The following is a 55,958-nucleotide window of genomic DNA, read 5'->3' as shown; positions in this document are numbered from 1 at the left end:
GAGCGGTCGCCCGAGCCAATCAGGCCCTTGCGCAGAGCGGCTTCCTTGGCTTCGCGCTCCTTGCGTTCCTTTTCCTGAATGCGCGCTTGCAGCACCTGCAGGGCCTTGGCCTTGTTGCTGTGCTGGCTGCGGCCATCCTGGCACTCGGCCACGATGCCTGTGGGCAAGTGCACCACGCGCACGGCGGAGTCCGTCTTGTTGATGTGCTGGCCACCTGCGCCGCTGGCACGGAAGGTGTCGATGCGCAAATCGGCAGGGTTGAGCGTGATGGCGACGGTTTCATCGGGCTCGGGCATCACGGCCACGGTGCAGGCGCTGGTGTGGATGCGGCCCTGCGTTTCGGTGGCTGGTACGCGTTGCACACGGTGACCACCCGATTCAAAGCGCAGCGCGCCGTAGGCGTTCTCGCCTTCAATACGCAGCACTACTTCTTTGTAGCCGCCGATTTCGCTTTCGTTGGCGCTCATTACTTCCACCTTCCAGCCCACGTTGCTGGCATAGCGGGTGTACATGCGCGCCAGGTCTGCGGCAAACAGGGCAGATTCGTCACCGCCGGTGCCTGCGCGGATTTCCACATAGGCGGGGCGTTCATCGTCCGGGTCTTTGGGCAGCAGCAGGCGCTGCAGCTCGTCTTCGAGCTTGATCAGCTCTTGCTCGCCCACCGTGATTTCTTCCTGCGCCATCTCGGCCATGTCGGGGTCGTCCAGCATTTGGCGGGCGGTGGCAATGTCGGCCTCGCACTGCAGGTAGCGCTGGTAGCGCCCGGCGACAGCGGTTACATCGGCATGCTCGCGCGAGATGGCTCGGTACTTTTGCATGTCGCCCATGATGTCTTCGCGCGACAGCAGGAAGTCCAGCTCTTCAAGGCGCTGGGCATAGCGCTCCAATTGGGTGCGCAGGAATGGTTTCATGGTCAGTCAGAGAAAATGATGTGCTACAAGAAAGGTAGCTAATTGCGCTGGCTCAGTCAGCGCCAAGGGCTGGTCTGGCTGAAAAGCCAGTAACGACAGCAGCGCTAACGCTGGCCGGGCTTGCTGCCGGGGCGCAGGAAAAGTCTGGAGACCGTATCGACGGTGTGGGCACGCTCTTCAGGCGTGCCCTTGTGCAGGGCTGACAAGGTGCCGTGCATCATTTTCTGGGTCAGGCCGCGCGAAAGTGCCTCGAGCACGGCATCCACATCTTCACCCTTGGCGAGCAGTCTTTTGGCACGGCTGATTTCAGCAGCGCGCCATTCGTCGGTCTGGGCATTGAGCTGCTGAATCAAGGGCACTACGCCCCCCTGAGCGCGCTGGTTCAGCCACTGCATGAAGTTCAGCACGCCTGCGTCAATGATGGTTTCAGCCTGCTCGACGGTGGCTTGGCGCTGGGCCTGGGCTGTGCGCACCACGGTGGCCAGATCGTCCACGGTGTACAGGTAGGCGTCGCGCAGGTCTTTGACTTCAGGCTCAATGTCACGCGGCACGGCCAAGTCCACCATGAACATGGGGCGATGCTTGCGTTTTTTCAGTGCACGCTCAATCGCTCCCAGGCCAATGATGGGCAGGCTAGAGGCCGTGCAACTGATGATGGCGTCGTACTCGTGCAGGTGCTCGGGAATCTCGGCCAAAGGCATCACGCTGGCACCAAAGCGTGCAGCCAGCTTTTCGCCGCGCTCCATGGTGCGGTTGGCGATCGTGATGTGGGCAGGGTTCTTGGCTGCAAAGTGCGTAGTGGCCAGCTCGATCATCTCGCCAGCGCCCACAAACAAAATACGAATCTTGGACAGGTCTTCAAACAGCTGGCCGGCCAGACGCACGGCAGCGGCAGCCATGGAAATCGAATGCTCACCAATTTCGGTGGACGAGCGCACTTCCTTGGCAACGGCAAAGCTGCGCTGAAACAGCTGGTTCAGTGTTGAACCCAGTGCGCCGGCTTCTTCTGCGGCACGCACGGCGTTTTTCATCTGCCCCAGAATCTGGGTTTCTCCCAGCACCATGGAATCCAGACCCGAAGCTACGCGGAACGCATGGCGTGCCACCGAGCCTTCTTCCAGCAGGTAAGAGTGCGAGCGCAGCACATCGGTGCTGACACCGCCCGAATGGGCCAGCCAGCCCAGGGTGTGGTCCAGCGCCGGGGCACCAGCTGCGCAGTAAATCTCGGTGCGGTTGCAGGTGGAGAGAATGGCAGTTTCCACCTCAGGGTGGCGGGTAGCGCTGCTCAGTGCATCGCGCAGGCCATGCAGCGTGGGAGCGATCTGGTCAATCGCAAACGCGAAACGGCCCCGTAAATCTAACGGTGCCGTGTTGTGATTGATGCCAAGTGCCCAGACTGCCATAGTCGCTGATTATAAAATTGCTGGCCGCTTTGTGTTGTCCTACAGGGCAAAGCCTTGATCTGCGTCATTTCCATGCCCATCCTTGACTTTCTCAATCACCTGCTCAACTTTGCGGCACCTGCTGGTTGTCTGGCAGTGTTGCTGGCGGGAGGCGCGCGTCTGGTGTGGCGGAAAAAATCTCACCTGTTGCCTTGGTATCACATGGCCAGCATCAATTTCTTGCTAGGAATTTTGGTGCTGGCTCTGGGCTTGGTGCTCACCGGCCAGGATGGCCGCATGGGTACGTATGCGGTCTTGGTGCTGGGCATGTCCACTTGCCAGTGGCTGATGTCTGGTGGCTGGCGGCACTAAGGCCAGCAGAGGTATTCACAGCCTTGGCCCACCCAGAGCGGGGCGTAGAGCAAAGGCTTGGTAGGCATTTTTTCTGATTTCACCGGGTCAGGTGCTTGCGTAGCGTGCACAGTCCACTTGCGCTTGCTGCAACAGCCAGCGCTGGAAATCTTGCAGTGCATGCGAGGCCGGACGCGATGCCGGCTGGCATAAAAAGTAGCCGCGCTCAATTTGAAAAGGGCGGTGCACGGGGATGGCGACACGGCCTGCTGCCAAATCATCTTCAATCAGGCAGCGCTGCACCACGGCCACGCCCATGCCCGCAATCACCGCCTGCACCAGCATGCCCACCAGTTCAAAGTCTGCCGCGGGTGCCGGGCAGGGGCCTTCGCAGCCCATTTTTTCAAACCATCGCGCCCAGTTGTCGGGGTAGTTGGTATGGGCCAGCAAGGGACGGCGCAGCAAATCCTGTGGGCGGCAGATGCTCAAGGCATCGTGGGGCAGGCAAATGGGCACCAGATCACGCCCCACCAGATAGCTGGCGTGCAGGGTGTCTGGAAAGGGCATGCTGCCAATCCGGATCCACGCGTCGATGTCTGGGGACGTGACGGGATCGTCGCGCCGGTAAGGGGCAAAGGAAAGCACCGTGCCCGGGTGGTGCGCAGTGAAGTCAGGCAGGCGCGGGATGAGCCAGTGGCTGAATAACGTAGGTGGCATGGACAAGCGCACATGCCGCCCCTCGCGTTTGCGGCGCATGGCCTGTGTAGCCGACTCAATGGTGAAAATGGCCGGGCCTACCGCATCCAGATACTGGCGCCCCGCAGTGGTCAGAACGCTGCGCCGGCCCTGGCGCTCAAACACGGCAAAGCCCAGATGTTCTTCCAGCCGGGCAATGGCGCGGCTGATGGCCCCTTGCGTGACCTGCAGCGCATCGGCGGCCTGGGTGTAGCTGCCCAAGCGGGCCGCCTGGGCAAAGGCGTGGAGTTCGGAGATGGAGGGGGACTGCAAGCGCATAGCGGTGCAATTATGAGCATTGGTAATGCCTGCTTGTTTTTTTGTCGCTTTTCTCCGTCTGCTCTCTCGAAAAGAATGCGTGCACATTCCTCATAAACCAAAGATTCCCTAGGAGAAACCCCATGTTCTTGCGCCGTACCTTGCTATCGACCGTTGCTGCCGCTGCTACTTTGGCCTGCGTGGCGCCTGCTGCTGTGGCGGCTGATAACTATCCCAGCCGCCCGATCAGGCTGATCGTGCCCTTTGGCGCAGGTGGCTCCACCGACATCGTGGCCCGGCTGCTGGCTGACAAGATGGGCCCTATCCTGGGTCAGGCCGTGGTGATTGAGAACAAGGGCGGGGCGGGTGGCTCGATCGGTGCGGCAGAAATTGCCCGCTCGGCACCGGACGGCTACACGATTGGCATGGCCACCGTATCGACCCATGGGGCCAACCCGGCCATCATGAGCAAGCTGCCCTATGACGCCAAGAAAGACTTTGCCCCCATCACCAACGTGATGAGCGTGCCCAGCGTGTTTGTGGTGCACCCCAGCGTGCCTGCCAAGACCATGCAGGAATTCATTGCACTGGCCAAGAAAAACCCCGGCAAGTACACCTTTGCCTCGCCAGGCACCGGCTCGCTGGGCCATGCCAATATTGAAAACTTCATGAATCTGGCAGGCGTGGAGCTGCTGCACATTCCTTATAAGGGGGCCGGTCAGGCGCTCAATGATGCGCTGGGCGGTCAGGTCAATGCGATGACGGACAACCTGTCTTCCTCGCTGACGAACATTCAGGCAGGCAAGCTGCGCCCTCTGGCTGTGCTGGCCTTGAAGCGCACCGAGCTGCTGCCCGATGTGCCCACCTATACCGAGCTGGGCTACCCCCAGATGGGTGATGGCGGCTGGTTTGGTCTGGTGGCACCTGCAGGCACCCCCAAGCCCATCATCGACAAGCTCAACGCAGCAGCCCACAAAGTGATGCAAGACCCGGCCTACCAGGCCAAGCAAAAAGACATTGCCGGTGAAGGCATGGCCAATACGCCGCAGGCGTTTGCCCAGCAAATTGATGCTGCCATTGCCCGTTACACCGCAGTTGCCAAGCGCGCCAACATCAAGATTGATTAATGCAAGCATTGCCTGATTTCCTGAAGCCCTGCCCGGATGCCCCTGTGCGGGTGCACCCGCCGCAGGGCGTGGTGCTGCCGCTGGTGTGTGACTCACCCCACAGTGGCACAGCCTACCCGGCAGATTTTGGTGTGGCTGTACCCATGGCGCTGCTGCGCCGGGGGGAAGACACGCATGTGCACACGCTGTGGGAGCAATTTCCGCAGTACGGAGCCACGCTGGTAGAGGCCACATTTCCGCGCACCTACATCGATCCCAATCGCGAGGAAGAAGACCTCAATCCTGCGATGCTCGATGGTGTCTGGCCTGCGCCGCTGACCCCCAGCATCAAGACGCAGCAGGGGCTGGGTCTGATCTGGGAAAAAATCAACCAGGCGGGTCAGTCCACGGCCATGTATGACCGCCAGCTCAGCGTGGCTGAGGTGCAGCAGCGCATTGCGCGCTACTGGCGCCCCTACCACGCTGAGCTGGCCAAGGCGATTGAGTGGAGCATGGACCGTTTTGGCGGCGTATGGCACATCAACCTGCACTCCATGCCCAGCGATGTCTACCAGCGGCTGGGCACGCCGGACAAACACTTGGCTGACTTTGTGCTGGGCGACCGCGATGGCACCACCTGCGACCCCGCGTTCATTGGCCTGATTGGCCAGACCTTGCAGGCGCAGGGTTACAGCGTGGCCTACAACGAGCCCTACAAAGGGGTGGCGCTGATTGGCCGCATTGGCCAGCCGGCCTACCAGCGGCACAGTCTGCAAATTGAAATCAACCGCCGCATCTACATGCATGAAGACACGCGCGAGCCCAGTGACAACTTCGCGCAGGTGCAGCAGCACTTGCAGCAAGTGATGGCCCGCGTGGCGGACTATGTGCGCGATGCCATGCGCCATCTGCCCCGCGGCTAGAGCGGCGCCAGAGCGGACATGCAACGGGATGGCACTGGCGGCCATCCCGTTTTTTTATGTGCCTTCGCTACAGGCAGCGCCACTGTCGCCTGCGTGCGCAATGCGCCAGGGCGGCTGCCTAGAATCTGCCAAAACTTCGTGCGGTGAGGGCTGCACGTAAAAATTCCAACAACGAGGAGCATTTCATGAAAACAACCTTGCGTACATGCTTGGCAGCGGCAGCTTGCCTGATGGCAGTGGTGGGCGCGCAAGCGCAAGACTTTCCGAGCAAACCGATTCGCATCGTCATGGGTTTTCCGGCCGGGGGGCCGCTGGACCAGCATGCACGGCTGCTGTCGGACCGTCTGCAAACAGAGCTGGGCCAGCCCATCATCATGGATTACAAGCCGGGTGCGGGTGGCACGCTGGGCGCGCAAGATGTGATGAAGGCCCCAGCGGATGGCCATACGCTGATGATTGCCAACACCGGCGTGATGGTGATCAACCCCGCCATCTACCCCAAACTGCCTTACCAGACTCTGCGTGACTTCACGCCCATTGCACGCACTGCCATGCAGCCTTTGGCGCTGCTGGTGAGCAACAGCATGCCCGCCAAAACCTTGCCTGAGCTGATCAGCTACGCCAAGGCCAATCCCGGCAAGGTGAACTTTGGCTCGGCTGGCAACGGTGGCATCAGCCATCTGGTGCCAGAAATGCTCAAGAGCGCGGCGGGCATTGACATGATGCACATCCCCTACAAGGGCAGCGCGCCCGCTTTCACGGACCTGATTGGCGGGCAGGTGCAGTTCATGGCGGAGAGCATTCCGCAGGCGGCGGCTTACCACAAGCAAAACAAGGTGCGCGCTCTGGCCGTAACCAGCAAAGAGCGCAATCCGGCACTGCCTGAGGTGCCCACAGCCATTGAAAGTGGCCTCAAGGGATTTGAAGTGGTGGGTTTTTACGGTTTTCTGGCCCCGGCAGGTACACCCAAGCCCGTGGTGGATCGCCTGAGCAAAGCGTTCCAGAAAGTGATGGAGAACCCAGAGCTGCGCGAACGCATGGTCAGCCAGGGCGCAAACCCCGACTTCATGGGGGCAGACACTTTTGCCAAGTTTCTGGCCGGTGAAATGCCCCGCTGGGCCGATGCAGTCAAGCAATCCGGCACCAAGATGGACTGACGCTGCAGTGCTTGCACTTGCAAAAAAGGCCTTCCAGTATTGGAAGGCCTTTTTTATTTAAAGGAGCACTCAGCGCTTGTATTTAAAGCTTTTCAGTATGTTTTGTATCTGAAAACACCTCGTGGTAAGCGCTGATAGCTAGCTTTTTGTTTTTTCTCAGCGCGTGGGGCCTGTTTGTGCGGGGCTGAACAGATCTACGCGGTCGGTGATGATGCCGTCGGTGTTCAGATCGATCAGGCGCTGCGCGGCCCATTCATCATTGACGGTATAGCTGCTGCAGCGCAGGCCTGCGCCGTGTACCTTGGCCACCAGCTCGGTGTTCCACAGTGCATGGTTGAGCACCATCGCGCTGCAGCCCAGGCCGGTAGCAATCTTCAAATCAGCGTCGCCGGTGCCGTCGGCAAACTTGTCGACCAGCAGTCCGCGCGGGATGTGCGGGGCCACATCCATGGCGCCTTTCAAGGCCTCAGGCTTGAAGGAGGTGAACAGCGGCTGCACGATGTCTTGCGGCCAGATGCGGTTCATCAGCGCACCGCAGGCGTGGCCTGTGGCCTCTTCCTGACCGGGCGTGGGCTTGATTTCCACGTTCAGGAACAGGTGGTTGGCCAGACACCAGCGCGCCAGTGCCTCCAGCGTGGGCAGGGCTTCACCCGCGAAAGCGCGCGAATGCCAACTGCCTGCATCCAGCTGGGCGATGTCGCCCATGGTCAGTGCGCCGCCAGTGCCGCGGCCATTGGTGGTGCGATCCAGCGTGGCGTCATGCAGCAGGAACAGCACGCCGTCCTTGGACAGCTTGGCATCGCACTCAAACATGCGATAGCCGTGCGCTGCGCCCAGGCGGAACGCGCTCATGGTGTTTTCTGGGGCCAGCTTGCCAGCGCCACGGTGGGCCACCCACATGGGGTAGGGCCAGGTTGCCAGGGAGGTCATTGGACAGGTTCTCCAAATTTCAGCAGGTTGCCGTGTGGGTCAGTCACATACAGCTCACGCATGCCCCACTCACGCGCCTGGGGCTGGGGCAGGAGCAAGCCGTTCTGGGTGAATTCAGTGTGCAGGGCGCGGGTGTCTGCGCGCACGTAGCAGGCACTGTTGCGGGGCAGCTCTGGGTTGTTGCAAGGCCAAAAATGCAGCTCACAGCCTTCGCGCGCCACAATCAAATACTCGTCCATGCGCAGCAGCACAGCAAAGCCCAGCTGCTGAACGTAGAACGCTTCACTCTGTGCAAGATTCAAAGAGGGAAGGACAGGAACGGTGGCGTGGATCAGTGCAGGCATGTGCTTGGCACAAGGGCCGATCGCTTGAGACGTCGGCCCTTGGTGGGGTTGGTTTAGATGCGTTTGCCGGTTTCCGCGTTGAACCAGTGCAGTCGGTCATCGCGGGCCGTGATGCGGGTGGTTTCACCGGGCTTGGGATAGGGCTTGCCTTCTTCCACGCGCACAGTGACCATTTCACCACCCACGGTGCCGTACAGCAGGCGCTCGGCACCCAGCAGCTCCACCGTGTCCACCTTGAACTCCCAGCCGCCTTCGCTGACCAGGTCAATGTGCTCAGGGCGGATACCCATGATCAGGCCGGTCTGGCCACCCGGGGCGTTGTTGAGCAAGTTCATGGGTGGCGAGCCAATAAAGCTGGCCACAAAGGTCGATGCAGGGGTGTGGTAGACCTCTTCGGGCGTACCGAATTGTTCCACGTTACCGCCGTTCATCACGACCATGCGCTGGGCCAGCGTCATGGCTTCCACCTGATCGTGGGTCACGAACAGGCTGGTAATGCCCAGCTCGGCGTGCAGCTTCTGGATTTCGATGCGGGTCTGGCCGCGCAGCTTGGCATCCAGATTGGACAGCGGCTCGTCAAACAGAAACACCTGAGGCTGGCGCACGATGGCGCGGCCCATGGCAACGCGCTGGCGCTGGCCGCCCGACAGTTGGCGGGGCTTGCGGTCCAGCAGGTGGCCCAGCTCCAAAATCTTGGCAGCCTTGTCCACGCGCTGCTTGATTTCGTCTTCAGGCACCTTGGCGAGCTTCAGACCATAGGCCATGTTCTCGTAGTTGGTCATGTGCGGGTACAGCGCATAGTTCTGGAACACCATGGCGATATTGCGCTTGGAGGGCTCCAGATCATTGACGACTTTGTCGCCAATCATCAGATCACCGCCAGTGATTTCTTCCAGACCGGCAATCATGCGCAGCAAGGTGGACTTGCCACAGCCCGAAGGGCCGACCAGCACGACGAATTCGCCGTCCTTGATTTCGATGTTGACGCCGTGAATGACAGGCACAGCAGTCTTGCCGGTGCCGTAGCGTTTGACGATGTTTTTCAGAGAGATGGATGCCATGGGAGGTATTCCAAGTATTCGTTCAATGGGGCAAAAGAAGATGGTGAGTGGCTGTGGAGCGAGCGTTACTTCTCGGTATCCACCAGACCTTTAACAAACCACTTTTGCATCAGCATCACCACAGCGGTGGGGGGCAGCATGGCCAAAATAGCCGTGGCCATCACGATGTTCCAGTCCACGGCGGCTTCGCCACCGGCCAGCATGCGCTTGATACCAATCACCACGGGGTACATGTCTTCCGAGGTGGTCATCAGCAGCGGCCACAGGTACTGGTTCCAGCCGTAGATGAACTGAATCACAAACAGCGCAGCAATCGAGGTCTTGGACAAGGGCACCAGAATGTCCTTGAAAAAGCGCATGGCGCCAGCGCCGTCAATGCGTGCGGCTTCGACCAGTTCATCAGGTACGGTCAAGAAGAACTGACGGAACAGGAACGTGGCCGTGGCCGAAGCAATCAGCGGCAGCGACAAACCCGCATAGCTGTTGAGCAAGCCCAGATCTGCAACGACCTTGTAGGTCGGCAAGATACGCACTTCCACAGGCAGCATCAGTGTCAAGAAGATGGCCCAGAAGCACAGCATCTTGAAGGGAAAGCGGAAATACACAATGGCAAACGCCGACAGCAGCGAGATGGCAATCTTGCCCACGGTGATGATCATGGCGGTGACAAAGCTCACCCACATCATGTGCACCACATTGGTGTTGGAGCCCAGCTTGCCGGAGCCCAGCAGCGCCTGCTTGTAGTTTTCCCACATGTGGGCGCCGGGCAGCAGCGGCATGGGCGACTGCACGATGGCGTCGGCCGTGTGGGTGGACGCCACCAGTGCCAGATACAGCGGGAAGGCCACAATGGCCACGCCCAAGATCAGTACGGCGTGCGAGATGATAGTGAGCCAGGGGTTACGGTCAACCATGGTCAGTACTGCACTTTCTTTTCAACATAGCGGAACTGGATCACGGTCAGCACGACAACGATCATCATCAGGATCACGGACTGGGCAGCAGAGCCGCCGAGGTCCAGCGCCTTGAAACCGTCTTGGTAGACCTTGTAGACCAGGATCGACGTCGATTGGCCGGGGCCGCCTTGGGTGGCTGCGTCAATGATGCCGAAGGTGTCAAAGAAGGCGTAGACGATATTGATCACCAGCAGGAAGAACGTGGTGGGCGAGAGCAGCGGCAGCTGGATGTTCCAGAAACGGCGCCATGGGCCTGCACCATCGATCGAAGCCGCTTCAATCAGTGCCTTGGGGATGGACTGCAAGCCTGCCAGGAAGAACAGGAAGTTGTACGAGATCTGCTTCCACACCGAAGTGATGACGATCAGGGCCATGGCCTGGTTTTCGTTCATCAGGTGGTTCCAGTCGTAGCCCAGCTTGCCCAGGTAATGGGTCACAACGCCAATGGAGGGCGAAAACATGAACACCCACAGCACGCCTGCAATCACGGGCGCTACAGCGTAGGGCACGATCAGCAAGGTCTTGTAGATCATTGCAAAGCGGATGATGCGGTCGGCAAAAATGGCCAGACCCAAAGACGCTGCAATGCCAATACCAGCGACGAGCACAGAGAACAGGGCTGTGCGCTGAAAGGCGTTCAGATACGTGGCGTCATTGAACAGGTTGCGGTAATTTTCCAGTCCTACCCATTCGGTGCTCAGGCCAAAAGCATCTTCCATCTGGAAAGATTGCAATACAGCCTGGCCGGCGGGCCAGAAAAAGAAAATGGCAATGATGAGCAGCTGAGGCAGGATCAATGCCCAAGGCAGCCATTGCGATCGGAAAAGTACGCGTTTTTCCATGGGGGTCACAAATAAAAAAACCGCCGAGACCTTCAAATGGCCTTGGAGGATAGTGGGGACCAGCTCAAGTAACTTGCCCGAATCGCGTCAAAACGAAGCGACTCGAAAGAGTAAATTGAGTGAAATGTGCGCGTATTGTGCCTAGCGCGCGGGCTATCTGCCAGAAAAACCAGTGGGTTCAAGGCGAGTTACAGGGGAATTACTAGGAATTCCCCCGTAATTTTCAACTTGGATTACTTGCTGTTAGCGCGTTCGAAGCGTGTCAGCAGCTCATCACCACGCTTGACGATGCTGTCCAGCGCGTCTTTGCCGTTCTTCTTGCCGGCCCAGACTTGCTCGAGTTCTTCGTCCTCGATGGTGCGGATCTGTACATAGTTGCCCAGACGGATACCGCGCGAGTTGTCAGTGACCTTGCGGATCATCTGGTTCACAGCCACATCGGTGCCAGGGTTCTTCTTGTAGAAGCCCGCATCTTCTGTCAGCTTGAACGCAGCCATGGTCACAGGCAGGTAGCCAGTGCGCTGGTGCGAAGCGGCTTGCACTTCAGGCTTGGACAGGAATTCGAAGAACTTGGCTACGCCCTTGTACTCTTCAGCCTTCTTGCCAGCCATGACCCACAGCGAAGCGCCGCCGATCACGGTGTTTTGTGGTGCGCCCTTGACGTCGTCGTAGTAAGGCAAAGGTGCCAGGCCATAGGCAAACTTGGCGTTCTTGGCCACGTCACCGTAGAAGCCGGACGATGTCTGAATCATGGCGCATTCACCGGCGGTGAACGAAGCCTGGGCAGTAGAAGCACGGCCCTTGTAGACAAATTCACCGGCCTTGGCTGCAGCAGCCAGGTTGTCGATGTGCTTGACGTGCAGAGGCGAGTTGACCTTCATGCGTGCCTTGTAGCCTTCCTTGCCCAGGCCGTTTTGGTGGGTCGCGAATTCCACGTTGTGCCAGGTGGAGAACGACTCCAGCTGGGTCCAGCCTTGCCATGCCAGCGTCATGGGGCAGCTGTGGCCAGATTCCTTGAGCTTCTTGGCAGCAGCGAACACTTCAGGCCATGTCTTGGGCGCTTGGTCGGGGTTCAGGCCGGCCTTCTTGAAGGCGTCCTTGTTGTAATAGAAGATGGTGGTGGAGCTGTTGAACGGGAAGCTCATCATCTGGCCGTTGGGGGCGGTGTAGTAACCGGCCACGGCGGGGATGTAGGCTGCGGGATCGAACTTGGCACCAGCGTCGGTCATGACCTTGCCCACTGGTACGGTCGCGCCCTTGGAGGCCATCATGGTGGCGGTGCCCACTTCAAACACTTGCAGGATGTGGGGCGCGTTGCCCGAACGGAACGCAGCGATAGCAGCTGTCATGCTTTCGTCATACACACCCTTGAAGGTGGGTACCACTTTGAATTCGCTTTGGCTTTCGTTGAACTGCTTGGCCAGATCGCCGACCCACTCGTTGTTCACGGCAGTCATCGAATGCCACCACTGGATTTCAGTGGCGGCATTGGCTGCGCTCAGGGTGGTTGCCGCGAGGGCAGCAGACAGGGCCAGTTGCTTGAATTGCATGGGAAACTCCTCTACGTGTAGAAACTTGTGCCTCTCATCCTAAGAAGGAATGAGGCACTTTTATGACAGTCATTGAGCCCAAAGGGCTAAAGAGGACTTGCCGTACCGTGCTTTGTACCTCTTAACGCCGAAGCAGCGCATGGGGTAAGAACGGTGGCTCGAATTCTAGGAGCGGACTCGGTTTTGTGAATAAGGATATTTGCGTTTTTCTTTCTTTTTTGAGTAATTCGTTGCGCAATTGTGGGATTTGCGTAGTTGCGAAAAACTCACTAATTGATAGCGCAACAGTTTTGGCAATCCACGGGGCGGGTCTCTTGGTGCGCTCTGAGCAGACTTTGGGCGCTGACATAGAATTGCGATCCCCATGACTTAAGGTGCGCCTTGAGCGCCCAACCCGGTCTACATCCATGAATGCACCGATTGCGCTGACAGCACTGGTGAACCACGCTGCCGAACCCGCCCGTCTCCGTGAGATCCCCTATAACTACACCTCGTTTTCCGACAAAGAAATCGTGATCCGCCTGTTAGGTACATCCGCCTGGGGTGTGCTTAATCAATTGCGCCAAGAGCGCCAGACGGGTCGATCTGCCCGGATGCTGTATGAAGTGCTGGGCGATATCTGGGTGGTTCAGCGCAATCCTTATCTGCAAGACGACCTGCTGGACAACCCTGACCGCCGCAAGCTGCTGGTGGAGGCGCTGCAGCACCGCATGGCCGATGTGGAAAAGCGCCGCATGCCCGATGACAACGCCCAGCGCGATGCCTTGGTGTGCGAGCTGATTGCCGCGGCCAACCGTGCCGTGAAAGAGTTTGACCGCATGTTTGTCGAGGCTGCCCTGCTGCGCAGCCGTGTGCGCAAGACGCTGCGCAAGCTCACCCACAAAGACAACATCAAGTTTGATGGCCTCTCGCGTGTCAGTCATGTGACGGATGCGACAGACTGGCGCGTGGAATACCCGTTTGTGGTGCTGACGCCAGACACTGAAGAAGAGATGGCATTGCTGGTCAAGGGCTGCATTGAGCTGGAGCTGACCATCATTCCGCGTGGGGGCGGAACGGGTTACACCGGGGGCGCGATTCCGCTGACCTGGCGTTCCGTGGTGATCAATACCGAAAAGCTCGAAGCCATCACCGAAGTAGAAAAAGTGATGCTGCCCGGCCTGGACCAGCCCGTACCCACGGTGTGGACCGAAGCCGGCGTGGTCACCCAGCGCGTGGCCGATGCGGCCGAGCGTGCCGGTTATGTGTTTGCGGTGGACCCTACCTCGATTGAGGCGTCGTGCATTGGCGGCAACATTGCCATGAATGCAGGCGGCAAAAAGGCGGTGCTGTGGGGCACGGCCTTGGACAATCTGGCCAGCTGGCGCATGGTCACCCCCGATGCCGAGTGGCTGGAGGTGGTGCGCATTGGTCACAACCTGGGCAAGATTCACGACGCAGAGATGGCCAGCTTTGAGCTGCGCTACTTTGCCGCCGACGGCAAAACACCGCTGCGCACCGAGCGCCTGTACATTGCGGGCCACAAGTTCCGCAAGGAGGGCCTGGGCAAGGATGTGACCGACAAGTTCCTGTCGGGTCTGCCCGGTGTGCAAAAAGAAGGCACCGATGGCCTGATCACCAGCGCGCGCTGGATCGTGCACCGCATGCCAGAGCACACCCGCACGGTGTGCATGGAGTTCTTTGGCAATGCCAAGGATGCCGTGCCCTCGATCGTGGAAATCAAAGATTACATGTTCGAGGAGCAAAAGCGCAGCGGCGTGCTGCTGGCTGGCCTTGAGCATCTGGATGACCGCTACCTCAAGGCCGTGGGTTACGCCACCAAGTCCAAAAAAGGCAATGGCAAGCTGCCCAAGATGGTGCTGATTGGCGACATCGTGGGCGACAACGCCGACGAAGTGGCGCGCGTGACCAGCGAAGTGGTACGCATTGCCAACTCACGCAATGGTGAAGGCTTTGTGGCCATCAGCGCGGAAGCGCGCAAGAAGTTCTGGCTGGACCGCAAGCGCACAGCCGCCATTTCACGCCACACCAACGCCTTCAAGATCAATGAGGACGTGGTGATTCCTTTGCCACGCATGGCCGAGTACACCGACGGCATTGAGCGCATCAACATTGAGCTGAGCCTGCGCAACAAGCTCAAGTTCTGTGACGCCCTGCTGGCCTTCTTTGAAAAGGGCAACCTGCCTTTGGGCAAGCAAGACGATGCGGGCGAGATTCCTGCCGCCGAGCTGCTGGAAGACCGCGTGCACCAGGCCATTGAGCTGGTGCAGGACGTGCGCGACCTGTGGGCCGGCTGGCTGGCCGATGTGGCCACACTGTTCCCGCAGCTGCAAGATCACAGCTTGCGCGCCAGCTGGAAAACACAGATTCGCCAGCCTCTGGCGCAAATTTTCAGCGGCGAAGCGTTTGATGCCATCCTGGCCGAGACAGTCGCCATTCACCAGCGCGTGCTCAAGGGCCGCGTGTGGGTGGCGCTGCACATGCACGCCGGTGACGGCAATGTGCACACCAACATCCCCGTCAACTCTGACGACTACGAAATGCTGCAGACCGCCCACGAAGCCGTGGCGCGCATCATGCAGCTGGCGCGGGGTCTGGATGGCGTGATCTCGGGCGAGCACGGCATTGGTATTACCAAGCTGGAGTTTCTGACCGACGAAGAGCTGCAGCCGTTTGCCGATTACAAGCAGCGCGTTGACCCGCAAGGCCGCTTTAACCGTGGCAAGCTGATCCGTGAAAAGAACGGCCTTGTGCCCGCCGAATCGCCGCGCGAGGCGCTGATGTACGCGGATTTGACCAACGCCTACACGCCCAGCTTTGGCCTGATGGGCCACGAGTCGCTGATCATGCAGCAGTCCGACATTGGCGCGATTGCCGATTCGGTCAAAGACTGCCTGCGCTGCGGCAAGTGCAAACCCGTGTGCAACACGCACATTCCGGGCGCCAACATGCTGTATTCGCCGCGCAACAAGATTTTGGCCACCTCGCTGCTGGTGGAAGCTTTCCTGTACGAAGAGCAAACCCGCCGTGGTGTCTCGATCAAGCACTGGCAAGAGTTTGAAGACGTGGCCGACCACTGCACCGTCTGCCACAAGTGCTTTACGCCTTGCCCCGTCAAGATCGACTTTGGCGATGTCACCATGAACATGCGCAACCTGCTGCGCAAGATGGGCAAGAAAAGCTTCAATCCGGGCAACAAGATGGCCATGGCCATGCTCAATGCCACCAACCCCGACACCATCAACTTGCTGCGCAAGGGCATGGTGGGTGTGGGCTTCAAGGTGCAGCGCATGGCATCGGACTTGCTGCACGCCGTGGCCAAGCCCCAGATGAAGCGCCCCCCGGCTTCTGTAGGCAAGGCGCCACTGAAGGAGCAGGTGATTCACTTTGTGAACAAGAAGCTGCCCGGCGGTTTGCCCAAGAAGACAGCGCGTGCTTTGCTGGACATTGAAGACAAGGACTACGTGCCCATCATCCGTGACCCCAAGAGCACGCATGCGGACACGGAAGCCGTGTTTTATTTCCCCGGCTGTGGCTCTGAGCGCCTGTTCAGCCAGGTGGGCCTGGCCACACAGGCCATGCTGTGGCACGCCGGCGTGCAAACCGTATTGCCCCCGGGCTACCTGTGCTGCGGCTATCCCCAGCGCGGCTCGGGCCAGATGGACGTGGCCGACAAGATGATCACGGACAACCGCGTGCTGTTTCACCGCGTGGCCAATACGCTGAACTATCTGGACATCAAGACCGTGGTGGTGAGCTGCGGCACATGTTTTGACCAGTTGCAGGGTTACAGCTTTGACAAGATATTTCCCGGCTGCCGCATCATTGATATCCACGAGTTCCTGCTCGAAAAGGGTGTCACTTTGCCTGCGGGCCAGGGTGGCTTCCTGTACCACGAGCCTTGCCACAGCCCCATGAAGCAGCAAGATGCCATGAAGACCGTCAAGGCCCTAGTGGGCGAGGGCGTGATCAAGAGCGACCGCTGCTGCGGTGAATCGGGCACGCTGGGCGTGACGCGTCCGGACATTTCCACGCAAATTCGCTTCCGCAAGGAAGGCGAGCTGCTCAAGGGTGAAGCCGAGCTGCGCGCCAACGGCTCGGTAGGTGCCAGCGACAACGTCAAAATTCTGACCAGCTGCCCCAGCTGCTTGCAGGGCCTGAACCGCTACGGCAATGACCTGCAAAACGGCCTGCTGGAAGCCGACTACATCGTCGTGGAGATGGCCAAGCAGATCTTGGGCGACAACTGGATGCCCGATTACGTGCAGCGCGCCAACGCGGGCGGCATTGAGCGGGTGCTGCTGTGAGCGGCGTACAGGCCGACTGTGTGCTGTGCCGCGAGGCGGGTGGCCTGCCCGTCTGGCAGGGCGCGCAGCTGCGTGTCATCCGTGCGCAAGAAGATGGCTTTCCCGCTTTCTATCGCGTGATCTGGGCAGCCCATGTGGCCGAGTTTTCTGATCTGTCACAAGCCGATCGCCTCACCTGCATGGCGGTGGTGGCCGAGGTAGAACGCGTGCTGCGCGCTCAGCTGCAGCCCACCAAAATCAACCTGGCAGCGCTGGGCAACATGGTGCCCCACCTGCACTGGCACGTGATTGCGCGCTATGAATGGGACAGCCATTTTCCAGCCCCCGTCTGGGCAAGCCCCTTGCGTGCGCGTGCTTTGGACAGACAAGCACAATTGCTGCAAGAACTCGCAGCCTGCGATGCCGCCATTGCTCAGGCGCTGGCACCGTGGGCTTAATGAATAGATGAGCTGCTTGCGCTGACTACACGCGCGTTTCAGATATGTTTAATGCTGAAAACGCCTGTTTATAAGCGTAAGTAGCTATTTTTTAGATAGGTGGCACTCCATGGCAGACATGCCTCTTCCCCAATCGCTGACCGTGCATGCAGCCTCGCGCATGCTGGAGGTCGGTTACTCCGACGGCAAGACCTTTCGCCTGCCTTTTGAGCTGATGCGCGTGTACTCGCCCTCGGCCGAAGTACAAGGCCACGGCCCGGGCCAGGAAGTGCTGCAGACCGGCAAGCGCCACGTCGGCATCGACAACATTGAGCAAGTGGGCAACTACGCCATCAAGCCTTTCTTTAGCGATGGCCATGAAAGCGGCTTGTTCACCTGGCACTATTTGTACGAGCTGGGCGAAAAGCAGGATGCGCTGTGGAAAGAGTACGAGGCGCGCCTGCAAGCTGCCGGTGTCGATCGTGACGCGCCCATGCCGCAAAAGGCCGGCTCAAGCTGCGGTACGGGTGGCGGGTGTGGCAGCAGTGCCCCCGCGCCGGAATCCAGCGCCGCTAGCAGTGGTGGTGGCTGCGGCAGCGGCTCCTGCGGCTGCGCCAGCTAAGTGCAAGGTTTTTGCCGCATAGCTTGTCAGTGCGGTGTTGGCGCCGCTGGCAAACAATGCATGTGATGCATCGCAGTCACAGGTGAAATCCTCGGGTTTTCGCCTTTTTTCCTGGTGCGATGCTATATTTACCGTAGCTGTAAAGGCAGGCTTTTAGAGCACCTTTGGCAGTACAGACTTTTGACTGCAGGCACTGTATGCCCTGTGACCATACGGGGTTGTCGCTGGTCTCAGCGCAGCGTCCTGCTTACATTTGAAGCTTATGAGCAGCACACACTTTGGATTCCAGACGGTCGACGAGAAAGAAAAAGCCAGCCGCGTGCGCGGCGTGTTTGACTCGGTGGCGTCCAAGTACGACGTCATGAACGACCTGATGTCGGGTGGTTTGCACCGCGCCTGGAAGGCCTACACCTTGATGGTGGCCAACCTCAAAGAGGGCGATAAGGTGCTGGACATTGCGGGCGGAACCGGCGACTTGTCCATGGCCTTTTCCAAAAAGGTGGGCGCAAGCGGCACCGTGGTGCACACCGACATCAACGAAGCCATGCTGCGTGTGGGGCGCGACCGCCTCACCGACAAGGGCATCTTGTTGCCTACGTTGGTGTGCGATGCAGAAAAGCTGCCCTTCCCCGATGGCCACTTCAACCTGGTCAGCGTGGCGTTTGGCCTGCGCAATATGACGCACAAGGACGTGGCGCTCAAAGAAATGAATCGCGTACTCAAGCCCGGCGGCAAGCTGCTGGTGCTGGAGTTCTCCAAGGTCGCAAAGCCCCTGGAAAAAGTGTATGACTGGTATTCGTTCAATATCCTTCCCAAGATGGGTTCGATGGTGGCGGGTGATCCAGACAGCTACCGTTATTTGGCTGAATCCATCCGCATGCATCCAGGCCAGGAAGAGCTCAAGGCCCTCATGCATGAGGCCGGCTTTGGCCACGTGGACTATCACAACATGTCAGCCGGCATCGTCGCGCTGCACATGGGTATCAAGTGCTAAACAGGGAGCGTTTCCCCATGCATAGTTTTTTTGCCGGTTTTGGCTGATCAGCGGTTACTTTCAAACTTAAGCGGAGATACAACGATGAAGAAGGTGTGGGCAGTGACATTGGCGGCGGCGTTGGTCGTCATCCATCCCCTGGCAGAAGCCAAGCGCATGGGCGGTGGCGGATCCTTTGGCAAACAGTCCAGCAATGTGACGCAACGCCAAGCCACACCTCCAGCCGCTCCGCCTGCACGTCCTGCGCAGCAGCAAAATGCGCAACAAAACAATGCAGCCGCCAAGCCTGCAGCACCTGCTGCTGCAGCACCCAAGAAGCCATGGGGCGCCATGCTGGGTGGCTTGGCTGCAGGTCTGGGTCTGGCATGGCTGGCCAACTCACTGGGCTTGGGTGAGGCGTTTGCCAACATGCTGATGTTCGGTTTGCTTGCCATGGTCGTCATGGTGGTGATCGGAGCCATCTTGCGTGCCCGCGCTAACAAGAAACCTGCTGCATCGCACGCCGCGCCATCGCCGTTTGCTTTTCAGGGTGCAGGAGCCCCGGTGGCACCTGAGGCCATTGCAACCCCACCGCAGTACAAGCCCCAGAACGTGGGCAATGATGCGTCAGCCCGCCCTTGGGAGCAGATTCCTGGCGCGCAAGGCTCGATGATCGGTTCGGGCGTTGCCGCTGCTGCGTCAACCTGGGATGTGCCTGCAGACTTTGATGCCAACGGCTTTTTGGATGCTGCCAAGCGCAACTTTGTGACCCTGCAGGCTGCATGGGACAAGAGCGACATCAGCACCCTGCGCTCCATGATGACGGATGACATGCTGGCTGAAATTCAAAGCCAGCTGGAAGAGCGCGAAAGCCAGAGCAGTGGCGAGCCCAATCAGACCGATGTCGTCATGATTGACGCGCAACTGCTGGGTATTGAAGACGTTGGCGGCTCTTACATGGCCAGCGTGGAGTTCTCGGGTTTGATCCGCGAAGATGTCTCTTCGGGCCCTAGCCCCTTCCGTGAAGTATGGAATATGGCCAAGCCTAAAAACAACTCCAGCGGCTGGTTGGTTGCGGGTTTACAAGCCTTAGGCTAAAAAACGCTCCACTTCAGGAATAATCAGGGGACTATGGCAACACAGTCCCCTTTTTCATTCCTGAACGGTTTAGTGGAACGCGCGGTGCAAGTCGTGCAGCCACCAAGCTGGCTCGTCCACGAAACCCAGCAGCGCGCCGTGCTGTTTCTTAACCATGTGTTGATGCAGGAGCGCGAAGCCATGGAGCGGCTGGTGCGCCAAAAAGGGCGTGTGGCCCGTGTGCAGTGGCGCAATTTCAATATGGCACTGGTGGTCACCCCTGCAGGCCTGCTGAATGTGGCTGCTGAAGGCGCAACACCGGATCTGCAACTGGAGATCATGGACAGCAACCCGCTGGCCCTGGCGCAGGTGGCGTTGCGTGGTGACAAGCCTTCCCTGCGCATCGAAGGTGATGTGCAGCTGGCCGCTGATATCAACTGGCTGGTGGACAACGTGCAGTGGGATGTCGAAGAAGACATGGCCCGCATCATGGGTGATGTGCCAGCGCATACCCTGGCCAATATCGGTCGCACGGTGGCCGCTGCGGTGCGCCAGTTTGTGGGTGGCCGCATGACCCAGGCCGATGGCAAACCCGCCAGCGACGCAGATCGCCTGCCGCAATGAGCCGATTTTTCCGAGGTTTGACCATCGTCTGGGTGGTGCTGCGCTATGGTCTGGATGAGCTGGTGCTCTCGGGCTTCAAGCATCCGTCGCTGAACACGCTGCGCCGTGTACTGACGATTGGCCGCAAGCTGGAGGCTCCACGCGGCGAGCGCCTGCGAGAAGCACTGGAGCAACTGGGGCCGATTTTTGTGAAGTTTGGGCAGGTGCTGTCCACGCGCAGTGACTTGATGCCACCGGATGTGGCCCAGGAGCTGGCCAAGCTTCAAGACCGAGTCCCCCCGTTTGATTCGCAAATTGCCATCGAAACCATTGAGCGCAATTTCCGCAAACCGCTGGACCAGATCTTTGTCAGCTTTGAGCGCACACCCGTGGCCAGCGCCTCTATTGCCCAGGTGCACTTTGCCACCGTGCGTGACCGCGATGGTCAGGAGCGTGAGGTTGCCGTCAAAGTGCTGCGCCCGGGCATGAAAAAGGTGATCGACAAAGACGTCGCCCTGATGTACATGATGGCGGGCTGGGTGGAAAAGCTCTCCAACGAGGGCAAGCGCTTGAAGCCTTTGCAGGTGGTGGCTGAGTTTGACAACTACTTGCACGATGAGCTCGACCTGATCCGCGAAGCCTCCAATGCTGCGCAGCTGCGCCGCAATATGGACGGGCTGAATCTGGTGCTGATTCCAGAAATCTTCTGGGATTACTGCCACGCTGAAGTGATGGTGATGGAGCGCATGAAAGGCGTGCCCATCAGCCAGGTGGATCGACTGCGCGAAGCGGGAGTCGACATCCCGAAGCTGGCACGCGATGGCGTGACCCTGTTTTTCACGCAGGTGTTTCGTGATGGGTTTTTCCACGCGGACATGCACCCCGGCAACATCATGGTGAGCCTGGATGCAGCCACGTTTGGGCGCTATATCTCGCTGGACTTTGGCATTGTGGGCACGCTCACCGAGTTCGATAAAGAGTACCTGGCGCAAAACTTCCTGGCGTTCTTTCGCCGCGATTACAAGCGCGTAGCTGCCTTGCACATCGAAAGCGGATGGGTGCCAGCCACCACGCGGGTGGAGGAGCTGGAAGCGGCGATTCGTGCGGTGTGCGAGCCGTATTTTGACCGCCCGCTGGCTGAAATCTCTCTGGGTATGGTGCTGATGCGCCTGTTCCAGACTTCACGCCGCTTTCAGGTGGAGATACAGCCACAGCTGGTGCTGTTGCAAAAGACCTTGCTCAACATCGAGGGTCTGGGTCGCCAGCTCGATCCGAACCTTGATCTGTGGAGCACCGCCAAGCCGTTTCTGGAAAAGTGGATGCTCGAGCAAATGGGGCCACAGCGCTTTTGGCGCGAGCTGCAGGCCGAAGCCCCGCGTTACGCCAAGCTGATTCCTGAACTGCCTCGGCTGGTCTATGGCTATCTGCAGCAAAAAAATGGCAGCGATCAGCAATTGGTACAGGAGTTGCTACGTGAACAGCGGCGTACCAATCGTTTGCTGCAAGGGCTGATTTACGGGGGACTCGGGTTTGTACTGGGCATGCTGGCCATGCAAGTCCTTACGCGAATCCGGATTTTCTAAAGCTGGCCCAATACAGTGCTTGCTGCGTAAGCAGGTACTAAGTTGAAATAAAAGAGGAGCGCCTTGCGCTTGTTCTTTAAAACTTTCAATGTCTTTTGACTTTGAGGTTCTGAAGAACAAAGCGTCAGGCGCTCTTCTTTTTTTGTCGCTTGTAGAACACAGCACAGGTTTTTTCCGTGTGGGGGCATCACAAATGCCCATAATCGCGCCTCGAATTTTCTTACAACCCATTTATTTCTTTGACAGGGGAGCAGCGCACATGCTGATGACCTTTATCGCCGTGTACCTTCTGGTCTCGATCGGCATTGGCCTTTATGCAGCACGCCGCGTGCACAACACGGCGGACTACGCTGTCGCAGGGCGCAATCTGCCGCTGTATGTGGTGGTAGCCACCACGTTTGCGACCTGGTTTGGCTCCGAGCTGGTGCTGGGCGTGTCGGCAGAATTTGTCAAAGAAGGCCTGGGCGGTGTGGTGGAAGACCCCTTTGGCGCTGGCTTTTGCCTGATCCTGGTGGGCCTGTTCTTTGCCTACAAGCTCTACAAGAAGAACCTCATCACCATTGGCGACTACTACCGCCTGCGCTACGGCAAGACGGTGGAGGTGCTGTGCTCCATCATCATCATCTTCAGCTATCTGGGCTGGGTGGCTGCGCAGGTGGCTGCGCTGGGGCTGGTGTTCAACATGCTGACCGATGGCGCGATGTCTGTTACCTCGGGCATGATTTTGGGCACCCTGATTGTGATGATCTACACCCTGTTCGGGGGCATGTGGTCGGTGGCCATGACCGATCTGGTGCAAATGGTGGTCATTTGTGGTGGCCTGATTGTGATTGCCTGGTTTGCCGCAGATTTGGCTGGTGGCTCTGACAAAGTGATTGGCTACGCCGTGACCGAAGGCAAGATGCAGTTCCTGCCTCAGAACGCGGATGGCAAAACCTGGCTCTTCTTTTTTGCCGCTGCCATCACCATGATGCTGGGCTCGATTCCGCAGCAGGACGTGTTCCAGCGCGTAATGTCGTCCAAAAACGAGAAGGTGGCGTGTCTGGGCCCCATCATTGGCGGGGCGCTGTACATCGCATTTGCCTTTATTCCGATGTTTGTGGTGACGGCGGCTGTGCTGATCATGCCGGAGGCCTCTGAAGCCCTGATGGGCGATGATCCGCAGAAAATCTTGCCCCGCCTTGTGATGGAGCACATGCCTTTGGCTGTGCAAATTGCCTTCTTTGGCGCGCTGCTGTCGGCCATCATGTCCACCGCATCGGCCACCATGCTGGCGCCTTCGACCGCGTTTGTCGAAAACATTCTGCGCAACATCAAACCCGGCATGTCGGATGCGGCCACGCTCAAGGCCATGCGGCTGGCGGTGGTGGGCTTCACTGTGTGTGTGCTGGTCTATGCCATTACCATGCAAGACAGCTCCATCTATGAAATGGTCTCGGGTGCTTACCAGGTGCCATTGGTTGGCGCGTTTGTGCCTTTGGTATTTGGCCTGTACTGGAAGCGCGCTACCACGCAAGGCGCTTTGGCCGCCGTGGTGCTGGGCATTGGTACGTGGCTGATTTTCTGGGCTGTGCCCGGTTGGGCCGATGCTTTCCCGCAGCAACTGGCGGGCTTAATAGGCGCGCTCATCGGTATGGTCTTTGGCTCGCTGCTGCCGCAGTGGATGGCCAACACCCAGGGCCAGGTCAAGCACTATCAGGGCTCTCAGCTCGATTAACAGGTCGTGCACGGCAGACAAAGGGCGCAAAAAGCGCCCTTTGTCTTTTCAGGCGCATGCGCGCTTGCACAAGCCAAAAGGGCATGGCCGCCTATAATCTAAGGTTTTGCGAATTTCCTCTTCTTAGCCTTAAGCACGCTGACCCAAAGCTATGCCGATTTATGCGTACAAGTGTGGCACCTGTGGCCACGCCAAGGATGTTCTCCAGAAGATGTCCGATGCCCCGCTGACCGATTGCCCGGCTTGCGGTGCTGCGGCCTTTTCCAAGCAATTGACTGCACCTGGATTCCAGTTGAAGGGTTCTGGCTGGTATGCCACCGATTTCAAGGGCGGCTCCTCGAGCAGCAGCACCTCAGCCCCAGCACCTGCCGCAGCGTGTGATGCCGGTGGCAGTGCCTGTGCAGCAGCGGGCTGCGCTGCAGCCTCTGAGGTCTGAGATTGGCCATGTCTGCATTGCGTAAATGGCTGTTCACCGGATTGCTGGTCATCGTGCCCGGTGTCATCACCGTGTGGGTGCTGCACTGGATCATCAGCACGCTGGATCAGACCCTGAACCTTTTGCCCGCTCAGTGGCAGCCTGACTATCTGCTGGGTTTGCATATTCCGGGTTTTGGGGTGCTGCTGACACTGGTGGTGCTGCTTTCCATCGGTGCGATTGCCAGTAACTTCGTTGGCCGCAAGCTGGTGTCCTGGGGCGATGCCCTCATTACCCGCATCCCGGTGGTACGCTCGATTTATTCCAGCGTTAAGCAGGTCTCGGATACCGTCTTCTCGGACAGTGGCAATGCGTTTCGCACAGCCGTGCTGGTGCAATGGCCCCGTGAAGGCGTGTGGACTGTGGCTTTCATCACTGGCAGCCCAGCCGGGGAAGTGGCCCGTTATTTGCGCGACGAATACGTGAGCGTATTTGTGCCGACAACGCCCAACCCCACTGGGGGCTACTTTGTGATGATGCGCAAGAGCGATTGCGTGGAACTAGAGATGAGCGTGGAAGCTGCGCTCAAGTACATCGTCTCCATGGGTGTGGTGGCACCGCCGCCACTGCCCATCCCTGACGAAGAACGATAAACAACCCAAAAAGCGCGTCCCCTGGGGCGCAGGAAGATAGACCATGGCCATGCGCTCTGAATATTGCGGTCTTGTGACCGAAGCCCTGATGGGCGAAACCGTTACCCTGTGCGGCTGGGTGAATCGTCGTCGTGACCACGGTGGCGTGATCTTTATTGACCTGCGTGACCGTGAAGGCTATGTGCAGGTGGTGTGCGACCCCGACCGCCCTGAAATGTTCAAGGTGGCCGAAGAAATCCGCGGTGAATATTGCGTGCAGGTCAAGGGCATTGTGCGTGCCCGTCCTGCTGGCACGACCAACGACAAGCTCAAGAGCGGCCAGATCGAAGTGCTGTGCCATGAGCTGAACGTGCTCAACGCAGCAGTGACGCCGCCCTTCCAGGTGGACGACGAGAACCTGTCGGAAAACGTGCGACTGACCAACCGCGTGATGGACCTGCGCCGCCCGGTGATGCAGCGCAACATGATGCTGCGCTACAAGACCTCGATCCAGGTGCGCAACTTCCTGGACAAGCTGGGCTTTATCGACATCGAAACCCCCATGCTGGGCAAGTCCACACCCGAAGGCGCTCGCGACTATCTGGTGCCTTCGCGCGTGCATGACGGCCAGTTCTTTGCGCTGCCCCAGTCGCCCCAGCTGTACAAGCAGATGCTGATGGTCTCGGGCTTTGACCGCTACTACCAGATCACCAAGTGCTTCCGTGATGAAGACTTGCGCGCTGACCGCCAGCCCGAATTCACGCAGATCGACTGCGAAACTTCGTTCCTAAACGAAGAAGAAATTCGCGCCATCTTCCAGCAGATGATCAAGGAAGTGTTCCAGCAGCAGCTGAACGTGGACCTGGGCGAATTCCCCGTCATGACGTACCAGGATGCGGCTTTCCGCTTTGGTTCGGACAAGCCCGATTTGCGCGTCAAGCTCGAGTTCACCGAACTGACCGACTGCATGGGCGATGTGGACTTCAAGGTGTTTTCTACGCCTGCTACCACCAAGGGTGGCCGTGTGGTGGCCCTGCGCGTGCCCGGCGGCGCTTCCATTTCGCGTGGCGAGATCGATGGCTACACCGAGTTCGTCAAGATCTACGGTGCCAAGGGTCTGGCATGGATCAAGGTCAACGAAGTGGCCAAGGGCCGCGAAGGCCTGCAGTCGCCCATCGTCAAGAACCTGCATGACGCGGCGATTGCCGAAATCCTGAAGCGCACGGGCGCACTGGACGGCGACCTGCTGTTCTTCGGTGCTGACAAGGAAAAGATCGTCAACGACTCCATCGGTGCGTTGCGTCTGAAGGTGGGCCACAGCGATTTCGCCAAGAAAAGCGGCTTGTTTGAAGACAAGTGGGCCCCGCTGTGGGTGGTGGACTTCCCCATGTTTGAGCATGACGAAGAAAGTGGCCGCTGGGTGGCTGTGCACCATCCCTTCACATCGCCCAAGGATGGCCATGAAGAGCTGATGGCGACCGACCCTTCCAAGTGCATTGCCAAGGCCTACGACATGGTCTTGAACGGCTGGGAGCTGGGTGGCGGCTCGGTGCGTATCCACCGCGCTGACGTGCAGGCCAAGGTATTTGCTGCCTTGAACATCAGCCCTGAAGACCAGCGCGCCAAGTTTGGCTACCTGCTCGATGCACTGCAGTACGGCGCACCTCCCCACGGTGGTCTGGCCTTCGGTCTGGACCGTCTGATCACGCTGATGACAGGCTCTGAGTCGATTCGTGACGTCATTGCCTTCCCCAAGACACAGCGTGCACAAGACTTGTTGACGCAAGCGCCTTCGCCTGTCGATGAAAAGCAGCTGCGCGAGCTGCACATTCGCCTGCGCAACATCGATGCGGTCAAGGCATCGTAAATCGATGGCTCTTAAAGTCATAGCTTCTTGCGCTTAGTGCGCAAGGGCTAGAGGCTTAAAACACCAAAAGCCTTTGCGGCAGCGCAAAGGCTTTTTTTGCGTCTAGGGCATGCTTTCAGTGTGAAGATAGGGCGCATGCACGCAGGCCCTTACAAAATTGCGCAGTCGGTTCTGGTGGTGATTTACACCCCGCAAGGCCAGGTGCTGCTGTTGCAGCGCACCCTTGGTGATGGGCACGGGGGCGATTTCTGGCAGTCCGTCACCGGCAGCAAAGACACGCACGATGAGTCTTGGGAGCAGGTGGCTGCACGCGAGGTGTGGGAGGAGGCGGGCATTGATGTGCACGCGCAAGGCTGCAAGCTGCAAGACTGGGGGCTGGAGAACATCTACACCATTTACCCCCAGTGGCTGCATCGCTACGCGCCCGGAACCTTTGTCAATACCGAGCGTGTGTTTGGGCTGGAGGTTGCGTCCTACGCCCAAGTCACCTTGAATCCGCGCGAACACACCGCATTTGCTTGGCATGCTTGGCGCGAAGCGGCAGACCGTTGCTACGCGCCCTCGAATGCTGAAGCTATTCTTCATCTACCTGTTTTTCTTCCATTGCCTGCATGACGCCTGAGACCACGCCACCACTGCCGCCCATGGAAACCACGCCCTCTGGCCTCTTGGTGCCCGCCGAGCAGGGTATTTTGCGTGTGGCCACCTACAACATTCACAAAGGTGTGCAGGGTCTGGGGCCCACACGCAGGCTGGAAATTCACAACCTGGGGCTGGCCGTAGAGCAGCTCGATGCCGACATCGTCTGCCTGCAGGAAGTGCGCAAAATGAACCGGCGCGAGGCCGCGTACTTTGCCAACTGGCCTGAAGTGTCGCAGGCAGAGTTTCTGGCACCGGACGGCTACGAGGCCGTCTATCACACCAATGCCTATACACGCGATGGAGAGCATGGCAACGCCTTGCTCTCGCGCTGGCCGGTGCGCGATATCAAGCACCTGGACGTATCGGACCACCGTTTTGAGCAGCGCGGTCTGCTGCACGCCGAGGTCATGTTCCACGGGCGTTCCGTGCACACCGTGGTGGTGCATCTGGGCCTGATTGCTGGCAGCCGTGTGCGCCAGATATATCAGCTGCAGCAATTCATTGAGCGCGAAGTGCCCCCGGCAGTCCCGGTGGTGGTGGCCGGGGATTTCAATGACTGGGGCAACCATATCAAGCGCATGCTTGCCGGCTTTGGCCTGTATGAGTACGACGGTGACCGCAGCACCTTCACCTATCCGGCACGTTTGCCGCTGGCGCAACTGGACCATGTGTACGTTCGCGGTCTGGATCCCATCAGCCTGACGGTTCCGCAAGGCCGTATCTGGTGGCGCATGTCAGACCATTTGCCGTTGATCGCAGAGTTCAAACTGTAGGCGGCCTGCCAATTCCATGGCCCCTGTCGGCCTGATGATTCACTGTTACTATCGCGCCCATGTTTCAAGATTTGGTTGCCGCATCCGACAAACAGCCCGCAGGTTTTGACCCGCACGGCACCCCTGTCTCCGTGAAGATTCGCGAGCGGGTGCAGGCGGCTGGCCGCAGTTTTCACGCGAACGAAAATATTGCCGACTTCATCGAACCCGGTGAGCTGGAGCAATTGCTCGACGAGGTGGAAGTCAAGATGCAGGGCGTGCTCGACAGCATGGTCATCGACACGGCCAATGACCACAACAGCCAGGCCACTGCCCGCCGTGTGGCCAAGATGTATCTCAAGGAAGTGTTTGCAGGTCGCTATCACAAGCCGCCTTCGATCACGGAGTTCCCCAACGGCAAGCACCTCAATGAGCTGATGATCGTTGGCCCCATTACGGTGCGCAGCGCATGCAGTCACCACCTGTGTCCTGTAATGGGCAAGGTGTGGATTGGTGTGATGCCCAACAAGAACACCAACGTCATTGGCCTGTCCAAGTACGCACGTCTGGTGGATTGGGTGCTGGGGCGCCCGCAGATTCAGGAAGAGGCCATCATTCAGCTGGCTGATTTGATCATGGAAAAGACCCGCCCTGACGGTCTGGCCGTGGTCATGGAGTGCTCGCACTTTTGCATGTCCTGGCGCGGTGTGCGCGAAAAGGACAGCAAGATGCTCAACTCCGTCATGCGTGGTGCATTTTTGAAGGACCCCACACTGCGCCGTGAGTTTCTGGCGCTCATTCCCGGCCGCCGCAACGATTAACCCCCTCGCTCAGGCCCCAGAGGCTGCGCACTGCGCAGCCTTTTTTATGGCCGTTTGACTGCTCCATGTCACTGCAAGCTTTTGCACTCATTATTTTGGCCGGCATCATCCATGCAGGATGGAACATTGCCGCCAAGAAAGCCGGTGGCGATGCGCGGTTTGCCTTTTTCACTTCCATCTTGCTCATCATTGTCTGGGCCCCGCTGGCGTGGTGGGTAGGGCGTGACGTTGTGCCGCACTGGGGCTGGCAGCCATGGGCTTTGGTGGCGGTCAGTGGCGTGCTGCATCTGGCCTATTACGTGATCTTGCTGCGCGGCTATCGCAAGGCCGACCTCACCGTGGTCTACCCTCTGGCGCGGGGCAGCGGCCCGTTAATCAGTACCCTGGTGGCCATCACGCTGCTGGGCGAGGAGCTTTCGCAGCTGGGTGTGCTGGGGGTGGCTGGCGTGGTGCTGGGGGTATTTTTGATTGCCGGCGGCCCCAGATTGTTTCGCCAGCGCAGCGATCCTGCAGCGCGCCATCGCTTGCACCAAGGGCTGTTTTATGGAGTGCTGACGGGCGTTTTCATTGCAGGCTACACCGTGGTAGATGGCTACGGCGTCAAGGTGCTGCTGCTGTCACCCATCCTGATTGATTATCTGGGCAGTTGCCTGCGCGTGATCTTGCTGTCTCCTGTGGTGCTGCGCAATGTGGCTGAGGCCAGGTCGCTGTGGCAGCAGCAGTGGCGCTGGGCGCTGCTGGTGGCCGTGGTTAGCCCGATTGCGTATGTATTGGTGCTGTTTGCCATGCAAAGCGCGCCCATTTCACATGTGGCCCCGGCGCGCGAGGTGTCCATGCTGTTTGCTGCCCTGATTGGCGGGCATTTGCTGCGTGAAGGCGATCGCATGGTGCGCATTGGCGGAGCCGTATTGATTGCGGTCGGCGTGACGGCACTGGCTCTGGGATAAAGTGCAGACCATGATGTTGCGTACGGTGTGCCTGACAGGTGGTGTGGCGGTGGTGCTGGCATGGGCCAATGCCGCGTGGGCGCAGCCTGCGCCGTGGTACTGGTGGGTGAGCAAGCTGGACGGGCACCGGGTGTGCGCCCAGGTCATGCCCAGCCAGGGCTGGAGCAGGGGGGAGGGGCCGTTTCGCAATGCGCAGTGCCGCCCTCAGCCAACGTTGCTGCCACCCTCGCGCTGAGTTTTTCTGCTTCCTCTTTTCCTTACTCTAAGGCTGCGCACGCTGCGCTTGGTGCGTTGTGGTGTGGCCTTGTCGTGCCCGGCCGCACGGCTTTGCGGCTTCATGCCCGCCGCTCAAGCGCCTGCCTGTGGCTGGCAGCGGCGTGTGCAGTGCGTTAGCGCATCACCACGCCTTGACGTCGCCCGTTGGCTTGGCAGCGTACTGGCAGCCGCCGCACAATGGCGGCTTATTCAAGCCCTGTGAAAGCGATGGACAGATGCCTGCGTGGAATGCTTTGGTGGCCTTTTTGGGCGTGGCGGTGCTGCTGGCGCTGACGCCCGGGCCCGATAACCTGTTTGTACTGGTGCAGTCCATCCAGCGTGGCTGGCGCGTGGGCATGTGCGTGGTGGTAGGGCTGTGCCTGGGCATTGTGGTGCACACCACGGCGGTGGCCTTGGGGCTGGCGGCCTTGTTTGCGGCATCCAGCACGGCGTTCATCACTTTGAAATGGTGTGGTGCTGCTTATCTGGCCTGGCTGGCATGGGGCGCTTTGCGTGCGCCAGTCAGCTCCAGTGATACGCCACAAGCCGGCAGCACGGCCCAGTCGCTGCCATGGCAGCAAGCGCTGCGCATGGTGGGGCGCGGCGTGGTGATGAATATCACCAACCCCAAGGTGCTGATTTTCTTTCTGGCTTTCTTGCCGCAGTTTGCAGACCCGGCGCGCGGCAGCGTGGCGCTGCAGATCGTGTGTTTTGGCCTGTTGTTTGTACTGGCCACGTTGCTGGTATTTGGTGCCATTGCCTGTTTTTCGGGCGTGTTTGGCGGCATCTTGCAGCGCTCTGCACGTGCGCAGTGGTGGTTGAACCGGCTGGCGGGCGTGGTGTTTTTAGGGCTGGCAGTGCGTTTGCTGACGGTGCAAAGATAAGAGCTGCTAGCGCATATGAACAAAGGGTTTTAGATATAAAACTATCTGAAACCCTTTGTGGATGAGCGCTAAGTGCTACTTTTTTATAAATTTTTCTAAAAAACGCTAGTTCTTGTCGCTCCAGTACATGGCCGACAGGTCATTCACAAAGACAGGCATGTCTTTCCACAGCCCGCGCAGGTTTTTGTTGGCAATGGTGACCCACTGGGGCTGGTACAGGAAGCCGTGCACTGCGTCGCTGGCAAGCATGCGCTGTGCCTCGCCCAGCAGGCGTGCGCGGTCGGTGGACTTGGGGGTGTTCTTGATCTTCTCGAACAGATCGCGGAACTCTTGCGAGTCGTAGGCCCAGTAGTAATCGGGCTTGGCAAAGTTGCCCAGATCAAAAGGCTCTACATGGCTGATCATGGTCAGGTCGTACTGCTTGTTGCCGTAGGTGCCAGACAGCCATTGTGCCCATTCCACGTTCTGCAGTTTGACCTCAATGCCCACCTTGGCCAGCTGTGCGGCAATGATCTCGCCGCCCTGGCGTGCATAGGGGGCTGGGGGCAGCGTCATGGTCAGCTTCAGCGGCAGTTGCACGCCCGCTTCTTTAAGCAGGGCCTTGGCCTTGTCGAGGTTGTGCGGGTTGATGCCGGTGGTGTCCACATAGCCAAAGGCACCGGGTACGTAATGGCTGCCAATGGGCACGCCGTAGCCTTCTGCGGCCCCTTCAATGATGGTTTTGCGATCAATGGCGGCGGCAATGGCTTTACGCACGCGTACATCGTTCAGAGGCTTTCGGCCGTTGTTGATGGCCAAAATGGTTTTGGCGCGTGAGCCGCTGACGATGACCTGAAAGCGTGGGTCTTTCTGGAACTGCGGCACGCTGCGTGGTGTGGCGCGGGGGAAGGCGTCCACATCGCCCGCCATCAGGGCGGCCACCTGGGCTGCTGAGTCGGGAATAAAGCGGAATGTGGCGCGCTTGATGCGGATCTTGTTGGCGTCGCGGTATTCAGGCCATGCCACCAAGGTGATAGAGGCCCCTTTTTGCCACTGGCCCAGCTTGTAGGGGCCGGTGCCCACTGGCTGCGTGGTGTTGGTGACGGCGCTCTTGGGCTCAACGATGATGGATGTGCCCTGACCCATGACAAACAGAAAGTCAGGGTCAATCTCCTGCGTCACGACTTCAATGGTGAAGGCGTCGATCACACGGATCTTCAGGCCGCTGAAGCTGCGCTTGTCCTTGTTGGTGCTTTTTTCGCTGCCAGCGCGCTCCAGCGAGAACTTTACGGTTTCTGCGTTAAAAGGCTGGCCGTTTTGAAACTTGACCCCCTTGCGCAGGCGGAAGGTGTAGGTCTTCAGATCTGGCGAGACTTCCCAGCTTTCCGCCAGCAGGGGAGAGACGCTGCCGTCGGGATTGATCTTGGTGAGCGTCTCAAAGATGTTGTATTGCGTGATTTCGGCAATCGAGGAGGAGGCACTGGCCGTCGGGTCCAGTACCGGGGGCTCCAGCGTCAGGGCCAGGTTCACCGTCTCTTTTTTCGCTTGCGCCATGCTGTGAAGCGGCAACAGCGCGGTCAAACCGGCCAAAGCGCCAGATGCAAGCAAATTGCGGCGGTCAATCATGGTTCAGGGTCTCCGATATGTCTCAGTGGGTAGGGCAGGCAGCAACTTTCCATGCTGTACCGCACGATCAAGAAGCAGACCGCTTTTTACACCAAGTTAGAACTTGCTTTCGCACGCAGGTTACGCAGCGCGCGTGCGCGGCCGGGGGCAATCTGCGGCACTGCATTGAGCAAAGTCTGCGTATAGGGATGGCGGGCGTGGCTAAACAGTTGTCTGGGCGAGCCTTGCTCCACCACCCGGCCTTGCTGCATGACAAGCACTTCATCACACAAATGATTGACGACAGCCAGGTCATGGCTGATGAGCAGGTACGTCATGCCAAAACGCTGCTGCAAATCCAGCAGCAGATTGAGTATCTGGGCCTGAATGGAGACATCCAGTGCGCTGACGGGTTCATCTGCGACGATGAGCTGGGGGCGCGTAATCAGCGCGCGCGCAATGGCAATGCGCTGGCGCTGGCCACCCGAAAATTCATGGGGGTACTTGTCCAGATCATTGTGGTGCAGCCCCACCTGGGTGAGGGCCTCGGCGGCCTGCTCACGCTGCTCGGCGCGGCTGGTGTGGCTGAGGGCCTGAAGTGGCTCGGCCACAATGCGCTGCACGGTCATGCGTGGGTCCAGTGAGCCATAGGGGTCCTGAAACACCATCTGACAGTCACGCCGAGCGGCACGCAAGGCCGCGCCGGACATGGCGCTCAGTGCCTGCCCATTCCACAGCACCTGGCCTGTGGTGGGCTTGTCCAGTGCCATGGCCAAGCGCGCCAGCGTGGACTTGCCAGAGCCAGATTCACCCACAATGCCTACGTTGCGCCCGCCGTAGACCGTCAGATCGACATCTTGCAAGGCGATAACCTGCGGCGGTGCCTGCCACAGCTGGCGGCGTGGCAGCGCATAGGTTTTGCCCAGACCAATCGTCTGAAGCAAAGGGGGGCGCAGGTTGTCAGGCGTCATTTCCAGGCCTCAGTGTTGCCAGGGCGCATGGCTTCCGGGCGCAGGCAGCGCACCTGGTGCACACCCAGGCTGCTGTGTTGAGCCTCATGTGGCTGAAAGCTGGGGATGCCAACACGCGCAGGCTTGTCTTCATAGCAGCGCTCTTGCGTGAATGTGCATCGACCGGCAAAGGTACAGCCGCGTGGCAAGTCTGCCAAGGCCGGGACTGTGCCGGCAATGGTGAACAGATCGTGGGGTTTGCCACTGGGCTGGCGCGGTGCATCCAGCCGCGGGCGTGCCGCCATCAGCCCGCGCGTATAGGGGTGACCCATGTGGCGAAAGAGCGCGCCCGTGGGCCCGCTTTCGACAATCTGCCCGCCATACATGACCAGCATGTCGTCCACATTCTGTGAAATAACACCTAAATCGTGCGAGATGAGGATGAGTGCCATATCGCGCTCGGCCACCACATCGTTGATCAAATCCAGAATTTGCTGCTGAACGGTCACATCCAGCGCCGTGGTCGGCTCGTCAGCGATCAGTACATCAGGCTCACACGCCAGCGCCATCGCAATGGTGATGCGCTGGCGCTGTCCGCCAGAGAACTGGTGCGGGAAATCATGGACACGGGCGCTGGCATTGGAAATGCCCACGCGCTCGAGCAAGGCTGTGGCGGCCTTGAGCGCGCTGGCCCTGTCCAGCCCCTTGTGATAGAGCATGGGTTCTGCCACCTGGCGGCCTACCGTATGCACAGGGTTCAAGGCCGTCATGGGCTCTTGAAACACCATGGCCATGCGATTGCCGCGCAGGCTTTGCCACTGGCGCTCGGTCTGACCCAGCAACTCTTGTCCGTTCCACAAAATACTGCCCGTGACCGTTGCGTTGTCAGGCTGCAAACCCATCAGGGTCTGCACGGTCAGGGATTTGCCGCAACCGGACTCACCAATAATGCCCAGCGCGCTGCCGCGCTCCAGTTTGAACGAAAGGTGGCGCAGCGCCTGCACTGTGCCTTGGCTGCCACGCAGAAAAAGATTAAGGCCAGTGACTTCAAGCAAGGGCATTCGTGTCTCCAGTCTCGCTCAGCGTTGGCGGCTCAAGCGCGGGTCCATCAGGTCGCGCAGGCCATCGCCCAGTAAATTCAGGCCCAGCACCGACAGCGCAATCGCCACGCCGGGAAACACGGCCAGCAGGGGTGCTTGGAACATCAACGTTTGTGCATCACTGAGCATGCGGCCCCAAGATGGCTGCGGGGGCTGTGTACCCAGCCCCAGATAAGACAGCGCAGCCTCAGCCAAAATGGCCAGCGCAAACTGGATGGTGGCCTGAACGATCAGCACCCCCATGATGTTGGGCAGCACGTGCTGCAGTGTGATGCTGAAACGGTTTTTACCGCAGGCACGCGCAGCCATCACGTATTCACGCGACGAGATCGCGTTGGCCGAAGCGCGGGTGATGCGTGCAAAGGTCGGAATGTTGAAGATGCCAATTGCAATGATGGCGTTGACCATGCTGGGGCCAAAAACGGCGGTCATCATGATGGCCGACAAGATGGCCGGGAAGGCAAAGGTGAAGTCAGACATGCGCATGATGACTTCTTCCACCCAGCCGCGCAAAGCGGCTGCAATCAAGCCCAGAGCCACGCCAAAGACCAGACCAATACCTACGGCAATTACGCCCACTGCAATGGAGCTGCGTGCGCCCACCATGATTTGAGACAGCACATCGCGGCCAAAAGCGTCGGTGCCCATCCAGAACTGCGCGCTGGGGGGCAGCAGCTTGGCCTCGATGTTCATCTCGTAAGGGCTCCAGGGTGTCCAGACGAAAGAAAGCAGGGCGCAGGCAGCCAGGGCCAGTGTCAGTACAGCACCAACGACAAAGCTGGGGTGGTGCAGCCCGCGCTGCAACAAGGTGCGGGGCTGGCTCATAAGTCGCTGGCTTTCACACGGGGGTCAATGATGGCGTACAGCACATCGACGATGAAGTTCACCACGATGACCATGGCGGCCAGCAGCATGACGCAGTTGCGCACCACGATCAGATCGCGGTTGGCAATGGACTGGAAGATCAAACGGCCCAGCCCGGGCAGATAAAACACGTTTTCCACCACGATGGTGCCAGCCAGCAAGTTGGCAAACTGCAGACCCATGACCGTGATGACCGGAATCATGGCATTGCGCAGCACATGGCCCCAGAGCACGGCGCGCTGGCTCAAGCCCTTGGCACGTGCGGTGCGCACAAAGTCTTCACGCAGCACTTCCAGCACTGCAGAGCGGGTGATGCGCGCCAAAATCGCCGCTTGTACAACAGCCAGTGCAATGGCAGGTAGCAGCAGAGATTGCAGTGCAGGCCAGAAGCCGCCACCAAATTCACTGCTCCAGCCAGGAAAGCCGCCAGCAGAAAACCATTGCAACTTCACCGAAAACAGCAAGATCAAAAGGATGGCAAACCAGAAGTTCGGTATGGCAATGCCCAGTTGGGCCAAACCCATGATGCCCACATCGCCCAGCTTGTTGTGGCGTGATGCTGCATAAACGCCGGCCAGCAAGGCCAGCACCGTGGTGATCAACATGGCCAATACCGCCAGAGGCAGGGTCAGTACCAGCCGCTCGGCAACCAGATCCCAGACCGGCGATCCATAGGCGTAGCTGTTGCCAAGATTGCCAGTGAAAAAACCCAGCAACCAATCGGTATAGCGTTGCAGCGCGGGCTGGTTCAGACCCAGTTGCTCGGCCATGGCGGCCACGGCCTGAGGATCGGCGTCAGGCCCCATGAGCACTTGTGCGGCATTGCCCGGCAAAATCTCCAGCACAGCAAACACCAGCATGGATGCACCCAGCAAGGTGGCTATCAATGTGAGCAGGCGTTTGGCGAGAAAAACACTCATGAAGTCAAGGCAGTCAAGGTTTTGCGGGCTCCGAGCATAGCGGTAAATCCCACAGTGCAAAGCATGGAAGTGTGTGCCGTTGAGATGGGGTAAGCGGCGGGCGCATGATAATTGCGCCATGTCCCCTGTGCTGAACACCTATGACCGAGCCGCTTGCCTGTGTACGGCCTTGTGCCAAGGAGGCATGCTATGGCGTTGATGATCACGGAAGAATGCATCAATTGTGATGTGTGTGAGCCAGAGTGCCCCAACGATGCCATTTACATGGGGGAGCTGATCTATGAGATTGACCCCCACAAGTGCACGGAGTGCGTGGGGCACTTTGATGAGCCCCAGTGCATGCAGGTCTGCCCGGTCTCATGCATTCCCGTGCATCCTGACTTTGTTGAGAGCCAGGAAACCTTGCTGCAAAAATTTGAACGCTTGCAGGCACTGTCACTGAAGATATAAAAATATCAGTCAAATTGGCTGCTAACGCTTATTGCGTAAGTGTTAGCAGCTATTTTTATTCATTCACCAAAGTGGGGGCGCTGTCGGCATCTGGCACCGGCTTGCGCGGTGGCTTGGGGCGCGGTGGTTTGTTGGTGTTGATCAGCACGGTGGCCTTTTCCATCTCTCCTGCTGCCAGCAAAGGCCAAGCCTTGAGGCTGCGGTCAATCTGCTCGTGAATGGCGTTCCACTGCTCTTGCGGCGGTTTTTTGAGCACCCAGCTGGCGACATCCCCTTTTTGGCCGGGGTGACCAATGCCCACACGCAGACGCCAGTAGTCAGGACTGCCCAGCTGTGCATGGATATCTCTCAGACCGTTGTGACCGCCGTGGCTGCCGCCGCGCTTGAGCTTGATCTGACCAGGTTCAAAATCCAGCTCGTCATGCACCACCAGCACTTCTTCGGGCTTGATTTTGAAAAAGCGTGCCAGTGCGCCTACGGACTTGCCTGACAGATTCATGAACGTCTGTGGCTGCAGCAGCCACACGGGCTGGCCCTGCACGCTGGTGCGTGCCATCAGGCCCCAGTAGCTGCGCTCTGGCTGCAAATGCACCTTGAGCTCACGGGCCAGGCCATCAATCCACCAAAAGCCGGCATTGTGGCGAGTGTCTTCATATTCCGGGCCAGGATTGCCAAGGCCCACAAACAGTTTGATCATGCGAGGATTATCCAGTCAGGGCTGCATGCAGGGAATGCATGTTCAGCAAAACAAATGGCCCACACAAGGCGGGCCATTTGTTTTGCCAGCAGCCCCCAGGGGCTGCGGCGGCAAGAGGAGAAAAATTACTTCTTCTTCTTCTTGTCGGTAGGAGCAGCTGCCACGGGAGCAACAACAGCAGCCTCAGGCAGCTTCACGGAAACCAGAACGGGGTTCTTGTTTGCGCCACGAGCGATGATCTTCACGCCGTTAGGAGCCTTCACGGTCTGCAGGCCGGGGATGGCCTTGGAGGACAGCTTGGACAGGTCCACGGAGATGAACTCAGGAGTCTTGGCAGGAGCAGCCAGCACCGATACTTCGGTGATCAGAGGCGTCACAGTGCCTTCTTCAGTCACTACAGCAGGCGACTTGTCAGCGTTTTCGTAACGCAGAGCAACCTTGGATTCGATCTTGGTGTTCTCGTCCACGCGCTGGAAGTCGATGTGCAGGATCTGAGCACGGAAGGGGTGGTATTGCACGTCGCGCAGCACAACCTTGGAAGATTGGCCGTCGATGTCCAGGTCCAGGATCGAAGTGTGGAAAGATTCCTTCTTCAGAGCGTGGAACAGGCTGTTGTGATCGATTTCGATCTTTTGTGCGTCTTGGCCAGCGCCAAAAACGATACCAGGTGCCTTGCCGGAAATACGCAGGCGGCGGCTCGCACCCGTACCTTGCAGATTACGTGCTGTTGCAGCGATTTGCATAACTAACTCCAATATGAGTGGACCGCGACCAGTTCCACTCGGTTAAAAACCCAAGGCTTGTGCCCTGGATGAAACTTCGGAAAACGCAAACCTCCCGAAGGAGGTTGTGCAATGTCCCGAAGGAAAAACTTAGTCCTGAAACAGGCTGCTTACCGAGTCACCGGTAGAGATGCGCTGGATGGTCTCTGCAAACAGAGGTGCCACGGACAATTGGCGAATCTTGCCACACGCCTGAGCTGCGGGGCTCAAAGGAATGGTGTTGGTCACTACCACTTCGTCCAGAGCATCGCCTTCGGAGATACGCTGGATGGCAGGGCCAGAGAAAATGGGGTGTGTGCAATAGGCATACACCTTCTTGGCACCACGCTGCTTGAGCACTTCTGCGGCTTTGACCAAAGTGCCAGCCGTGTCGATCATGTCGTCCATGATCACGCAGTTGCGGCCATCGATGTCACCGATCACGTGCATCACTTCCGACACGTTGGCCTTGGGCCGGCGCTTGTCGATGATGGCCAGATCGCAACCCAGCTGCTTGGCCAGTGCGCGTGCGCGCACCACGCCACCCACGTCTGGAGATACAACGATCAGGTCGTCATATTTCTTTTCGTTCAGATCCTTGAGCAGGATGGGCGAAGCGTAGATGTTGTCGACGGGAATGTCGAAGAAGCCCTGAATCTGGTCAGCGTGCAAATCCATGGTCAGCACGCGGTTTACACCAGCGGCCTGCAACATGTTGGCAACCACTTTGGCGGTAATCGCTACACGGGTAGAGCGCACGCGGCGGTCTTGGCGGGCATAGCCAAAGTAGGGAATGACCGCGCAAATGCTTTGTGCGGAGGCGCGCTTCAAAGCGTCCACCATCACCAGCAACTCCATCAGGTTGTCATTGGTGGGGGCGCAAGTAGGCTGCACCACAAACACATCGCGGGTGCGGACGTTTTGTTTAATTTCTACGGTGACTTCACCGTCAGAGAAACGACCAACATCAGCAGCGCCCAAAGATGCGCCAAGATGCTTGGCGATTTCTTCGGCCATGCTGCGATTGGCATTGCCCGTAAAAACCACGAATTCAGAATTATTGGATTGCATGAGCTTCCCAGTATTGGGTTTGCTTAAACGCATAAAGATATTTGGCAGGGGAGGAAGGACTCGAACCCTCGCATGCCGGAATCAAAATCCGGTGCCTTAACCAACTTGGCGACTCCCCTACACAGGTCAATTGTCGTCGATAACAATTAACCGGTAGCTTGTTATTCTGGAATCCATTGGATCAATGGATGATTTTCCAGATTTTTGCAAAGCCTGATTTTCCATGTGCTAGGCGCATGTGAAAAATCAATCTCTTTGCTGGCTTGCGCAAATACCGCACTTCCAGAGCCAGTCATTGTAGCATGCATTCCAGATGCATTCAGCCAATTTCTGACTTTCATTACATCGGGGCACAAAGCTTCAGCAACCGGCTGCAGGTCGTTGTGGCCAAAGCCGTAGTGATCTGCAGCAAAGTCTTCGATTTTAGCACGCTTTGTATCGCGTTGAAGGCGCGGGTCAGTAAAAATGCTTTGGGTGTTAAGGCCCGCTTGTGGCTTGATGACCCAGAAAAGCCGGGAAGGCAAGGCGTGAGCGCCACATAAAGGCGTAATGCTCTCGCCGATGCCTTCTACCCAGGCGTTGTGCCCGCGAATAAAAAAGGGCACGTCAGCACCCAGCCGGATGCCGATACCTTCCAGCTGTGCACGGGTGAGGTTAAGGTTCCAGAGCCGGTTCAGAGCAATCAATGTAGATGCCGCATCTGAAGAGCCTCCACCCATGCCAGCTTGAGAGGGGATGTGCTTGTCAATCGCAATGCGCACGCCCTGGGTGCAGCCTGTGGCGGCTTGCAAGGCTTGTGCGGCCCGAACGCACAAATCATCTGCGGGAAGTTGCGGGGCGTCCGGGTTGAGGTCTTGCCGCGAAATTTCTGAACTCTGGATGTGTTCAAAGTGCAAGGTGTCTTGCCAATCAATCAGCATGAAGACAGATTGCAGCAGGTGATAGCCATCCGCCCTGCGCCCTGTGATGTGCAAAAACAGGTTGAGTTTGGCCGGGGCCGGCACGTCGTAGAGGCTATGCATGTGTGAAGAGCAAGAAATACGTGGCAACGCTTTGCGCGCTGCTTTTAGTCAACAGGCTGAAGAACCACTCTCAGGGTGGCGTGTGGCAAAGGTGTGATGCGTTGCGCTGTGATACGGCCTTCGCTGTGACGGCTTAGGTCCACCTGCCATCCTTCGGCGCTGGCATTGTGCCCTTGCAACCAGCTAAAAAGCGCTTGAACAGGCAAAGCCGTGCCCAGGCTTTGGCGCAACAGCTCTTGCAAAGAATCGGACTGGGTGATGCGATCGCCTTGCTGTAGCAGTGCTGCACCCGGCTGCCATTGCAGTTTGGCAATCTGCGAGCCAAGAGGGTTGAAAACGTCCAGGCTGCCTTGTTCTGGACTGCCCTGCAGGTGAAAAGAGGCGCTGAACGACTGCTCCTGCTCCAAGGGGTCCTGTACCTGCAGGCCCATGCGGCCACTCCAGGCCATGCCCGAAGAACTTGCTGGGTCGGGCTTGGGGATGTGCGGGGTGCTGCAGCCGGTGAGTGCCAGCGCAAGGCCCAGCGCCAGGGCCGCCTGCCAGCCAGTCATGCGTGTGAATCGATGTGACATGGCTTATTAGGGCTTGACCTGCATGCGTTCAAGTGTGGTGCGCAGGGTTTCGTTGTCTGCATCCTGGATCAGCGCCTGGCGCCAAACACTGCGGGCACGCTCTTGATTGCCGGTGCTCCACAGCACCTCTCCCAGATGGGCTGCAATCTCCACGTCATTGCGCAGTGCGTATGCCTTTTCCAGAAGGGCCAAGGCACGGTCCTTGTTGCCCATGCGGAACTCCACCCAGGCCAGACTGTCGAGGATGAAAGGGTCGTTGGGTGCTTGCTGCAGCGCTGTCTCAATCAGTTCTTTGGCTTCTGGCAGTCGAATATTGCGCTCTGCATACGAGTAACCCAGCGCATTGAAGGCGTGGTGGTGATCGGGATGTTTTTGGATGATCTCGCGCAGGATCTTTTCCATGACATCGATCTTTCCTGCGCGCTCAGCCAGGATGGCCGTTTCGTAAGCAATGTTGGCGTCGTCAGGCAATTGTTCGTACAAGGTGCGCTGCAGCAAGTAAGCCTCCTGGGGTGCGTCGTTGTCACGCAGCAAAATGACTTCTGCCTGGCGTTTTTGCACCTCTTGCTCTTCGCTGTCGGCTGGTACGGCACGAATCAAGGCTCGGCCCTGTGCCAGCTTGCCTAGCTTGGCCAGCGCTTGCGCCTTGAGGCTCTGCACGTTCAAGGTGTCAATGCCGCTTGGAATTTTTTCCAGCCAGTTCAGCGCCTGCGCATAGTCTTTTTGCTGCAAAGAAATGCGCCCCCCCAGCATGTAAGCCTGGGTGAGGGCCTGGGTGCGCTGAGCCAGCGCCGGCATTTTTTCAACCAGACTTTCCAGGCGCTGCAATGCCTCTTGCGCTTTCTTCCAGTTGGCTTGCTGGGCATGTAGGCTGGCCAGGGCCATCCAGGCATCGGGCATATCCGGCTTGCCCTTGAGCAGCCGGGTTAACTGCTCTAGGGCGTTGTCCAGACGATTTTGAGCCATGAGCACGCGGGCGTAGGCCATCTGTATGGTCGGTGCAGGCTGGTGCTGCATATATTCCTGCACCATTGGCTCTGCGGAAGAGACGCCTGATTCCATTAACTCCAGGGCCAGCAAGGCCGTAGCTCCGCTGCGGGGGCCTTGTGCATAAGCGTGCTTCAAGGCCTGGAGGGCCAAGTCTTTTTGATTGGCCGCAATGCGCAAATGGCCAATGGTGGCCCAGGCTGCAGGGGCCAGACTGGCGTTTTTCAGATCTGGCTGCAAAGCTTGCTCGACGACGGCGGCAGCCAGTGCTTTATCGCTAGCGCGGCTGTAAAGCTGCGCAATCGACAGGTAGGTGGCAGACTTGGCGGCTGCTGGTGTCCATGCAACTTCGCGGCTCAAGGCGTCCTGGGATTCAGAGACCCGGTTGAGCATCAGCAGAACCTGCAGCATGAAGCGATTGGCTTCGCGAGACTGCGGGAAGTTTTTTTGCCACTCATCGGCCACCATCAGCGCACGTTGGCCTGAACGCGATTGCAGCGCAAGCTCGGCTGCGCGTTGATACAGCTGCTGCGAGTGACTCTGGCGTGCTGCTTCCATCAGCAATGCCACAGCATTGACCGCATCTCCTTGAGAGGCCGACATCTCCCCGACCAGCAGGTCGTAGAAAAGCTCGGCGCTCAAAGCTGCCGCTGTGTCGGCTGCTGATGGGGGGAGGGCCTCTGACGTCGTGCTGTCGAGGGAGGGTGCTTCTTGCGCCAAAGTAGGCAATGTTCCGAGAACAAGTGCGGACATCAAGGCCAAGCGGAAATTGCGAAGTTTGGAAACCATGGAACCATAATAATCCAAGCATTTCACTGTTGTGAGCGAAACCATCAGATGCCAGAACTTCCAGAGGTCGAAGTCACCCGTCGCAGCTTTGCCCTCCAGATTGAAGGGGCCCGCATTCTGGCCGTCACCATGGGCAAGCCTTTGCGCTGGGCCTTGGGGTGCGTGCCTGACAAGCTGGTCGGCTCTCAGGTGCAGCAAGTGCGCCGTCGCGGTAAGTACCTGCTGATTGATCTGGACCGCGGCATGCTCATGGTGCATTTGGGAATGTCTGGCAGCTTGCGTTTTGCCAGCGACTTGCCTGCACTGGGCGTGCATGACCATTTTGATATGCGTACCGACAGGGGGACTTTGCGCTTGCATGACCCCCGGCGCTTTGGCGCAGTGATTGCAACCAGCGGTGAAAACGACCCCGTCGCACGCAAGCTGCTAGATGGTTTGGGAATGGAGCCGCTGGACGCCAGCCATTTCAGGTGGGAAGCTTTTCATGCGGGGCTGCAGGCCAGCCGCTCACCTATCAAGCCCCTGCTGCTCAGTGGCAAGCTGGTAGTGGGGGTGGGCAACATCTATGCCTCTGAGGTTCTGTTTGCCAGCCGCATAGCGCCAACCGCTGCGGCTAACAGCATCAGTACGCTCAAAGCCAAGCGTCTTTACCAGTCGATTCGTGAGATTTTGGCGCTGGCTGTGGAGCGTGGCGGCACCACGTTGCGTGACTTTTCCAGCGCTGATGGCATGCCTGGTCACTTCCAGTTACAAGCTCAGGTGTATGGGCGTAACGGCTTGCCTTGCATGCGCTGTGGCAACGCAATTGCTTTGCTGCGTCAAGGCCAGCGCAGCACTTACTACTGCCCGCACTGCCAAAAGACATAGTCAATCCACCGCGTTATGGCACTTCCTGCAAAAAGCGGGGGGGGTATATTCAGTACGGTCGGTACAACAATGCAACGAGGGGGGAGACGTGGGTCCTTCATTTAGCGAGCAATTTGACCGGTTTGGCCACTGGCGCAGAGACTTTGCGGGGCAGATGGCAGGCTTCAGAGGGTGGCTGGCCGCACAGGATTTGCTGGATGCGGCTGTACAAGATCATTTGCAGCGCCTTGAAAACCTGCTGCGCGATGACAAGGTGTGCGTGGCTTTTGTGGCGGAGTTTTCTCGCGGCAAGTCAGAGCTGATTAATGCGGTCTTTTTTGCGCATTACGGTCGCCGCATCATGCCGGCTACCCCGGGGCGCACCACCATGTGCCCCACAGAGCTGGGCTACGACCCAGCACTGCCGCCCTGTTTGCGTCTTTTGCCCGTAGAGTCGCGCTCGCAGCCCCACAGTCTGGCGGAATGGCGCAACCGCCCTGCGGCCTGGGTGCAATTGCCACTGGATGTGAATGACCCAGATCAACTGGCACACAACGTGGCCTATGTGGCGCAAGTGCGCAAAGTGTCAGTGCAAGAAGCACAGTTGCTGGGTTTTTGGAGCGATGAGGCCGGGGCTGACAACCCGGTGTGCGATGCCCTGGGCATGGTGGAAATTCCCAGATGGCGCCACGCACTGCTCAATCTGTCGCACCCTTTGCTCAAGCAAGGTCTGGTGATTGTGGATACACCGGGTTTGAACGCGGTGGGAACCGAGCCTGAGCTGACGGTCAACCTGATTGCCCAGGCGCACGCGGTGGTGTTTTTGCTGGCGGCCGATGCCGGGGTGACCAAATCTGATCTGGCTATCTGGAAAGAGCACTTGCTGCCTTGCCACCGTGAAGGCAATGCGCACCTGGTGGTGCTCAATAAAATTGATACTTTATGGGGCAGCCTGGACTCTGGCACCGAGGTGCAGGCCCAGCTCAACCGGCAACGCGCGCACAGTGCGCAGGTTCTGGAGATTGACCCGGCGCGCATCGTTCCTTTGTCTGCGCAAAAAGGCCTGATGGCCAAAATTGAAAGCAATGCCAGCTTGCTCAAAAACAGTGGATTGCCGTTGTTTGAGGATTTGCTGGCGCAGGGCATCCTGGCGCATCGCCAGAGCATTTTGTGCAGCGTGGTGGGTGAAGGGGTCATGCAGTTGCAAGCGCAGGTGCTGCGATCGATTCATATTCGACGCCGCGACCTCGACGAGCAGATGCTGGAGCTGCGCAGTTTGCGCGGCAAAAATTCCACGGTGATCGAAAGCATGCGCCAGCGCATACGGCAGGAGCAGCGCACGTTTGAAGCCAGCAGTACCAAGATTTTGGCAGTGCGCTCCGTGCACCTGAAATTGATGAACCAGGCCTTCCAGTTTCTGGGTGCAACGTCTTTGCGCCGGGAGCTGGAGCAGCTTACGGGTGCGTTGGCGCAGGCGGGCCTGAAGATGGGGGTGCGCAAGGTGTATGCCTCTACGTTCGAGCAACTGCGCGGCTTGGGTGCGCATTGCAAGGCTACTGCAGCAGAGATTCAAGCCATGCTGGGGGGAACTTTCAGAGACCTGAACACCGAGTTCGGCTTTTCTCTGCAGCCGCCCAGTGATTTGCAACTGCATGACTTTGATCGTGAGTTGGCGCAGATTGAAGAAAGTTACCTGCAATATCTGGGATTTGGGCATTCGCTCAAGCTGGCAAATCCGTTGTTTGGCCAGCGCATGGTCAATGCCTTGGGCATGCGATTGCGGGCAGTCTTTGAGTCCGCAGCCAATGACCTGGATTTATGGAGCAAAAGCGCCACTTCGCAGCTGGATGCACAATTGAAGGAGCGCAAACGCAGCTTTGCACGGCGTATTGAGGCTGTGGATCGCATCAACGAAGCCGCCAGTGGTCTGATGGAGCGGATTGCTGAAATTGAATCCGCTGAGCAGCAGCTTTCGGCTTTGGAGCAGCGTCTGGCCCAGTGGATGCAGCAGTTGGTGCAGCCCTATGCAGTGCAACCGCAGGAGCTGGTGGCCGAAGGCCAGGCGACTTGAAAGCTGCGTTCTGCTTTTCTTCAGCCTCCGTTTTTTCTCCTTCCCTTGAGTTCCTTGCTTCCTTCAATCGCCACGAACGTGGTTCAGTGGCAGGCCAGCCATGGCCGCAATCATTTGCCTTGGCAGCAAACGCGCGATCCTTACCGCGTGTGGCTGTCTGAAATCATGTTGCAGCAAACCCAGGTCAGCACGGTCTTGGGTTATTACGACCGCTTCTTGCAGCAGTTCCCCGATGTGGCCAGCTTGGCGGCGGCCCCAGAAGACGAGGTGATGGCGCTGTGGAGCGGCCTGGGCTACTACAGCCGCGCGCGCAATTTGCACAAATGCGCCAAGGCCGTGGTGGCCGAGCATGGCGGCGTGTTCCCACGCAGCGCCGCTGTGCTGGCTACGCTGTCTGGCATTGGCCGCTCGACAGCGGCGGCGATTGCCTCGTTTTGCTTTGCAGAGCGCGTGGCTATCTTGGATGCCAACGTCAAGCGCGTGCTGACGCGCGTGCTGGCCTATGGCGAAGATTTGTCCAGCAGCCGCAATGAAAAGGCCCTGTGGCAGCTGGCCGAAGATTTGTTGCCCACGCACGATCTGCACAACGCCATGCCGCGCTATACGCAAGGCCTGATGGATTTGGGGGCCACGCTGTGTGTGCCGCGCAATCCGTCGTGCCTGGTGTGCCCGCTGCAAACCCAGTGCCGGGCGGCGCAGCACGGCAATCCGCAAAGCTATCCGGTCAAGACGCGCAAGACCAAGCGCAGCTCTCAGGCGTGGTGGCTGCTGGTGCTGCGTGATGCCGCAGGCCATGTGTGCTTGCAGCGCAGGCCGTCCAGCGGGGGCGATACAGGGATCTGGGCGGGGTTGTTCAGCCCGCCGGTCTATGCCAGTCTGGCTGATGCGGGTGCCAGCCTGCAGTCACTTGATCTGACCGTGGTGGCGCGACAGGACTGGCCCGCGCAACTGCATGTATTGACGCACCGCGACTTGTTTTTGCACCCGGTGGTGGTGGATGTGGCCGGGGTGCTGCCTGCATTGCCAACCGGTTTGGCGGACTGGGGCTGGCACGCTGGTGCAGCCTGGCCGCAGCTGGGTTTGCCAGCGCCAGTGCGAAAGTTGCTGGAGTCTTTGTAAAAAAGGAGCGCTTAACGCTTGTGTACAAAGGCTTTAAGATACTTTTGTATCTGAAAGCTATTCCTGGCAAGCGCTGATAGCTCTCTTTTTAATGGGATACGGCTGTGATGGCAGCCCAGGCCCGGCTGTCCATCTCACGGTGGCGGCGCAAGGTGGACCATTGGCTCTGGTAGCGCTCGGCCAGCTGTTCGACCAGGTACACCGAGCGGTGCTGCCCGCCCGTGCAGCCAATGGCCACGGTCACATAGCTGCGGTGGTTAGCGTTGAGCACTGGCAGCCAGTGGTCCAGAAATTGCGCAATATGCGTTTGCATGGCGGCTACGTCGGGCTGCTGGCGCAGAAAGCTTTGCACGGCTTCGTCCTTGCCAGTCAGCGGGCGCAGCTCTGTGTCGTAATACGGATTGGGCAGCATGCGCACGTCAAATACGTAGTCAGCATCGACTGGAATACCGTGCTTGAACCCAAAGGACTGAAACACCAGCGTCATCTGGTTGGCTGGTGCCTTGAGCAGCGCTTTGACATAGCTTTGCAGCTGTGAGCCGCGGATGTTGCTGGTGTCAATGACGTGGGCGTGCTCGCGCAGATCACCCAGCAGCTCGCGTTCTTGCTCGATGATTTGCATCAGCGCCTGGCGGCCATCGGGGGTTTCAGATTTTGAGAGCGGGTGACGGCGTCGTGTCTCCGAAAAGCGGCGCACCAAAGTGCCGGTGGAGGCATCCAGAAACAGCACATGCAAATGCAGGCCCGAGGCTTTCAGCCGCTCCAGCTTGTCCAGCTCACGCGGCAGGTTGGGCAGGCTGGTGGCGCTGCGTGCATCAATGGCAATCGCTACGCGCTTGCCATGGTGCACATGCTGCAGGCGCACAAAGTCTTCCAGCAGTTCGGGCGGCAGATTGTCAACGCAGTAATAGCCGGCATCTTCCAGAGCGTGCAAGGCCACGGACTTGCCAGAACCAGACATTCCGGTGATCAGCACAATTTCCAAATCTGTCATTTCTGCCCTCTGTGTTGTCAGCCTATCTCTTGCGTTGCCTGCACCAGCATTTCACGCGCATGGGCCATGGTAGTGGCTGAGATTTTTTCTCCGCCCAGCATGCGCGCAATCTCCCGCTCACGCTGGCTGGTATCGGTCGGGGTGACGGTGCTGCTGGTGCCTGCTTTGTCACGTTTTTTGGCCACCACATAGTGATGGTCGGCGCACGCAGCCACCTGCGGCAAATGGGTAACGGCGAGTACCTGGCGGTCTTTGCCCAAAGCGCGCATCAGCTTGCCGACGGTCTCGGCCACGGCACCGCCCACGCCAGAGTCGACTTCGTCAAAAATCAGGGTGCCAGCATGACCCAGCTCACTGGTGGTGACGGCAATGGCCAGCGACAGGCGCGAAAGCTCACCCCCCGAGGCCACTTTCCCAATCGGTTTGGGCGTGGCACCGGGGTGGCCAGCCACTAAAAATTGCACGCTGTCCAAGCCATGCGCGCCGGGCTCGGTCAGCTTGTCCAGCTGCACTTCAAACCTGCCGCCTTGCATGCCCAGGCCTTGCATGGCCTGGGTGATGGCACGCGAGAGCTTGGGCGCCGCCTTGGCACGCTGCTGCGACAGTGCGCGTGCCGATGTCTGAAACGCCTCTTGCGCTTGCTGCTCGGCTTTGCGCAAGCGGTCAATGTCAACCACCGCATCCAGCTGGCGCAGCTCTTCGCGCCACGATTGCAGCAGTGCAGGCAGCTCTTGTGGGGTGCGCTTGTAGCGGCGTGCCAGCTGCATCCACAGCGACAGGCGCTGGTCTAGTTCGGCCAGTTTCTCGGGGTCTAGCTCGGTGCGGCGCAGGTAAATTTGCAGTGAATGCTGGGCATCGTTGATCTGCGCCAGGCTGGATGCCAGCACATCGGCAATCGCCTGAAACTCGGGCTCCAGGTGCTCGTTGTCCTGCAGCATGTCCTGCGCACGCCCCAGCGGGCTGCTGATGCCGGCTTCATCGTCTTCCAGCAAAAAGAGCGCGTTTTGTGCCGTTTCCAGAAGTGCCTGCGCGTGCGACAGGCGGGTGTGCTGGGTGTTCAGCTCATCCCATTCGTCCATGCCGGGGTTGAGCTTGTCCAGCTCACCAATCTGCCATTGCAAACGCTCGCGTTCACGTTGCAGGGTGTCTTGCGCGGCCATCGCATGCTCCAGGTCTTTGGAGGCAGCGCGCCATGCTGCCCAGTGCTGTTGCACAGTGTGGGTGGAGACGCCCGCGTAAGCGTCCAGCAGCTCACGCACGGCATCGGCGCGGGTCAGGCTTTGCCAGGCGTGCTGGCCATGAATGTCCAGCAAAGCGTCGCCCAGCGCGCGCAATTGGGTGGCGGTGGCCGGTGCACCGTTGATCCAGGCGCGGCTGCGGCCCTGTGTGTCGATCACGCGGCGCAGCAAGAGCGTGTCTTCCAGCGCAAAACCGCCTTCTTCTAGCCAGGCATGCAAATGGGCGGGGCCATCAAACTCGGCACTGATATCGGCCTGAGCGGCACCTTCACGCACAACACCTGCATCGGCGCGGCTGCCCAGCACCAGTTGCAGGGCATCAATCAAAATAGATTTGCCTGCCCCGGTCTCGCCCGTCAGCACGGTAAAGCCTGAGTGCAAATCCAAATCCAGCTGCTGCACGATGACAAAGTCACGCAAGGCGATGCGTTTAAGTGCCATGGTCAGTAGCCCCCTTCGTTCCAGCCGAGTTTTTTGCGCAGCGTTGCGAAGTAGTTCCAGCCTACGGGGTGCAAAAACCGCACGCTGTATTCAGAGCGGCGGACAAAAATACGGTCGCCATGCAGCAAAGAGGCCAGCGACTGCATGTCAAAGTTGGCGCTGATATCGCGCCCGCTGACCACTTCCATCATCACTTCGGTCTGGTCCGACAGCACGATGGGCCTGTTAGAGAGCGTGTGCGGCGCAATGGGCGCCATCAGCCAGGCGGGAATCGAGGGGTGCATCAGTGGCCCGCCCACCGACAGCGTGTAGGCCGTAGAGCCTGTGGGCGTGGCCACAATCAACCCGTCAGCACGCTGGTTGGACAGAAACTGTCCATCAACCTCCACACGCAGCTCCACCATGCCCGAAGTGCCGCCACGGTTGACGACAACATCGTTCATGGCCAGCGCCTCAAATACCGTTTCGCCCTGACGCACCACGCGGGCGTGCATCAAGGGGCGGGCTTCTTGTTCGTATTGGCCCTGCAGAATGGGCAGCAAGGCCTGTGGGTAATCATCCAGCGGAATATCGGTGACAAAGCCCAGACGGCCTTGGTTGATACCAATCAAGGGTGTTCCATACTTGGCCAATTGGCGGCCAATGCCCAGCATGGTGCCGTCGCCGCCCACCACAATGCCCAGATCGCAGTGCTGGCCCAGGCCATCTACCGGCATGGACCGAAAACTATGCTGCAAGCCAGTGTGGGTGGCCGTTTCTTCTTCTAAAACCACCTCGCAGCCCTGCTGTTGCAGAAAACCTGCAATATCAAAAAGGATTTGGCGAGACTGCTCGGTGGCAGCACCAGAGGCAGAAGAAGACTGGTATTTGCCAACCAGCGCTACGTGGCGAAACTTGGACGTCATAACGGAAATTACATCATTAAAATCATCACATGCTCGATGAACGTTCCAAGTTGTTGTTGAAAGCGCTGGTCGAGCGCTATATCTCGGACGGCCAACCTGTAGGTTCGCGCACTTTGTCGCGCGCCTCTGGGCTGGAATTGTCGCCTGCGACAATCCGCAATGTCATGTCGGACCTGGAGGAAATGGGGCTTATCGTCAGCCCCCACACCTCTGCAGGGCGCATTCCCACGGCCCGTGGCTACCGCTTGTTTGTAGACACCATGCTCACGGTGCAAAGCGGCGGGCTGGTGGCCCCCGAGCTGGTTGCAGAACAACCACAGAAGGTGATTGCCAACGCGGCGCAGCTGCTGTCCAACATGTCGCAGTTTGTGGGCGTGGTCATGGCACCGCGCCGCAGTTCGGTGTTCAAACACATCGAATTCGTCAAACTCTCAGAGCGGCGCGTGCTGGTGATCATCGTCTCGCCCCAGGGCGATGTGCAAAACCGGGTGATATTTACAGACGCAGAGTTTTCTGCGTCGCAGCTTATTGAAGCCTCTAACTTCATCAACGCCAACTACGCGGGGCTGGATATTGAGCAAGTGCGCGAGCGCATCAAACAAGAGGTAGACCAGCTGCGCGGCGAAGTAGCCAACCTGATGCAGGCGGCGGTCAACGTCAGCGCAGAAGTGATGTCGCAAGCACCCCAAGAGCAAGTCATCATCTCTGGCGAGCGCAATTTGCTGGCCGTGAGTGATTTCTCCAGCGACATGGGCAACCTGCGCCGGGCCTTTGAGCTGTTTGAACAAAAAACCCAGATACTGCGCCTGCTGGACTTCTCCAGCAAAGCCGAAGGCGTGCGCATCTACATTGGCGGCGAAAGCCAGGTCGTACCTTTTGAGGAGCTGTCGGTGGTGAGCGCCCCGTACGAAGTCGACGGCCAGATTGTGGGCACCCTGGGCGTGATTGGCCCCACACGCATGCACTACGACAAGATGATTCAAATCGTGGACATAACGTCCAAGTTGGTCAGCAATGCGCTGAGCCACCACCGCTAGCCGTTACAATGCGAAGGTTTCCCTGGTCCTTACGGGCCTGGGAAGTCAGGTTGGGGCGTTAGCTCAGTTGGTTAGAGCAGAGGACTCATAATCCTTTGGTCGTCGGTTCAAGTCCGCCACGCCCTACCATTTCTTTTAATGGAAACAACAGCTTAGGCTTGCGCTGTTGTTGCGAAGGCTATTCACCATAGCCCCTAAGGTAACAGTTTCGGTACATTGAACCGAAGGTACCTCATGGCAAGCATCATCAAAACCCCCTCCGGCACTTGGAAGGCCATCATCCGCAAGCGCGGCTTTCCCACCACTATCAAGACTTTCCGAGTCAAGCGCGATGCCGATGACTGGGCTCGTACGACTGAGGATGAAATGGTGCGCGGCTTGTACATCCGTAGGCAGTCCGCCGATCGCATGACGTTGGCCCAGGCACTGGATCGCTATGCGGCTGAAGTCACTCCCACCAAAAAGCATTACACCCAGCTCGGTGAGCGATCGCATCTTTCTGCCTTGACGAAGTTCTTTGGGGCGTACTCCATGAGTGCAGTGACGCCCGAGCTGGTGGCTAAATTCCGTGATCAGCGTTTGGCTGATGGCAAGGCTGCCAACACAGTGCGGCTTGACTTAGCACTGTTAGGCCATCTGTACGCTGTGGCTATGCGTGAATGGGGTGTAGGGCTCGTCTACAACCCGGTGCGCTTGATTAGGAAGCCTACTCCTGGCGCTGCCCGCGACCGACGTTTGGATGCTGGTGAAGAAGCTCGATTGTTTGCTGCAGTGGCAGCACATAGCAACCCCATGTTGAAGTGGATTGTGGAGCTGGCTATTGAGACCGGAATGCGCCGATCCGAAATAACTTCATTAAAGCTAGAGCACGTGGACATGGAGCGCCGTATCGTCAGGCTGCTTGACACTAAAAATGGTGAGCCACGAACCGTTCCTCTCAGTCGGCGGGCTACCGAAGTGATGCGAGAGGCTATTTCTAACCCTGCTCGTCCTGGCGATACCCGTCTTATATTTTTCGGAGAGCCTGGCAGGGATGGTCAGAGAAGACCATGGCAGTACGATCGCGTTTGGCGCCAAATTTTGGCAAAGCAAGGGTTTCGTGACCTTCACTTTCACGATCTTCGCCATGAGGCTGTAAGTCGCCTAGTTGAGCAAGGTTTCAGCGATCAAGAGGTATCTGCCATCAGCGGGCACAAGTCCATGCAGATGCTGAAGCGCTATACACACTTGAGAGCAGAAGATTTGGTTGTGAAGCTAGACCGGAGAAGCTGGCAAACTGAGGACGCAGTGAGAGGGCAGCCATCGATCTAAGCAGTAGCTCTCTGATGTTTGACATGACGAGGGCATAAGCTACACGCACTGGCAGATGGCGACGGCGCCAGTCTGGTTGCAGATCTCGCGCTGTAGTAAGTAGCTTCTGTGAGTGGCTCTGTGTGGGCAAGTTCTTGCTCTATGCATGCCTAGGTGTGATCGAGATAAAATTTTTGAAGCTTGAGCTGCCTGCTTCAAGCAACAAATGCAGCACGTTTTGATGATTAGATGCTGTTTGAGTACTAAATGCGTAATATTAAAAATATCGACGGAACGCCACTTTTTCCAGTTGTTTCTCTCTTTTCTGGAGCTATGGGGCTAGACATAGGTCTCATGCAGGCGGGCCTCAACGTGGCTGTCTCTCAAGATTATGACAAATGGTGTGTAGAGACTATTAAGAAAAACGGCCACGTAGGTGTTCTGGGCGATATTAGAGAGCTTATTAACCAAGACCCATCTTGTGACTTTCTGCTCAAGGCAGGAAAACTAAAAAAAGACTCCGTCTTTGCTGTTGTAGGCGGCCCACCATGCCAATCTTTCTCAACAGCAGGCAAGCGCCTGGGTGTTGAGGATGAGCGCGGCCAGCTCTACAACCAGTTCATCCATGTGGTTGATCAGTTGCGCCCTAGGTTCTTTGTTATGGAAAACGTCAAAGGTTTGGCATCCACGCTGGTTGACCCTGGAGACAAGCAATCTCTGCCCTTGCTAGAACATATCCTGCAAAAGTTCAAAGCTTTGGGTTACCACACCGTGCATGGCGTGTTGGATGCGGTGCACTACGGCACCCCGCAATTCCGGGAGCGCTTGGTCATCATCGGCAGCCGCGATAAAGAAGCCATTTTCTTGCCATCACCCACACACTTCCACATTCACCAGAATGAGGGCATGCGCTGGCGAACCCTTTTTGATGCGATAGGCGACATTGAAGACCCAGGCCCATGCGCTAAATTTACGCCCGCCATCATGGAATACCTGCACCTGGTACCTGAAGGCGGCAACTGGAAATCTCTGCCTCCAGGCATCGCTAAAAAGGCCATGGGCGGCGCTTATGAATCAGGTGGCGGTAAAGTTGGCTTCTACCGTCGCCTTCCTTACTCAGAGCCATCTCCCACGCTGGTTACCAGTCCCAACCAAAAAGCCACCCTGCTGGGCCACCCGCGTGAGCTGCGTCCGCTCTCCGTCAAGGAATACGCACGCATTCAGCAGTTTCCAGACAGTTGGGTCTTCGAGGGTAAGATCACTGACTGTTACAGGCAGATTGGCAATGCCGTTCCCATCCCACTGGGGCGGGCCATTGGGCAAATGCTGGTGGCGGTAGCGCTCGGTAAATCTGAGATTCGCGTCAAACGCATGCGTGGCACTTCAGTGCATGACAGCATGCGGCAAATGTCTCAGGCGCTGGCTGGCAAATAAAAACACAGTATTGAAAAGGGCGGGGGATGATTGAAGAAGTTAAGCTGCAAGAAAAAGTTGCAGAGCTGCTAGACATTTTCTTTTCTAAGCGAAAAGAATCTCTTCAAAACCTCAAGCTAATTCAAACGCTTAGCAGAAAAAACCCCTATCTCTACCGGGCATCTGGGGTGGCTGACGCCAGCGAAATCGTGGAAGAAATTCTGCGTGCCCACGTCTCCAGCTCGGATGAAACCCTCTTCGGTAACGTTTTCTTTGAGCCCCTGGCTGAATGGTCTGCGAAGCATGCCAATCCAGATGCAACGGTCATGACCTCTGACGGGGAGGGTGTTGACGTCACCATGCAAATACCCGGGGAAGGCGTGGTACGCCCCATAGCCGTCAAATCTGGTGTCAACGTCTTCAATGCAGCAAGCAAGAAAAAACAGGGTGAAAACTTTGCCTCGCTCAACAAGCGTTTATCAAAGCTTGCCTTGCGCTTTGACCCAGTAGTTGGCTATTGTTACGGCCGTAAAAAGCAAACCGAAAGAAGCAAAGCAACGTTCAGAGAAGTAGCAGGCCAAGAGTTTTGGGCAATGCTCACTGGCGATAACCAGTACTACATCAAAATTGCTACATGCATGCTGGATACACCAGTCGATCGTCGCCCTGAATTCCAGCAAGCCTTTGACGAAGCTAAAAACCGCTTTGTGCTGGAGTTTTTAAAAGAGTTCTCTAACGACAACGGCTCCATCAACTGGGACAAGCTTATCGCTTTCAACAGCGCAGCGGAGAAGCCGAAACTGACCAGCGTGGCAAAGAAAAAGGCCGTACCAACTCTTCGATGAGGCTTAGTTGCACAAGCCTAAATGAAGCCAAGATAACAAGAGTCCCAGACGCAGCTACCTCATGACAAGCAGCGTGGAATTCTCGCTCTTTCTACCTGTGTGAACCGCAGTGTTACCAGCACTAGGGCCGATATTCGCCCCATGCTTGGCAATAGAGTCCTTCATGAATTCCCCCTTTGCTTGGGGGAAGGGTGTCCGCAACCTAGAAAACCAGAAACTCAAAGGCTGGCGTTTTTTAGCTTTTCTCGAACAGAGTCTGGAAGTCGCCGAGGTTCAGCAGGAAAGAGGATTTCGCGTTTCCCTGAGTATCGTTGCGGCGGTGCATATATTCATGTTCTGGCGCCCCGCCTTGAATCAATCTTGCAACGTCGGCGAACGGTAGCCGATAGATGCCTGCCAAATAGTCAACACTGCCAAACTTTGACTCTGTCTGAGTCCACTCCACCCAGAAGTAAATATCTATTTCCGGGTAGAGCGACCTGTATCTCTCATAGTCCTTGCGGTTGAAGGTAACGGTACGACGAGGATCTAGGTCATAGCGATTGGAAACAAAAAATGGGGTGTTCTGAACCTTCAGGTCAGCCAATATCCCATCTACAACTAAATCCGGCGCATATGGATCTCTTTCCTTGGCTGGGTTAATCGCCGCAGATAAGCCCAGGTTCGTTTGGCAAATATCCACGAACGCAAGTTCAAGCCGTTCCCCGTGTTGACACCACCACCCCTTGTCCTCAGTGTTGTGCGAAACGCCTTCATTTCTTCCAAGCATGATCCCTCAGCTCAATGTGATTACATGAGCAAGACTGTACCTGCAAATAATGGTTCCCTGCCCCAAGGGGATGCGGACAAAAACCTGGATGTTGATTTCCATCTCGAAGTGACCCACTAGCCCCCGGTGGGGATGCGGATAAAAACTTGGACTGGTTTTTATGCGGCTAGACCAAGTTCTTGTCGGTATTCCACAGGACTTAAA

At 58.2% G+C, this 55,958-nt stretch carries 53 protein-coding genes and 2 tRNA genes (1 of these 55 running past the window's edge); 30 read left to right on the top strand and 25 right to left on the bottom strand.

The genetic code is table 11. The features are described from left to right. Both prfA and hemA read right to left on the bottom strand, forming a co-directional pair. A protein-coding gene (gene prfA / locus H9646_RS14640) for a peptide chain release factor 1 (RefSeq protein ID WP_191724125.1) crosses the window boundary here: on the bottom strand, positions 1-911 show its 5' portion. 172 nt of this gene lie to the left of the window's left edge; the window shows 911 of its 1,083 coding nt (coding positions 1-911); the start codon lies at positions 909-911; its stop codon lies beyond the left edge, outside the window. A 104-nt stretch (positions 912-1,015) separates the two neighbouring features. Beyond that, the gene (gene hemA / locus H9646_RS14635) at positions 1,016-2,314 is read right to left on the bottom strand and encodes a glutamyl-tRNA reductase (RefSeq protein WP_191724124.1); all 1,299 of its coding nucleotides are present in this window, start codon (positions 2,312-2,314) and stop codon (positions 1,016-1,018) included. A 72-nt stretch (positions 2,315-2,386) separates the two neighbouring features. Here hemA and H9646_RS14630 point away from each other — a divergent pair, with 72 nt between their 5' ends. After that, positions 2,387-2,665: a hypothetical protein gene (locus tag H9646_RS14630; protein ID WP_191724123.1), complete on the top strand. Its 279-nt coding sequence runs from the start codon at positions 2,387-2,389 to the stop codon at positions 2,663-2,665. An 87-nt stretch (positions 2,666-2,752) separates the two neighbouring features. Here H9646_RS14630 and H9646_RS14625 read toward each other — a convergent pair whose 3' ends face one another. Beyond that, positions 2,753-3,658 (bottom strand): LysR substrate-binding domain-containing protein, encoded by a 906-nt coding sequence (locus H9646_RS14625; protein ID WP_191724122.1) that lies wholly within the window; start codon positions 3,656-3,658, stop codon positions 2,753-2,755. Between the two features lie 122 nt (positions 3,659-3,780). On the opposite strand from H9646_RS14625, the gene H9646_RS14620 reads away from it, so the two are divergent. From H9646_RS14620 to H9646_RS14610, 3 genes are all read left to right on the top strand, one after another. Then, the gene (locus H9646_RS14620; protein WP_191724121.1) at positions 3,781-4,764 is read left to right on the top strand and encodes a tripartite tricarboxylate transporter substrate binding protein BugE; all 984 of its coding nucleotides are present in this window, start codon (positions 3,781-3,783) and stop codon (positions 4,762-4,764) included. Then, positions 4,764-5,666: an N-formylglutamate amidohydrolase gene (locus H9646_RS14615; RefSeq protein WP_191724120.1), complete on the top strand. Its 903-nt coding sequence runs from the start codon at positions 4,764-4,766 to the stop codon at positions 5,664-5,666. The genes H9646_RS14620 and H9646_RS14615 overlap by 1 nt, the downstream gene beginning before the upstream one ends. Positions 5,667-5,851: 185 nt before the next feature. Continuing rightward, positions 5,852-6,823 carry a Bug family tripartite tricarboxylate transporter substrate binding protein gene (locus H9646_RS14610; protein ID WP_191724119.1) on the top strand — a complete coding sequence of 324 codons (972 nt, stop codon included), beginning with the start codon at positions 5,852-5,854 and terminating at the stop codon, positions 6,821-6,823. A gap of 156 nt (positions 6,824-6,979) precedes the next feature. On the opposite strand, the gene ugpQ is transcribed toward H9646_RS14610, so the two are convergent. From ugpQ to ugpB, 6 genes are all read right to left on the bottom strand, one after another. Beyond that, a complete protein-coding gene (ugpQ, locus tag H9646_RS14605) occupies positions 6,980-7,753 on the bottom strand; it encodes a glycerophosphodiester phosphodiesterase (protein ID WP_191724118.1) in 774 nt (257 codons plus the stop codon). Then, positions 7,750-8,097, bottom strand: a complete 348-nt coding sequence (locus H9646_RS14600; protein WP_191724117.1) for a bleomycin resistance protein — start codon at positions 8,095-8,097, stop codon at positions 7,750-7,752. Before H9646_RS14600 ends, ugpQ begins: the two co-directional genes overlap by 4 nt. 53 nt (positions 8,098-8,150) lie before the next feature. Beyond that, positions 8,151-9,158, bottom strand: a complete 1,008-nt coding sequence (locus H9646_RS14595; RefSeq protein WP_191724116.1) for a sn-glycerol-3-phosphate import ATP-binding protein UgpC — start codon at positions 9,156-9,158, stop codon at positions 8,151-8,153. A gap of 65 nt (positions 9,159-9,223) precedes the next feature. After that, a complete protein-coding gene (gene ugpE, locus H9646_RS14590; RefSeq protein ID WP_191724115.1) occupies positions 9,224-10,072 on the bottom strand; it encodes a sn-glycerol-3-phosphate ABC transporter permease UgpE in 849 nt (282 codons plus the stop codon). 2 nt (positions 10,073-10,074) lie between these two features. Continuing rightward, positions 10,075-10,956: a sn-glycerol-3-phosphate ABC transporter permease UgpA gene (gene ugpA, locus H9646_RS14585; RefSeq protein ID WP_191724114.1), complete on the bottom strand. Its 882-nt coding sequence runs from the start codon at positions 10,954-10,956 to the stop codon at positions 10,075-10,077. Between the two features lie 233 nt (positions 10,957-11,189). After that, on the bottom strand, positions 11,190-12,506 hold the full coding sequence (gene ugpB / locus H9646_RS14580) for a sn-glycerol-3-phosphate ABC transporter substrate-binding protein UgpB (protein ID WP_191724113.1): 1,317 nt from the start codon (positions 12,504-12,506) through the stop codon (positions 11,190-11,192). Positions 12,507-12,913: 407 nt separating this feature from the next. On the opposite strand from ugpB, the gene H9646_RS14575 reads away from it, so the two are divergent. The 17 genes from H9646_RS14575 (at position 12,914) to H9646_RS14495 (ending at position 31,019) form a co-directional block, all read left to right on the top strand. Further along, the gene (locus H9646_RS14575) at positions 12,914-16,813 is read left to right on the top strand and encodes a DUF3683 domain-containing protein (protein WP_191724112.1); all 3,900 of its coding nucleotides are present in this window, start codon (positions 12,914-12,916) and stop codon (positions 16,811-16,813) included. Next, the gene (locus H9646_RS14570) at positions 16,810-17,250 is read left to right on the top strand and encodes an HIT family protein (RefSeq protein WP_191724111.1); all 441 of its coding nucleotides are present in this window, start codon (positions 16,810-16,812) and stop codon (positions 17,248-17,250) included. The genes H9646_RS14575 and H9646_RS14570 overlap by 4 nt, the downstream gene beginning before the upstream one ends. Before the next feature lie 109 nt (positions 17,251-17,359). Beyond that, entirely contained in the window at positions 17,360-17,851 is a 492-nt protein-coding gene (locus tag H9646_RS14565) for a gamma-butyrobetaine hydroxylase-like domain-containing protein (RefSeq protein WP_191724110.1), read from the top strand. 262 nt (positions 17,852-18,113) lie between these two features. Then, the gene (ubiE, locus tag H9646_RS14560) at positions 18,114-18,845 is read left to right on the top strand and encodes a bifunctional demethylmenaquinone methyltransferase/2-methoxy-6-polyprenyl-1,4-benzoquinol methylase UbiE (RefSeq protein WP_191724109.1); all 732 of its coding nucleotides are present in this window, start codon (positions 18,114-18,116) and stop codon (positions 18,843-18,845) included. Positions 18,846-18,929: 84 nt separating this feature from the next. Next, the gene (locus tag H9646_RS14555; RefSeq protein ID WP_191724108.1) at positions 18,930-19,922 is read left to right on the top strand and encodes a Tim44 domain-containing protein; all 993 of its coding nucleotides are present in this window, start codon (positions 18,930-18,932) and stop codon (positions 19,920-19,922) included. Positions 19,923-19,955: 33 nt separating this feature from the next. Beyond that, the gene (locus tag H9646_RS14550) at positions 19,956-20,525 is read left to right on the top strand and encodes an SCP2 sterol-binding domain-containing protein (protein ID WP_191724107.1); all 570 of its coding nucleotides are present in this window, start codon (positions 19,956-19,958) and stop codon (positions 20,523-20,525) included. Beyond that, positions 20,522-22,087 (top strand): ubiquinone biosynthesis regulatory protein kinase UbiB, encoded by a 1,566-nt coding sequence (ubiB, locus tag H9646_RS14545; RefSeq protein WP_191724106.1) that lies wholly within the window; start codon positions 20,522-20,524, stop codon positions 22,085-22,087. The genes H9646_RS14550 and ubiB overlap by 4 nt, the downstream gene beginning before the upstream one ends. A gap of 259 nt (positions 22,088-22,346) precedes the next feature. Next, positions 22,347-23,804 (top strand): sodium:solute symporter family protein, encoded by a 1,458-nt coding sequence (locus H9646_RS14540; protein WP_191724105.1) that lies wholly within the window; start codon positions 22,347-22,349, stop codon positions 23,802-23,804. 151 nt (positions 23,805-23,955) lie between these two features. After that, entirely contained in the window at positions 23,956-24,240 is a 285-nt protein-coding gene (locus tag H9646_RS14535; RefSeq protein ID WP_191724104.1) for an FmdB family zinc ribbon protein, read from the top strand. Between the two features lie 8 nt (positions 24,241-24,248). Continuing rightward, positions 24,249-24,872, top strand: a complete 624-nt coding sequence (locus tag H9646_RS14530; RefSeq protein ID WP_191724103.1) for a DUF502 domain-containing protein — start codon at positions 24,249-24,251, stop codon at positions 24,870-24,872. Positions 24,873-24,915: 43 nt separating this feature from the next. Next, positions 24,916-26,718: an aspartate--tRNA ligase gene (aspS, locus tag H9646_RS14525; protein ID WP_191724102.1), complete on the top strand. Its 1,803-nt coding sequence runs from the start codon at positions 24,916-24,918 to the stop codon at positions 26,716-26,718. 135 nt (positions 26,719-26,853) lie between these two features. Next, complete coding sequence (nudB, locus tag H9646_RS14520; RefSeq protein ID WP_191724101.1) at positions 26,854-27,333, top strand: dihydroneopterin triphosphate diphosphatase; 480 nt, start codon at positions 26,854-26,856, stop codon at positions 27,331-27,333. A 29-nt stretch (positions 27,334-27,362) separates the two neighbouring features. Beyond that, positions 27,363-28,133 (top strand): endonuclease/exonuclease/phosphatase family protein, encoded by a 771-nt coding sequence (locus H9646_RS14515; protein WP_191724277.1) that lies wholly within the window; start codon positions 27,363-27,365, stop codon positions 28,131-28,133. 59 nt (positions 28,134-28,192) lie between these two features. Further along, a complete protein-coding gene (gene folE, locus H9646_RS14510) occupies positions 28,193-28,933 on the top strand; it encodes a GTP cyclohydrolase I (RefSeq protein WP_191724100.1) in 741 nt (246 codons plus the stop codon). A 65-nt stretch (positions 28,934-28,998) separates the two neighbouring features. Then, a complete protein-coding gene (locus tag H9646_RS14505) occupies positions 28,999-29,880 on the top strand; it encodes an EamA family transporter (RefSeq protein ID WP_191724099.1) in 882 nt (293 codons plus the stop codon). A 10-nt stretch (positions 29,881-29,890) separates the two neighbouring features. Beyond that, positions 29,891-30,115, top strand: a complete 225-nt coding sequence (locus H9646_RS14500) for a hypothetical protein (RefSeq protein ID WP_225214228.1) — start codon at positions 29,891-29,893, stop codon at positions 30,113-30,115. A gap of 256 nt (positions 30,116-30,371) precedes the next feature. Then, positions 30,372-31,019, top strand: a complete 648-nt coding sequence (locus H9646_RS14495; RefSeq protein WP_191724275.1) for a LysE family translocator — start codon at positions 30,372-30,374, stop codon at positions 31,017-31,019. Positions 31,020-31,124: 105 nt separating this feature from the next. On the opposite strand, the gene H9646_RS14490 is transcribed toward H9646_RS14495, so the two are convergent. The 5 genes from H9646_RS14490 to H9646_RS14470 all read right to left on the bottom strand — a co-directional run bounded on the left by H9646_RS14490 (position 31,125) and on the right by H9646_RS14470 (position 36,437). Beyond that, positions 31,125-32,624, bottom strand: coding sequence for an ABC transporter substrate-binding protein (locus H9646_RS14490; protein ID WP_191724098.1), 1,500 nt, complete (start codon positions 32,622-32,624; stop codon positions 31,125-31,127). 86 nt (positions 32,625-32,710) lie between these two features. Next, positions 32,711-33,574, bottom strand: coding sequence for an ATP-binding cassette domain-containing protein (locus H9646_RS14485; RefSeq protein ID WP_191724097.1), 864 nt, complete (start codon positions 33,572-33,574; stop codon positions 32,711-32,713). Further along, complete coding sequence (locus H9646_RS14480; protein WP_191724096.1) at positions 33,571-34,614, bottom strand: ABC transporter ATP-binding protein; 1,044 nt, start codon at positions 34,612-34,614, stop codon at positions 33,571-33,573. The genes H9646_RS14485 and H9646_RS14480 overlap by 4 nt, the downstream gene beginning before the upstream one ends. Before the next feature lie 18 nt (positions 34,615-34,632). Then, complete coding sequence (locus H9646_RS14475) at positions 34,633-35,478, bottom strand: ABC transporter permease (protein ID WP_191724095.1); 846 nt, start codon at positions 35,476-35,478, stop codon at positions 34,633-34,635. After that, a complete protein-coding gene (locus tag H9646_RS14470) occupies positions 35,475-36,437 on the bottom strand; it encodes an ABC transporter permease (protein WP_191724094.1) in 963 nt (320 codons plus the stop codon). Before H9646_RS14470 ends, H9646_RS14475 begins: the two co-directional genes overlap by 4 nt. Positions 36,438-36,626: 189 nt before the next feature. Between H9646_RS14470 and H9646_RS14465 the strand changes: the two genes are divergently transcribed. Continuing rightward, the gene (locus H9646_RS14465; protein ID WP_191724093.1) at positions 36,627-36,887 is read left to right on the top strand and encodes a YfhL family 4Fe-4S dicluster ferredoxin; all 261 of its coding nucleotides are present in this window, start codon (positions 36,627-36,629) and stop codon (positions 36,885-36,887) included. A 55-nt stretch (positions 36,888-36,942) separates the two neighbouring features. Here H9646_RS14465 and pth read toward each other — a convergent pair whose 3' ends face one another. From pth to H9646_RS14430, 7 genes are all read right to left on the bottom strand, one after another. Further along, positions 36,943-37,584, bottom strand: a complete 642-nt coding sequence (gene pth, locus H9646_RS14460; protein ID WP_191724092.1) for an aminoacyl-tRNA hydrolase — start codon at positions 37,582-37,584, stop codon at positions 36,943-36,945. A 125-nt stretch (positions 37,585-37,709) separates the two neighbouring features. Continuing rightward, positions 37,710-38,327 (bottom strand): 50S ribosomal protein L25/general stress protein Ctc, encoded by a 618-nt coding sequence (locus H9646_RS14455; RefSeq protein WP_191724091.1) that lies wholly within the window; start codon positions 38,325-38,327, stop codon positions 37,710-37,712. A 129-nt stretch (positions 38,328-38,456) separates the two neighbouring features. Further along, on the bottom strand, positions 38,457-39,416 hold the full coding sequence (locus H9646_RS14450) for a ribose-phosphate pyrophosphokinase (protein WP_191724090.1): 960 nt from the start codon (positions 39,414-39,416) through the stop codon (positions 38,457-38,459). A 42-nt stretch (positions 39,417-39,458) separates the two neighbouring features. After that, positions 39,459-39,535 (bottom strand) — tRNA-Gln (locus H9646_RS14445). A gap of 42 nt (positions 39,536-39,577) precedes the next feature. Continuing rightward, complete coding sequence (gene ispE, locus H9646_RS14440; RefSeq protein ID WP_191724089.1) at positions 39,578-40,438, bottom strand: 4-(cytidine 5'-diphospho)-2-C-methyl-D-erythritol kinase; 861 nt, start codon at positions 40,436-40,438, stop codon at positions 39,578-39,580. Between the two features lie 44 nt (positions 40,439-40,482). Further along, positions 40,483-41,010 carry a lipoprotein insertase outer membrane protein LolB gene (locus H9646_RS14435; protein ID WP_225214227.1) on the bottom strand — a complete coding sequence of 176 codons (528 nt, stop codon included), beginning with the start codon at positions 41,008-41,010 and terminating at the stop codon, positions 40,483-40,485. Between the two features lie 6 nt (positions 41,011-41,016). Then, positions 41,017-42,750 carry a tetratricopeptide repeat protein gene (locus H9646_RS14430; RefSeq protein ID WP_225214226.1) on the bottom strand — a complete coding sequence of 578 codons (1,734 nt, stop codon included), beginning with the start codon at positions 42,748-42,750 and terminating at the stop codon, positions 41,017-41,019. Positions 42,751-42,834: 84 nt separating this feature from the next. Here H9646_RS14430 and mutM point away from each other — a divergent pair, with 84 nt between their 5' ends. The 3 genes from mutM to mutY all read left to right on the top strand — a co-directional run bounded on the left by mutM (position 42,835) and on the right by mutY (position 46,822). Then, on the top strand, positions 42,835-43,653 hold the full coding sequence (gene mutM, locus H9646_RS14425) for a bifunctional DNA-formamidopyrimidine glycosylase/DNA-(apurinic or apyrimidinic site) lyase (protein WP_191724087.1): 819 nt from the start codon (positions 42,835-42,837) through the stop codon (positions 43,651-43,653). A gap of 88 nt (positions 43,654-43,741) precedes the next feature. Then, positions 43,742-45,703 carry a dynamin family protein gene (locus H9646_RS14420; RefSeq protein WP_191724086.1) on the top strand — a complete coding sequence of 654 codons (1,962 nt, stop codon included), beginning with the start codon at positions 43,742-43,744 and terminating at the stop codon, positions 45,701-45,703. Between the two features lie 45 nt (positions 45,704-45,748). Beyond that, on the top strand, positions 45,749-46,822 hold the full coding sequence (mutY, locus tag H9646_RS14415; protein ID WP_191724085.1) for an A/G-specific adenine glycosylase: 1,074 nt from the start codon (positions 45,749-45,751) through the stop codon (positions 46,820-46,822). An 88-nt stretch (positions 46,823-46,910) separates the two neighbouring features. On the opposite strand, the gene rapZ is transcribed toward mutY, so the two are convergent. The 3 genes from rapZ to H9646_RS14400 are packed head-to-tail and all read right to left on the bottom strand — an operon-like array spanning position 46,911 to position 50,400. Continuing rightward, a complete protein-coding gene (rapZ, locus tag H9646_RS14410) occupies positions 46,911-47,816 on the bottom strand; it encodes an RNase adapter RapZ (RefSeq protein WP_191724084.1) in 906 nt (301 codons plus the stop codon). A 17-nt stretch (positions 47,817-47,833) separates the two neighbouring features. Continuing rightward, complete coding sequence (recN, locus tag H9646_RS14405; RefSeq protein ID WP_191724083.1) at positions 47,834-49,495, bottom strand: DNA repair protein RecN; 1,662 nt, start codon at positions 49,493-49,495, stop codon at positions 47,834-47,836. Between the two features lie 2 nt (positions 49,496-49,497). Beyond that, the gene (locus H9646_RS14400) at positions 49,498-50,400 is read right to left on the bottom strand and encodes an NAD kinase (protein ID WP_191724082.1); all 903 of its coding nucleotides are present in this window, start codon (positions 50,398-50,400) and stop codon (positions 49,498-49,500) included. A 29-nt stretch (positions 50,401-50,429) separates the two neighbouring features. On the opposite strand from H9646_RS14400, the gene hrcA reads away from it, so the two are divergent. The 5 genes from hrcA to H9646_RS14375 all read left to right on the top strand — a co-directional run bounded on the left by hrcA (position 50,430) and on the right by H9646_RS14375 (position 54,985). Next, positions 50,430-51,437 (top strand): heat-inducible transcriptional repressor HrcA, encoded by a 1,008-nt coding sequence (gene hrcA / locus H9646_RS14395; protein ID WP_191724081.1) that lies wholly within the window; start codon positions 50,430-50,432, stop codon positions 51,435-51,437. A gap of 52 nt (positions 51,438-51,489) precedes the next feature. Beyond that, positions 51,490-51,566: transfer RNA gene (locus H9646_RS14390), tRNA-Ile, on the top strand. A 105-nt stretch (positions 51,567-51,671) separates the two neighbouring features. Further along, positions 51,672-52,748, top strand: a complete 1,077-nt coding sequence (locus H9646_RS14385) for a site-specific integrase (RefSeq protein ID WP_191724080.1) — start codon at positions 51,672-51,674, stop codon at positions 52,746-52,748. Between the two features lie 246 nt (positions 52,749-52,994). After that, on the top strand, positions 52,995-54,161 hold the full coding sequence (locus tag H9646_RS14380; RefSeq protein WP_191724079.1) for a DNA cytosine methyltransferase: 1,167 nt from the start codon (positions 52,995-52,997) through the stop codon (positions 54,159-54,161). A 26-nt stretch (positions 54,162-54,187) separates the two neighbouring features. Continuing rightward, positions 54,188-54,985 (top strand): PmeII family type II restriction endonuclease, encoded by a 798-nt coding sequence (locus tag H9646_RS14375; protein ID WP_191724078.1) that lies wholly within the window; start codon positions 54,188-54,190, stop codon positions 54,983-54,985. Between the two features lie 235 nt (positions 54,986-55,220). On the opposite strand, the gene H9646_RS14370 is transcribed toward H9646_RS14375, so the two are convergent. Then, a complete protein-coding gene (locus H9646_RS14370) occupies positions 55,221-55,754 on the bottom strand; it encodes a hypothetical protein (protein ID WP_191724077.1) in 534 nt (177 codons plus the stop codon). Positions 55,755-55,958 lie beyond the last annotated feature (204 nt).

This window comes from Comamonas avium (assembly GCF_014836675.1).
GTDB lineage: Bacteria > Pseudomonadota > Gammaproteobacteria > Burkholderiales > Burkholderiaceae_C > Comamonas > Comamonas avium.
This window is presented reverse-complemented; position numbering and strand designations above follow the sequence as displayed.

What these genes read in the sequence shown, in the direction of transcription:
- H9646_RS14535 (WP_191724104.1), top strand. Translation starts at nt 23,956, where the DNA reads ATGCCGATTTATGCGTACAAGTGTGGCACCTGTGGCCACGCCAAGGAT.
- H9646_RS14575 (WP_191724112.1), top strand. Translation starts at nt 12,914, where the DNA reads ATGAATGCACCGATTGCGCTGACAGCACTGGTGAACCACGCTGCCGAA.
- folE (WP_191724100.1), top strand. Translation starts at nt 28,193, where the DNA reads ATGTTTCAAGATTTGGTTGCCGCATCCGACAAACAGCCCGCAGGTTTT.
- ugpE (WP_191724115.1), bottom strand. Translation starts at nt 10,072, where the DNA reads ATGGTTGACCGTAACCCCTGGCTCACTATCATCTCGCACGCCGTACTG.
- H9646_RS14385 (WP_191724080.1), top strand. Translation starts at nt 51,672, where the DNA reads ATGGCAAGCATCATCAAAACCCCCTCCGGCACTTGGAAGGCCATCATC.
- H9646_RS14600 (WP_191724117.1), bottom strand. Translation starts at nt 8,097, where the DNA reads ATGCCTGCACTGATCCACGCCACCGTTCCTGTCCTTCCCTCTTTGAAT.
- H9646_RS14630 (WP_191724123.1), top strand. Translation starts at nt 2,387, where the DNA reads ATGCCCATCCTTGACTTTCTCAATCACCTGCTCAACTTTGCGGCACCT.
- aspS (WP_191724102.1), top strand. Translation starts at nt 24,916, where the DNA reads ATGGCCATGCGCTCTGAATATTGCGGTCTTGTGACCGAAGCCCTGATG.
- H9646_RS14620 (WP_191724121.1), top strand. Translation starts at nt 3,781, where the DNA reads ATGTTCTTGCGCCGTACCTTGCTATCGACCGTTGCTGCCGCTGCTACT.
- ispE (WP_191724089.1), bottom strand. Translation starts at nt 40,438, where the DNA reads ATGCATAGCCTCTACGACGTGCCGGCCCCGGCCAAACTCAACCTGTTT.
- H9646_RS14370 (WP_191724077.1), bottom strand. Translation starts at nt 55,754, where the DNA reads ATGCTTGGAAGAAATGAAGGCGTTTCGCACAACACTGAGGACAAGGGG.
- H9646_RS14595 (WP_191724116.1), bottom strand. Translation starts at nt 9,158, where the DNA reads ATGGCATCCATCTCTCTGAAAAACATCGTCAAACGCTACGGCACCGGC.
- H9646_RS14490 (WP_191724098.1), bottom strand. Translation starts at nt 32,624, where the DNA reads ATGATTGACCGCCGCAATTTGCTTGCATCTGGCGCTTTGGCCGGTTTG.
- hemA (WP_191724124.1), bottom strand. Translation starts at nt 2,314, where the DNA reads ATGGCAGTCTGGGCACTTGGCATCAATCACAACACGGCACCGTTAGAT.
- H9646_RS14540 (WP_191724105.1), top strand. Translation starts at nt 22,347, where the DNA reads ATGCTGATGACCTTTATCGCCGTGTACCTTCTGGTCTCGATCGGCATT.
- ubiE (WP_191724109.1), top strand. Translation starts at nt 18,114, where the DNA reads ATGAGCAGCACACACTTTGGATTCCAGACGGTCGACGAGAAAGAAAAA.
- H9646_RS14430 (WP_225214226.1), bottom strand. Translation starts at nt 42,750, where the DNA reads ATGTCCGCACTTGTTCTCGGAACATTGCCTACTTTGGCGCAAGAAGCA.
- H9646_RS14625 (WP_191724122.1), bottom strand. Translation starts at nt 3,658, where the DNA reads ATGCGCTTGCAGTCCCCCTCCATCTCCGAACTCCACGCCTTTGCCCAG.
- ugpA (WP_191724114.1), bottom strand. Translation starts at nt 10,956, where the DNA reads ATGGAAAAACGCGTACTTTTCCGATCGCAATGGCTGCCTTGGGCATTG.
- ugpQ (WP_191724118.1), bottom strand. Translation starts at nt 7,753, where the DNA reads ATGACCTCCCTGGCAACCTGGCCCTACCCCATGTGGGTGGCCCACCGT.
- H9646_RS14400 (WP_191724082.1), bottom strand. Translation starts at nt 50,400, where the DNA reads ATGACGTCCAAGTTTCGCCACGTAGCGCTGGTTGGCAAATACCAGTCT.
- H9646_RS14475 (WP_191724095.1), bottom strand. Translation starts at nt 35,478, where the DNA reads ATGAGCCAGCCCCGCACCTTGTTGCAGCGCGGGCTGCACCACCCCAGC.
- H9646_RS14505 (WP_191724099.1), top strand. Translation starts at nt 28,999, where the DNA reads ATGTCACTGCAAGCTTTTGCACTCATTATTTTGGCCGGCATCATCCAT.
- ubiB (WP_191724106.1), top strand. Translation starts at nt 20,522, where the DNA reads ATGAGCCGATTTTTCCGAGGTTTGACCATCGTCTGGGTGGTGCTGCGC.
- H9646_RS14515 (WP_191724277.1), top strand. Translation starts at nt 27,363, where the DNA reads ATGGAAACCACGCCCTCTGGCCTCTTGGTGCCCGCCGAGCAGGGTATT.
- recN (WP_191724083.1), bottom strand. Translation starts at nt 49,495, where the DNA reads ATGGCACTTAAACGCATCGCCTTGCGTGACTTTGTCATCGTGCAGCAG.
- H9646_RS14455 (WP_191724091.1), bottom strand. Translation starts at nt 38,327, where the DNA reads ATGCAAATCGCTGCAACAGCACGTAATCTGCAAGGTACGGGTGCGAGC.
- H9646_RS14465 (WP_191724093.1), top strand. Translation starts at nt 36,627, where the DNA reads ATGGCGTTGATGATCACGGAAGAATGCATCAATTGTGATGTGTGTGAG.
- pth (WP_191724092.1), bottom strand. Translation starts at nt 37,584, where the DNA reads ATGATCAAACTGTTTGTGGGCCTTGGCAATCCTGGCCCGGAATATGAA.
- ugpB (WP_191724113.1), bottom strand. Translation starts at nt 12,506, where the DNA reads ATGCAATTCAAGCAACTGGCCCTGTCTGCTGCCCTCGCGGCAACCACC.
- H9646_RS14375 (WP_191724078.1), top strand. Translation starts at nt 54,188, where the DNA reads ATGATTGAAGAAGTTAAGCTGCAAGAAAAAGTTGCAGAGCTGCTAGAC.
- H9646_RS14470 (WP_191724094.1), bottom strand. Translation starts at nt 36,437, where the DNA reads ATGAGTGTTTTTCTCGCCAAACGCCTGCTCACATTGATAGCCACCTTG.
- H9646_RS14495 (WP_191724275.1), top strand. Translation starts at nt 30,372, where the DNA reads ATGCCTGCGTGGAATGCTTTGGTGGCCTTTTTGGGCGTGGCGGTGCTG.
- H9646_RS14485 (WP_191724097.1), bottom strand. Translation starts at nt 33,574, where the DNA reads ATGACGCCTGACAACCTGCGCCCCCCTTTGCTTCAGACGATTGGTCTG.
- H9646_RS14550 (WP_191724107.1), top strand. Translation starts at nt 19,956, where the DNA reads ATGGCAACACAGTCCCCTTTTTCATTCCTGAACGGTTTAGTGGAACGC.
- H9646_RS14555 (WP_191724108.1), top strand. Translation starts at nt 18,930, where the DNA reads ATGAAGAAGGTGTGGGCAGTGACATTGGCGGCGGCGTTGGTCGTCATC.
- rapZ (WP_191724084.1), bottom strand. Translation starts at nt 47,816, where the DNA reads ATGACAGATTTGGAAATTGTGCTGATCACCGGAATGTCTGGTTCTGGC.
- H9646_RS14500 (WP_225214228.1), top strand. Translation starts at nt 29,891, where the DNA reads ATGATGTTGCGTACGGTGTGCCTGACAGGTGGTGTGGCGGTGGTGCTG.
- mutM (WP_191724087.1), top strand. Translation starts at nt 42,835, where the DNA reads ATGCCAGAACTTCCAGAGGTCGAAGTCACCCGTCGCAGCTTTGCCCTC.
- H9646_RS14615 (WP_191724120.1), top strand. Translation starts at nt 4,764, where the DNA reads ATGCAAGCATTGCCTGATTTCCTGAAGCCCTGCCCGGATGCCCCTGTG.
- H9646_RS14610 (WP_191724119.1), top strand. Translation starts at nt 5,852, where the DNA reads ATGAAAACAACCTTGCGTACATGCTTGGCAGCGGCAGCTTGCCTGATG.
- nudB (WP_191724101.1), top strand. Translation starts at nt 26,854, where the DNA reads ATGCACGCAGGCCCTTACAAAATTGCGCAGTCGGTTCTGGTGGTGATT.
- hrcA (WP_191724081.1), top strand. Translation starts at nt 50,430, where the DNA reads ATGCTCGATGAACGTTCCAAGTTGTTGTTGAAAGCGCTGGTCGAGCGC.
- H9646_RS14530 (WP_191724103.1), top strand. Translation starts at nt 24,249, where the DNA reads ATGTCTGCATTGCGTAAATGGCTGTTCACCGGATTGCTGGTCATCGTG.
- H9646_RS14565 (WP_191724110.1), top strand. Translation starts at nt 17,360, where the DNA reads ATGGCAGACATGCCTCTTCCCCAATCGCTGACCGTGCATGCAGCCTCG.
- H9646_RS14450 (WP_191724090.1), bottom strand. Translation starts at nt 39,416, where the DNA reads ATGCAATCCAATAATTCTGAATTCGTGGTTTTTACGGGCAATGCCAAT.
- H9646_RS14435 (WP_225214227.1), bottom strand. Translation starts at nt 41,010, where the DNA reads ATGTCACATCGATTCACACGCATGACTGGCTGGCAGGCGGCCCTGGCG.
- H9646_RS14480 (WP_191724096.1), bottom strand. Translation starts at nt 34,614, where the DNA reads ATGCCCTTGCTTGAAGTCACTGGCCTTAATCTTTTTCTGCGTGGCAGC.
- H9646_RS14380 (WP_191724079.1), top strand. Translation starts at nt 52,995, where the DNA reads ATGCGTAATATTAAAAATATCGACGGAACGCCACTTTTTCCAGTTGTT.